The organism is Planococcus chinensis (assembly GCF_020071995.1).
Taxonomy (GTDB): domain Bacteria; phylum Bacillota; class Bacilli; order Bacillales_A; family Planococcaceae; genus Planococcus; species Planococcus chinensis_A.
On the sequence record NZ_JABWTK010000005.1, the window covers coordinates 230,685 to 288,355 of the forward strand.

Genomic DNA, 57,671 nt, shown 5'->3' on the forward strand with positions numbered 1-57,671 from the left:
TGATCCTCCGCCACCGCCGCCGACTCCTGCACCGGAACCAGCCGATCCGCCGCTTGCGCTGGCTGTGGTAGTTGAGCCGGCTGATACGAAAATGGCAGTCATAAATATCGGGTTCATGACAAAGCTGGAATCGTCTGCGGCCGATTCAGCGGAAGTGAAGGCCGCCGCTTTCCGTTCCGCGGTTTTCGGGTCGCTGCCCAGCAGGTAAGCATAGGCACGCTGTTTTTCGTCCGGCTTCAACCGATCCCACTGGTTGGCAGGCAAGTTTTGCATGGCCTCTTTCATTTTGCGCCAGTTGCGGCGGATTTCATGCCCCTCAAATGTAATGGGCGCATAGCTGATGGCAATGCCGAACGCCGCCATCGCAAGCACGATAGCAGCGGCCATCCAAGGGAACAGCTCGTAGATGCCGGTGTAGATGGCAAGGCCGATGAACGCGGCGCTCAGGATGCCGGCCGTCCAGCGTAGCACCGGATGCTTCTCGTGAAAGCCTTTCGCTTTCACTTCCTGGGCAACGCCTTTATTCCATTCCGCAATGGCTTCATTATAGGCTGCATGGTTGTCTTCGTTTTTCGTGAATTGTTCCACTTGGCTGAGCTTGAATTCCCGGCCGTCGCCAATCTGATCGAATAAAAGCTCGATCAGTACAGCTTCATGGTCATGGCCGGTTTTCCGGTGGACCAGCTCGAAATGGTCTTCCGTGAGCTGCCGGATATTGCCTTTACGCATAAGCTCCAGGATTGCTGCCGAAATCGCGTTCGGCGACAGGAATACCGAGTTTGTAAAGGAAAGCAAGGCCGGAATGCTCATCGATTCTTTCGGTACGAAAAATTCGTATGGGTAATTGCGTATTTGCCGTTTCCGTTTGTATGCGCGGAACCACAAAGCGAGCGTTCCAATCAGCAGCAAGATTCCGCCAATCGCAATGGCTGGAATTCCGACATTGCGTGCGATTTGCTGGTTCTTGGCAAAAGCCGCCGCTTCGTTTTCCAGGTTCTCGCGGTCCTTCGCGATATCGTCCCGGACTGTCCCGGCTAGTGTCTCGGCATCCGGAAACAATTCTGGTTCAAAAATGGCTCGGACGTTGGCATTTTCACCTTCCGGCACGTAGCCCAATTCGAACAGTGCGGTGCCGTCGTCTGCAACGCGTTCTGTGCCGTACGCTTCTTCGTAGCCGAGAGCTTCTGTATTTTCAGCGGGAGCGGGCGGAGTGACGGCAATCGTCAAGTCGCCGTATTCGCTTTCGTTGCTTTCGTCAAAGAATGCCCAATAAAACTGCGCCCCGTCTTCGAACTTCTCCACTGCGTTTGAGATCTCGTAAGTCAGTTCGATCTGGATTGTTTCGCCGTCTTCACCTTCGCGGTGGATCTGGTAAACGCCGTCTTCGATTTCCACTTTCAAGGGCTTGCCGTTTTCGGCAGCTGAGAAATTATCGATCGCCGTTCCTTTTTTCTCGATTAGGCTGCGGGTAATGCCGTTAAAGTCGTCGTCGAATTCGTACGTGAATTGCTCCGTGACATCGGCGGTGCCGTCTGCATTCAATTGCGCATCAATCTGCACTTCTGAAATGTCAAAGTCGATCGCATACACTTGCGCCGGGATCAGTCCCACTAAGATAAACGCCAGTACATATGGAATGATTTTTCGTTTCATGATCCATCACCTCTTGTATAAGCATACGGATGGTGCTTTGAAAAGTTTCACGGAGGGAAGGCTAAGGCTCCTTCTTAGGGATGAATAATGGATTAGGAAAAAGGGATTGAGCAAGCCCGTCTTGAATTTTATTAAGAAGAAAAAGGCTCGAATTTTATAAGGAGGAATTGCCATGCTGTTTATGCTGATAATCAAAGCATCACCCACATCAGAAGCAGGAAAGCTCCCAAGCAATGAGCTGATGGAAGCCATGTCGCGGTATAACAAAGAATTGATGGAGGCGGGGGTTCGGGTGATGGTACAAGGGCTCCATCCCAGTTCGAATGGAATTCGCCTTTCGTATACAAATCCTGGAGAAAAGCCGGTGGTAACCGAAGGGCCGTTTGCAAATCCCAACGAGCTGGTTTCGGGTTTCTTTTTGATTGACGTGGCATCGAAAGAAGAGGCGATTGAATGGGCGATGCGGCTGCCGGATCCAATCGGCAACGGTGAAGGGATGGCCGAATTGCGTCAGGTGTTCGAAGGGCCGGTGGAGAGTTCGGAACCGCAGTTTGATTAAGTTTGTATCAGGTTTTCGCTTGGGAAAGGAGGGGGAATATGCGAGCCATCGTTTGCAACCGGTACGGGCCGCCGGAGGTGTTGAAGCTTCAGCAGCTCGACAAGCCGGTGCCAAAAGCGGGTGAAATTCTGATCAAAGTACACGCATCCACCGTCACGGCGGGGGATTGCGAAATCCGGAGCTTTAAATTCCCGGTGCTGCTGTGGATTCCGCTGCGGCTGTTTTTCGGCTTGCGGAAACCGAGAGTGAACGTACTCGGACAGGAATTTGCCGGGGAAGTTGAAGCTGTAGGAACTGGGCGAACAGCCTTCAAGAAAGGCGACCGTGTCTACGGTGCGACGGGTTTGAAGCTCGGGGCGTATGCCGAGTATTTGTGCCTTTCCGGTAGCTCCGCAATCGCCCGGATACCGGAAGCAATCGGTTTTGAAGAAGCAGCCACGATCCCGACAGGCGGAATGAACGCTTTGTTTTTTCTCCGGAAAGCGAAAATCCAGGCGGGCCAAAAAGTACTGGTCATCGGAGCCGGCGGCAGCATCGGCACGGTGGCTGTTCAGTTTGCCAAACATGCAGGCGCTGAAGTGACGGCCATCGACAGCAAGGAAAAATTGGATATGCTCTTATCCATTGGTGCAGACCATGTCTTGGATTACCGGCAGGAAGATTTTACGGCAACTGGCGAAAGCTATGACGTGATTTTTGATGTCGCGGGAAAGAGCCCCGTTACCAAAACCGTCAACGCACTGACACCGAAAGGCATTTACCTAATGGGCAATCCGAGCCTTAGCCAAATGTTCCGGAGGCTATGGCCGACGAAAAAAGGCGGCCGGAAAATCATAGCAGGGGCAGCTAGCTACAACTCCCAAGATTTGCGCGAGCTGAACCAACTGTTGGCAGAAGGCAAGCTCAAGGCGGTTGTTGATCAAGTATTTCCGCTGGAACAGCTGCGCGAAGCACACCGCTATGTAGAGAGTGGGGCGAAGAAAGGCAATGTGGTGATTGCTAATCAATTGGAATTCCGGGAGATGAAGCAATTAACAGGTGGGAGAGAAAAGCATAAATGAAAAAGGTGAACCGCCGTTTCGAAAAGAAAGGGCGGCTCTTTAAATGGATTGTTTTCAGCGTAGTCAAATGAATAAAAATATCCACCTCCCATTAGAAGTTCAATCCAGGATAATCGCTTTTCCTTGTTCCCGCAAAGCCTTTAGGGAAGAAAGCATTTGATTGATTTCTTCATCGGTATGCCGTTGCCAAGCCCCAAGTTCCGCAACGATCATCAGCGGCGACTTCGAACGGTACGAACGGGTCGGGTTGCCGGGAAAGCGTTTGTCGGTCAAGTTCGGGTCGTTCTCGAATTCGCCCAGCGGTTCGACAAGATAGATTCTCTCTTTCGCATCAGTGGCAGCGAGTTCGGCGCCCCATTTGGCCGCTTCTAAGGTGGCGGTGAAATAGATGTAATTGGATTTCTTGTCTTGGTAGTTGGATTGGTTTTGCGCCTCCAACAAATCGCCAATCGCCAACTGGGCTTTCGTTCCGTGGAAGAAAGGGCCGCGGTCTAAGGCTTCTTTGTTCTCATTCATATGGATCTGCCTCCTTTGATGCTTACAGTATAGGGCACGAATTCACTGAAAGGTAGTCTATAAATTGATTTTTAGATGGGGTATAATGGAGATAGGGAGAACGCAGCCCGTTAAACGCAAGGTCCGTTATCAATGATTCTGAAATGAAAGCCATAAAAACTTTTAATGACAAAAGCGCCGAATTCTCTTGAAACAGAGAATTCGGCGCTTTTTTGTTCTGTAAATCAGTGGATGTCCCGCTTCGTAAAGCTGCCGCCTCTGACTTCGGCGACGTCGTACACAGCGATGAACGCGTTCTTGTCGATTTCGTAGATGATTTCTTTCATCTTGCTGTCTTCAAGACGGTTGATGATGCAGGTGATTTCTCTGTATTCGTCGTTCGTGTAGGCACCTTTGACAAGGCTGTACGTAGCATTTCGGCCGAGGCGGTCGTAGATGGTCTGCACGAGCAGCTCCGGCTCTTTCGAAATGATTTTATAGGTTTTGGAGCCGCTGAATCCTTCTTCGACCAAGTGAATCACTTTGGATGCGATGTAATACGCGATGCCGGAAAGGAACGCGCCTTTCAAGCCGAAGACAAATGAAACGACAATAAAGACGAAGACGTTCAAGAACAGAATCATGTCACTCGTTCCGAACGGCAACTTGCGCGACAGCAGCACAGCAAGCATATCGATGCCGTCCAGTGCTCCGCCGTTCCGGAGGGCAAGCCCCATGCCGACCCCGATGATGATCCCGCCGATGACGGTGACGAGTAAGGTATCGCCTTCAACAATGGTTGGGACGTGGTGCATGACAGTCGTTGCATAGGCGAGGGAAGCGATGCCGATGACCGAATAGATGGCAAAGCTTCGTCCGATTTGCTTATAGCCCAAATAGACGAAGGGGATGTTTAAGACGGCGATCAATAAGCCAAGAGGCAATTCAAACAATTGCGAGCCGACGATGCTGAGGCCCGTGATGCCGCCGTCCGATACATTGTTCGGAATCAGCACGGCTTCAAGTCCGTATGCGGTGATGAACGCTCCGATGATAATAGGCAGTGCCTTCAACAGCATTTTGGCACGGCTCTTCTTGCGTTTTGTAATGGTTTGGTTCATATTATTTTCTCCTTCTATGTAGTTTCGGGATGGAACTTTTTTTCACTTAACTATTAAATATACCCTTTTTTTGGCCGTTTTCCTAGCGTTAGCTCGACATGGAACGTCGAATGGATCTGCAGCAAGTTTTCAAGCACAAAAAAAAACCTCCGAAGTTGTCGGAGGTGTTCTAAAAAAACTATTACGGGTTGGTTGACCAAAGGCCAGCTGATTTCAATAGCACGCGCGGATGAAGTTTCAACTGCGCTACCATCATTTCTGCCAAGTCTTCCGGCTGAAGGACATTGTCCGGGTTGCCGTCAGTCAAGTTGCTTTCAATTGCCAAGTCCGTCGCTACGGTGCTCGGAGTTAAGGCAGTGACGCGGATGTTGTGTTTTCTGACTTCCAGCATCAACGATTCTGTCAGCCCCATGACGCCGAATTTCGAAGCGCTATAAGCGCTTGTCACCGGTGCGCCTTTTTGTCCGGCGGTTGATGCAATATTGATGATTTCTCCTGACTGGCGCTCGATCATTTGCGGCAAGACGGCATGCGTTACGTAGTAGACGCCCATCAAGTTTGTATCGATGATGCTTTTGAATTCTTCCGGCGACAGTTCCAGGAACTTGCCGAATTTGCCGATGCCGGCATTGTTGATCAAAATATCGATCGATCCGAGTTCCGCTGTGATGTGCTCAACGGCTGCATTGACCGCTTCCGGGTCTGCAACGTCCGCTACGGCAAATACCGTTTTAACACCGTATTGCTCAAGTTCTGCTACTACCTTTTCCAAGTTGGCTGCCGTGCGTCCGACAAGGCCGACGTTGATGCCTTCTGCTGCGAAAGCAAGTGCGGTTGCCCGGCCGATGCCACGCCCAGCTCCTGTGATTAATGCGTTCTTGCCTGTTGGGTTTTGCATATGTACCGCTCCTCTATCGTTAATCTGTTCCATTCAATAGTGTAGCAAATCGACGCATAAAAACCTTAGTGAAGTGCTCAGGAAAAAGGCACTGCCCGCAAAAGCCGGGTTTCCGGACTTTCGGGGCAGTGCCTTTCGGATGTTCCTGCAGCTTATTGTTTGTCGTTTTTATACTGCATGTAGACGACTTGCGTCGCCAGGAAGTCTTCCATGCCATGCTTGCCGTCCGCTCCGCCAAGGCCTGATTGGCGCATGCCGGCATGATAGCCTTGGATGGCTTCGAAGTTTTCGCGGTTGACGTACGTTTCGCCGAACTTCATTTCATTGACGACGCGCATTGCTTCGTTCAAGTCGTTCGTATAGACAGAAGAAGACAGGCCGTAGACAGTGTCGTTCGCTTTTTCAATCGCTTCATCCAATGTTTTGAATGTCGTAACCGGCAGCACCGGCCCGAAGATTTCATCCCGGATGATGGCAGAATCGTGTTTCACATTTGTCAGAATGGTAGGTTTGTAGAAAAAGCCGCCACCAAAATCCGGACGTTCGCCGCCCGTCGCAACAGTAGCGCCTTCTTTTACCGCTTCCTGCACCATTTCCTCGACGGTCTCCAAACGGTCTTCGCTGATCAGCGGGCCGACTTCCACGTCTTTATCTTTCCGAGGATTGCCGAGTTTTTTCGACTCGAATGCGCGGATCAGTTTTTCCGTCAATGCTTCCGCTACGCTTTCATGGACGTAGACGCGTTCAGCATTCGTGCAGGCCTGTCCGCCGTTTGCAAGTCTTGACTTAGTAATGGCTTCAGCTGCCAGATCCAAATCGGCGTTTTGCGTCACGATGGCCGGCGCCTTGCCGCCCAGTTCCAGATTGACTTTGGTGATGTTCTGCGCCGCCGCTTCCATCACTTTCGTCCCGGCCTGGACGCTGCCGGTCATCGTGATCAGCTGCACTTTTTTGTGGGAGGCGAGGGCGTTGCCGATTTCTGAACCGGTGCCCATCACCACGTTATAGACGCCTGCCGGAATCTCTTCCATCGCATCCACGATTTTGGTGAATTCCATCGTCGTGTTCGGCGTCTGCTGGCTCGGCTTGATGACAATCGTACAGCCTGTCACCAAAGCCGTCGCCACTTTACGCGCCAATATGAAGACCGGGAAGTTCCACGGGATGATGCCGGCTACTACGCCAATCGGCTTTTTATAAATAAGGATATTTTCATTCGGCCGGTCGCTCGGCACGATTTCGCCTTCGATTCTTCTGGCCCATTCGGACATATAATGGAAGTAGTCGATCGCCAGATCCACTTCGCCGCTTGCCAGTTCGTAATCTTTCCCTTGTTCTTCCTGCAATAAGTCGATGAACGTATCGCGCCGTTTTGCAATTTCATCGCCGAGCTTCCGGACGATTTTTCCGCGTTCGATATTCGGCGTCAGTTCCCACGCCTTTTGTGCCTGGTCAGCAGCTTCTACCGCCTTGTCGACGTCTTCTTTTGTTCCTTTCGGAATTCTGGAAATCACTTCTTCGGTTGCCGGGTTGAGGATGTCGATCCATTCCGTTCCTGTGGACTCGATGTACTTGCCGTTCACATACAGTTGGTGGTTTTGCAAAGTATTTCCTCCTAAAATTAGTGTTTCTCTAAGTGTTCCCTTTGCCTCGATTGTTAAACGAAGGACAATAGGACGAACATCTTATACAAAACTGAAAAGAGAGGTATTTATCTTTGATTTTCAGTAACTAATCCAACTCTTCGACTTGCTAATGGCCGTTTATTCAAATTGACAGCGGGTAGATACTTGTATGTGTTTTTATTTAAAAACAACTTTCCAAAAGAGGTGTCCAATGATGAAAAATGATGTAACGATTAAAAATAAACTCGGTCTCGGGACTGCGCCGCTTGGCAATATGTTCAGAGAAGTACCGGAAGACGAAGCGATGGAAACAATCCAATCGGCCTGGAACGAAGGCATCCGGTATTTTGATACGGCGCCGTTTTACGGGGCAGGCCTCGCCGAAATGCGGCTCGGGGAGATTTTATCTTCCTATAAGCGCGACGACTATTTGCTGAGTTCGAAAGTCGGCCGCATCATTCTGGATGAAGAAGAGGAAAAAGAAGGATTGTTTGAATATGGCCGCAAGAACAAAATTCGGACGGATTATACCGAAAGCGGCACGCTTCAATCGATTGAAGACAGCCTGAAGCGCTTGAAAACCGACCGCTTGGATATGGTGTTTGTACATGACCTTTCGCCGGATTTCTTGGGCGATGAATGGATTACGAAATTTGACGAAGCCCGAAAAGGCGCTTTTAACGTGCTGGACCGCCTCCGTGACGAAGGGGTCATTAAAGCATGGGGCCTTGGCGTCAATACAACGACACCGATCGAAGTGGCGCTGGAGCTGGAAGAAGCGCATCCGGATTTGAGTTTGTCTGCTACTCAATACACGCTGCTTCAGCACGAACGGGCGTTGGAGCGCATGATGCCGCTGGCGCAGAAAAATGACGGCGGACTCATCATCGGTGGAGCCTTCAACTCAGGTGCCTTGTTTGCCGGGGACTATTTCGACTACAAGGAAATCACACCGGAGATTAAAGAACGCGTCGCCCGTTTTCACGACGTGGCGAAAAACCACGGCGTGAATTTGAAAGATGCCGCGCTGCAATTTTCGACTGCGCATCCGGCAGTCAAAGCGGTCGTGACCGGATCGACTCGGCCGGACCGCATCAAGGAAGACCTGCAGGCACTGGAAGCGAAAATTCCGGCTGCGTTCTGGGAAGAGCTGGTCGAGAAGGAGCTCGTTTCTGCGAAAGCCGCATTGCCGGGGAGTCGGAAATAATTCAAGAGTATAACAAAAAGGTTCCGGTTTGATGGCCGGAACCTTTTTGCATGATTTCATTTTCACATCTAGGGGATTGAGACCGCTCAGCTTATCGGACCTTTTGTGATGTCTGTCAACGCCGAATTGATCGCAAAGATTTTGGCGTTGACTGTGTTGATGCCAAATCCGCCAAGCCGCTTCGCGTGCATGTCGATGTACGTTTCAGCGTTTTCTTTCGTTTCAAACAGGTAGATGCCGCCGGCTTCACCGGCTTCGGGGTTTTCTGTCCAGATTTTCCATTTGAATCCGGGTTCTTCGGTGATGCTTTTTGCGAGTTCGGCGAATGCTTCCGCCATTTCTTCTCCAAAAGGGCCGTCCATTTGGAAGTCTACTTGCAGCAGGTATGCCATGTTGTTTCCTCCTTATTTTGTAATCGGGGTGAAATAAAACTCCCCGAGAATTTCTTTTTGTTCAAATTGTCCCGATGGCAATTCTTTTGCAATAAAAGCCGGGAGAGCACTTGGGTCAACTTCATACATCACTTCAATTTCTTTGGCGAAAAGCAGCCCTTCTTGTTTCAGCAAAGCGGATAACGCCTTCGGCTGCTTGGCGTGCAGCTTTTCCTCGCCCAGGACTTTCTGCAAGCCGTCGACATACGCGTCGTACGGCCGGCCGCCGACCAGTTTGACGCCTTTGTTGTCTTCGTTGACCAGGATGATCGTCGGAAACCCTCTGGCACCTAAACTTCTTGCCAAGCTGAAGTCTTCCGACAGCAGCTGGTGGCCGGCGGGTTCATGTGCCCGTTGGATGATTGCCTGGCCATCGAGCCCCATGCCATTGACGATTTCGATCAGGACCGCATCTTCTGAGATGTTCCGGTTGAATGCGAACAGGGCTTCTCTCGCACGGCGCAGGTATTCATTCGCTTTGGCGTCTGTAAATTGTTCCTGGATCACTTTAAAGACACGGGACGGGGGATAAGACGACTGGACCGGATTGTCGACCATCAGAGATCCGTCAATCGGCATCCGGGAATGTTCGCCGACTTCGCGCCAGTGCGGTGCCACGTCTGCGGGTTTGTAGATGCCGTTCGCCGGGTCGATCGGGCCGTCATGCCATTTTTCCAGCAAGCCGCCCATCACGGTCTGGAACTTGAAATAGTGGCCGTACTGTTCCGTGAAGCGGCGGAGCACCGGTTCGATGGCCCAGCAATGCGAACAGATCGGGTCTGTCACGTAATAAAGCGTAATTGTCTTTTTCGGCTGGCTGAAATCAATCAGCCCCATTTCCTCTTCGTCAGCGGGACCGCAAACGCCTGTTTCCAGGTCGCATACAAAATTCGGTTTGTTTGTCATGTCGTTTTCCTCTTTTCTGTGGATTTATAAGCTAGCTTGTTTGCTTTACACCCAAATTCTAAGCCATAATGAAAAGCAACAACACCAATAGTTTCCGGGATGTGTCGCTTATCCGACACTCCGGAGATATTGTCGGAAAAGGAGTGGCGAACATGGTGCAAGTGAAAACGGATCCCCGGGTTGTCCGCACCCGGAAGCTGATCATGGATTCGTTCATCAAGCTGTCGGAAAGCAAGGAGTTTCGGGACATCACGGTCAAAGACATCACAACGGAAGCCATGATCAACCGGGCAACGTTCTATTATCATTTTGAAGACATCTACGATTTGCTGGAAAAAGCCTTGTCGGAAGTGCTGCTGATCAATTTGAATTCAGCGGAATACGAACACAAGAAATTGGACGAAGACGTGTTCAACCACTTGTTCAAAGCTGTCACCGATTTTCAGCAGTCGCTGTCTAACCGCTGCCACCGGGGCTACGAAGATACGATTGCCCAAATCATCCGGGACCAGCTCGAAGTGGTTTTCAATAAAATGCTGAAAGCGCAATACGGACCGGAAAAAGAAGAGACGCTCAAAACCACGGCGGTCATGCTGAGCTGGGGGCTTTACGGCGCATCGCTTGAATGGAAGCGGAACGGAACAGTGGCGCCAGAGGAATTCCTCAAAACGGCGACGCCGTTTCTGCTGCACGGCCTTCAATTTGATCTGCAGAAATAGCGTCCCGCAAAAAGCGGCAGAACAGCATTCCGTTGAATAAAGCGCATAAAAGAAGGCACACTCAAGTGAAAATGAGTGTGCCTTTGGTGTTTTTAGTATTTGTAAGACTGGCCGCCGTCAATCGGAATAACAGAAGCGTTGATGAACTTCGCTGCGTCCGATAGCAGGAATGCCACCAGGTTGCCGACTTCTTCCGGCTTGCCGAAGCGCTTCATAGGGTTGACACTGACAAATTCTTTGCCGGCTGCTTCCCAATCGTCGCCTGCCATTTGTTTCAACGAACCTTCAACCATTGGCGTCATGATGGCGCCGGGTGCGATGGCGTTGATGCTGACGCCGAACTGGCCGTATTCGATGCCTGAGTTGCGGGTTAAGCCGACAACGCCGTGTTTGCTTGCTGCGTAGCCGGACTGGTTGCCGACGCCGCGGATGCCGCCGACCGATGCAGTGTTGACGATCGAGCCGTAGCCTTGTTCTTTCATCACTTTCAATACGTGCCGCATGCCGTAGAAGACGCCGTTCAAGTTGACGCTGACCACTTTTTCAAACTCATCCGAAGCATAGTCTTCCGTCAGGTTCTGTTTGCCTTCGATGCCCGCGTTGTTGAAGAAGCCGTCGATCTTGCCAAACTTGTCCATCGTGAATTGAACGTAGTTTTTCACTTCTTCTTCATTGGTTACGTTCGCTTCAACGATTTCCACTTGAGCTTCCGGAGCTGCCGCCAAAATTTCGTTCCGGCTTTCTTCCAGGCCTTTCGTGCTCATGTCGACGAGCACAAGTTTGCCGCCTTGTTTGGCGATGGAAAGGGCAGCGGCGCGTCCGAGTCCGGAGCCGCCTCCTGTGATGACAACCACTTTGTCTGTGTAATTAATCATGCAATATCTCTCCTTTTTTATGGGTATGCTAAACTGGATTTATGTTTCACACTCAGTGTAAGCCTTTGCAGAAAAGGGTTCAATCAGTAAAAAAATCGAAAATGTTGAGTAATTCGACAGTTTGGCGTGAAGTGTCGATTCTGGAGGAAAAAATATATGGCAGATAAGAAAGAAAACCTATCACCGCAGGTGGAACGGACAAAGCATCATTTCAAACAGGCGTTCACCGAACTGATCAATGAAAAAGGATTCAACCATGTATCGGTGACGGATATTGTGCAGCGTGCCCAGTATAACCGGGCGACGTTTTACCTCTACTATTTGGATAAACCGGACATTACAGAAGAATTGAGAAGTGAGATGTTCCGGCAAATCAAACAGACCAGCAAAGACCGCTACATTCCCGGAAAAGAAGTGGCCACCGAGTCCATGAACGAGGATTCGTTCGCGCTGGTGACGTTCATCTATGACAATCGCTCTTTCTTCAATCTTTATTTGAAAGAGGACACCATCCCGGGCTTGTACCAGGATTTGCCTCGCGCGATTTTTGAACTGTTTGATGAGCAGTTCACTTTTACTCCTGTAGGCGACCATGACATCAATTCCCCGGCGTTTAAGCTGTACATGGCCCATGGCACGGCTGGACTCATCTTGGACTGGGCGAAAAACGGCTACCAGAAGTCGCCAAGAGAAGTGTCGAGAGAACTGATCGGGATTTTGCAGGCGATTGCTGTCGGGTTTCGGGTGGAGTAAAGAATTCCTAAAAGAGGAGCTTGTTTATGGAAATCAACTATGTCGAAGAAAGCGACCTGTTACGGTGCACGGATGTGTTTATCGAAGTCTTCAATAGAGAGCCTTGGAACGACGAGTGGGAACCGGAAAAAGCAAAACAGTATCTTCTTGATTTTTACCATACGCCTGGCTTTCTAGGGTTAGTGGCTCAAGAAGGCGAAGAGGTAATCGGTTTTCTTTTCGGCGTCCACCGCGTCTGGTGGAGCGGCGATGAATTCTTTGTCCATGAAATGTGTGTAAATAGCAATTTGCAGAACAAAGGAATCGGCAAGGCCCTGATGGACCGGCTGCTGGAAGAACTGGAGGCGCGTTCAATCACCCATCTTTCGCTGCTCACCGACCGGGGGATACCGGCTGAAGTATTTTACAAGAAAAATGGGTTTACGGAAGTCGAGCGTCTTGTGTTTTTAAGCAGAGGCGTCAATTAAATAGCAAGAAGTTCATGATTCAGAAGAAACCGCACCCGCTATTGTTACATGAGCGGGTGTGGTTTTTGTGTCTTTCAAAGCAGCAGCCTTAAAACCGGCCGCTGCTTTTTCTTGTTTTCAATCGGTAGTAAAATGAATAAGGGTCTTCTGCGAGTGAAATCCTCGTTTTCCTAAACGGCCGTTTTAGATTATAGTAAGAACATCCTTTTAAAAGATAGCACTGCAAATGCAGAACGAGGTGAGCAGTTACGGTTTCTTCGCGTTTTAAATTAAGCACCATTATTATATTTTTTGTCTGTTTGGTTGTGTTAGTGTCTTTGCTGGTGACGAGTCTTCTGGTTTCAAATGCCACAAGCGATAATATAGAGGAACAGTTAGAAGGAAAAGCGGTCAACGTTTCAAGGGTGGTAGCTCATTCGCAAGTAGTCCAAAACGGATTGCAGAATGAAGCAATGGAAGAAAGAATCCAGGAGTATACGCTGAACATCCAGCAAGCTACAGATGTTCTCTTTGTTGTTGTGATGAACATGGAAGGCATACGGAAATCGCATCCGAATTCCGAAAGGATCGGAAATCCTTTTGTCGGCGGCGATGAAAAGCGGGTGCTCCAAGGCGAGGAGTATACCTCTAGATCGGAAGGGACGCTCGGAGAATCCATCCGGTCGTTCACCCCAATTTTTGATGGCCAGCAAAATCAGATTGGTGCGGTAGCGGTAGGAATTTCGCTGGAGGAAGTGGAAGCGTCAATCCAGCAAAATCAATGGCAAATTCTCATCGGTTCAAGTATTGGCCTGCTGTTTGGGACCATTGGGGCTTTCTGGCTGGCACGTTACATCAAGAGGAGTTTGTTCGGGTTAGAACCGTATGCGATTGCCCGCATCCATGAGGAACGGAATCAGATGCTGCATTCTGCCCATGAAGGGATTATCGCCATTGATAAGGATTCCAAAGTCGTACTGGTCAATAAATCAGCCAGGCGAATTTTGCAAAAAGCGGGTCTTTTGGAAAAAGAGCCGACTGGCATGGCTATCAATGAAGTTTTGCCAGGGTTTATGCTGGACCACATATTAGATAAAGGAAAACCGGTTTTGGATGAGGAGCAGAATCTCAATGGAGTTTCCATCATTTCAAACCGCGTGCCGCTCGTTGTGAATGACGAAGTGATCGGAGCAATTGCAACATTCCGGGACAAGACAGAAATGAATCAGCTGGCGGAAGAACTGACCGGTGTAGAGATGTATGCAGAAACTTTGCGGGCACAATCCCATGAGTTTATGAACCAGCTCCACGTGCTGCTTGGCATGATCAAATTGAAGGAATACAATCAGGTCGAAAACTTTATCGCGAAGTTGGCCGATCACCAAGTGCATGAAGTCGGAAGTATTACGCGCCATGTCATGGATCCGGTCTTTGCGGGCTTTATCATCGGGAAAATCAGCTATGCAAGAGAAGCCCACGTCGATTTAGCGGTCAGCTGTGAAACCGAAATCCCACAGCCGGCAGATTCAGCTGTGACACATGAACTGATTACGATTGCCGGAAATATAATTGATAACGCCATTGAAAATGTCATGGGCAAAGCGCAAAAAAACATCCGTGTAACGTTCTCGTATATTGATGAATTGCTGACGATGACGGTAGCAGATATGGGGACCGGCATTCCGGAAGAGATGCAGGAAGCCATTTTTACAAAAGGTGTTTCATCTAAAGAAGGAGAACGCCGGGGATACGGGCTTTACTTGGTGAAAAATAGTGTAGAGAAGTTTGAAGGGTCTATTGAAGTCTTTTCTGAATTAGATAAAGGGACGACGTTTGTAATCATTATTCCTTACGAAGCAGGAGGTGGCAGCGATGATTAAAGTAATGATTGTGGAAGACGATCCGATGGTAGCCCAGTTGAACCGTCAATACGTGGAGCAGGTGAATGGTTTCCACATCAGTGGTATGGCAGCGAGTGCCAATCAAGCGATAGACCTGCTGGCAACTAAAGAAATCGATTTGGTTTTACTCGATATACATATGCCGGGACTGAACGGAATCGATTTTCTAAGATGGATGCGTGGGCAGAAGCAGGAACTCGACGTGATTTTGATAACGGCGGCTTCTGAAATCACACAAATCCAGCGGGCTTTGAGGCTGGGGGCAGTTGATTATTTGATAAAACCGTTTGAATTCAGCCGCTTTCAAGAAGCGTTGACGCAGTATCAAACCAATTATTATAAGCTTCGTGATAAAAAACAGATTACCCAACAGGAACTCGATCATTTGCTTCATAGAAAGAATACGGTTGGAGCGGTGCCGGCAAATTTGCCGGCTTTGCCAAAAGGGCTGACAAAAAACACACTCCATACCATCAATGAAGTGATCCGGTTAAATGAGATGAAGACTTTTTCAACGGACGAACTTGCGAAAGCAGTCAATATCTCCAGGGTGTCCGTGCGGAAATATTTGAAGTTTTTATCTGAAATTGATTATTTAGAAGAAGACTTGATTTACGGAGTTGGCAGACCCATTTATCAATATCGCCTCAATAAGGAAGGCTCACAACAACTTGATTCCTATTTATGAAAAGCAGCCATTGCGGCTGCTTTTTTTAATTACAATAAGTTCAATAGTTTTATAAAGTATAAGCTGTCTGAAAGTTTGGCTAACATAAAGGATAATAACTGAAAGCGCTTACGAAATTGAAAGCGGAAAGAGACATAAGACGGGGTGGTCAAAAGTGGAAAAAACGAACCAACAAGCACCAACAGATGTGCCTGAGAAAAAGAACAGAGGAAGGTTTTCGATTTTTAATATACCGATTCTCTGGTTTGTTATTTTTGCCGCTGTTGCAATTTACGCGATGTATACAGAAAATCTGCCTGCCGGTATGATTGGCGGCTTGTTGATCATGATGGTGCTTGGAGAATTACTTGGCTGGCTCGGCAATCATACGCCGATTGTCCGTACTTTTTTAGGGGGCGGTGCCATCGTTGCAATTTTTGGAGCGGCATATCTGGTTTATAGTGGGCTGATGCCGGAAAGCACGAGCACGCTCATTTCAGAGTTTATGAAAGACAGCGATTTCTTGAATTTCTATATTGCCGCTTTGATTACCGGCAGTATTTTGGGTATGGAGTCGAAAATTTTAGTAAAAGCAGGAGTCCGCTATGCGTTGCCGCTGCTTGCTGCCGTTGCTGGTGCGGTACTCTTGGCAGCTTTGGTGGGAATGATTCTTGGGTTTAGTGTACAGGAAGCTGTGCTTGTCATTGCGATGCCGATTATGGGCGGCGGAATGGGGGCAGGTGCTGTGCCGATGTCCCAAGTCTATTCTGAAATGCTTGGCAATGACCCGGGGTATTACTTGTCGATTCTTGTTCCGGCTTTAGCGCTCGGCAACGTATTTGCAATTATTATTGCCAGTGTTTTAAACATGATTGGCAATAAGTATCCGAATTTGACCGGTAATGGGCAATTGATTAGAAATTTCCATTATGAGAAAAAAGAAACAACCCGGTATGATTTGTCTAAGATGGGAATTGGGGTTCTGGCAGCTGTATCGTTTTATATTTTAGGCAATATTTTAGGTGATTTTATACCATTGCACCCTTATGCCATCATGATTATATTGGTCGCAGTTCTAAAAGTAGCCAATGTAATGCCGGAAATTATCATTGAAGGCGCGAGCCAGTGGTATGAATTCGTAGCGCGAAATTGGACCAATGCGCTCTTGATCGGTATTGGAGTCGCGTATACGGACTTGGAAGCGGTCCTGAATGCGTTAAGTGTCGAATATGTCGTCATTGTTCTGGCAGTCGTAATTGGAGCAGTGATTGGTTCTGGAATCATCGGAAAATTTATGGGCTTTTATCCAATCGAAGCTGCTATCACCGCCGGTCTTTGCATGGCGAATATGGGTGGAACGGGTGATGTAGCCGTTCTGTCTGCTGCAAGAAGAATGGAATTGATGCCTTTTGCGCAAATTTCTTCCCGTCTCGGCGGCGCGTTGATCTTGCTGTTGGCTAGTTTGTTTATTCCGTTTTTCATTTGATAGAAGAAATCCGCTGACAGCATTGCTGGCTATAGAATTTTATAACCGGAGCCACGCCACACCTCAGCAGTCGAGGTGTGGCTTTTTTCGGGTTCAGCACGGAATAAACCTGAATGGAATTTCCAATTTGGGATGTATGGAGTTAGCGGTCAGCTCAAAGGGACTATATATCGTAAAAGTGATATAGATTTATTCGTTCTTGGACTGAAATTAAATTAAAGGAACTCTGTGTATTCAAGACGAAAGTAAAGGTCATACACCTTTTGAATAATTCAAGAAAAATAACCGAAAGGGGGCAGTTGAATTGAAGACGGCTTTCGGAGAGCTCCTAGTAGAAGTGAAGAGTGCGAAGGGAGAAGAGATAGAAGCGGATATACGTTGTATAGAAAAAAAGCCGGATTCGCGCTTCCCAGTAGACGGGCGGCTATTAATTGAAATTACCGTGTCTCCTGAACGAGTAGCCAAACTCACTTTCAGCTGCCGGTTCCATACGGCATTTGAAATTATGGGAAGCGATATCGAGACTGGCGAGCATTTGGAGTTGAAAAGCTGGTACCATGACAAGTTGAAATGGAGCATCGGCACTGTAGACCGGGAATGGCTGGCTGCAGTCCATCAGGTAACTATGGAGAAAATCGATTACCTGGAAGATGGCCTCAGCGCAACTCTCTTAGGTATTCCTGCTAATGAATCTTTCATACTGCCTTTTGCAGTTGCTTGGAAAACCATGAAAGACCCGGAAGCCGAAGATCACTATACGTGGTTTATGGCAAGTCCGGTAGAGATGTATCGGCCGCGTACTGAAACATAAAATGTACGCTGGAGACATTATCCATGATTTGATGGAACTTTTATCCAATTGATTCGTATGAAAGGAAATGGGATAGGAGGTGCGGAATGTGAATATTTTCATCATCTGGTTTTTGGTGATTCTTGGCATAGGTATGCTTAGGTTTTTTTTGAAAAAGCGATTTGCCATTGACCGGGAAGAACAAGCCGGGATACTGGTAAGGCGATTTGAACGCTGGAGCGGGACAGTGATGGTGTCGGTGGTTATCTTGCTGATTCTATTTTCCGAAAAGCCGCCTGAACAATTATTCTCCTGGATTTTTTTCATTTTTCTGGCTGTGAATGCAGGCCAGGTATTCTTGGAATGGAAATATTTGAAGAAGTCGCGAAAATACCAGATGTCGATCGTCTACTTTGCTGTTACGGCCTTGGCTCTGTTTATCTTTATCGCGACCGTCAGTTGGCAGATTGGATAAAAAGTTTTCTTAGAATGAGTATGTCAGGAGGGCGATTATGAACATCGGAATCATCGGGACAGGCAATATTGCATCGTATTTACTGGAACAGATAAACCGCAAGCAACTGGCTAACGGAAGAGTCGCAGCCATTTTTGGGCGCAACCAGGAAGTGGGGCAGCGTCTTAGCGAAGAATTTGAAGCCGATTTTTACACCAATCTGAAAAGCTTTTTAGACTTGCCGCTCGATATTGTGGTGGAAGCAGCGACGGTGGAAGCGGCCGGCATCTATGTGAAAGATGTAGTCGCAAGCAAGAAAGACCTCGTTGTCAGCAGCATTGGGGTCTTTAAAAATACCGCTTTTCTGGAAGAACTGACGGCTTTGGCGGAGTCCAGTGGCACACAAATTTTCTTGCCGTCGGGAGCGATTGGCGGACTGGACGTCTTGCAGTCGGCAAAAGCGGCCGGCGGCTTGGACCGGGTCCAGATCACGACACGGAAGTCTCCTGCATCACTCGGCATCGAAGCGGACGAAGCGCGCGTAATCTTCGACGGTTCGGCGTTTGAAGCTGTCGGGAAATTCCCGAAGAACATTAACGTCGCCCTGGTGCTCGCGATTGCCGGGATCGGCGTCGAGAAAACAAAAGTGCGTATCATCGTCGATCCGGACATCGAACAGAATTCCCACACCATCGAAGCGGAAGGGGAATTTGGCCGGATGCAGCTGCAAGTTGAAAACAATCCGATGCCGAGCAATCCGAAGACGAGCCTGCTCGCTGCCTTGAGCATTCTGAGCGTGCTGCAGAATAAAGACCGGGCGCTTCGGATCGGGAATTGAGTTCTTATTTAAGGGATGGACGATCCACTTTTGGTGAATATGTTAATCTTAATATACTTGGTGAATAGCAGGCCGGCTTTCTTTGGAAAGCCGGCTTTTATGGGCTGAAATTACTTAGTAGGCCGAAGTATATGGGGATCCCTGTATCTTTTGGTATAAAATTTTTTAGCTCTTACGTCCTCTAACATTACTTAAGAACTGAAAATTCTAAATATATTTACTATTATTTCTTTTATTGCTAAGCTATTTTTGGTAAAACTAATCAAACTTATGGGGAGTGGATGTTTTTGAAGAGAAGATGGGCGAGTACGGTAGGAGTTTTGAGTTTATGTACAGCGTTGGCGATGCCGGTTTATGCGGCTGAACCCGCCGCAAAAACGACGGAGCATCACCATGACAACAGCATTTCCGGATTTATCGATTATCAGGAACTGCAAAAAAGCTTGAAGCAAATCGCGGCCTCCAGTAAAGGCGTCGTCCAAGTGGATGTAGCCGGGCAATCCCATGAAGGGCGGGATATTTATACCGCGCGGGTAGGCAATGGAGACAAGGTCCTTCTTGTTCAAAGTGAAATTCACGGGAATGAGAAAACGGGCACTGTAGCGATTCTTAACCTCTTGAAAACCTTATCGAACAACTCAAAACAATCCCAGCAAATCCGGGAAGAAGTGACGATCGTGTTCATGCCGATGATGAATCCGGATGCTTCGGAAGCGGATAAGCGCCGCAATAGCCTGACATGGAGCGAAGTTGTGGAAAGCTATCCACAATTGGCAGGCGCTAAGCCTTCATGGAACTACCTGGACCGCGGCATCAGCCAAAGCTACGATTACGGTGCAAATCCTGGATTTGATGTAAACCGTGACTTCAACCCGGATCTTGACTACGTGCCGGAAGCGCAGGACTTCCCGGGTGCTTCAAATCAGCCGGGCTGGTTCATCACTCCGGAATCGCAAACTTCACGTGATGTCTATAAATCCCTGCAGGCTGAATTTGGCAACGTGGACGTCTTTATCGACTTGCACCACCAGGGCCTTTACTACGTAGACGGCACTGCGGACCCTGTCACGCTTTCCTTGTCGGCTCAATTTGTGCCGGACCCATCTACTCCTGAGGGAGCGAAATACGCAGAGTTTGCGGACGGATACAACTATGATTTCTCGCGCCAATTGAACTTGCTGGCGTATAACGAACTGCAGTCCTTCGGCAACTCAAAGTTCACGAACATTTCGCTTTATTCGCAAGGGCTCGACCTTCCCGGAACAGCGCTTGGCACGTATGCCTTGAATGGCAGCGGAACGGTTCTCTTTGAAGTCCGAGGACAGACGCAAAGTTTGGGACAAAAAGAAAAAGGGCAATTGGTCAAATCAGTTGAACGCGGCCTTTCTGGCATCATCGAAGGCGTAGCTGACGGTTCCGTTGAGCAATTGGATCCGGAAGCTTACGAGGACATTCCGCTTACAGCTTCCCGCCCGGCATTTTAATCCTGAAGCAAATTGAATGCCGAAGATCTGGACGATGAATAGCCTACTAATGAAACACCTGCAATTCCTATGCTGGAATTGCAGGTGTATTTGTTTAGCCTTCCATCTGCAGGTTAATTCAGTTTCGGGAAGGGTATAAGAGTTAAAAAAATCAAACAGGAGGTACTAATGAAAAAGACAATCAGATTTGCGCTGTTTCTGCTGCTTTTACTGATACTCGCAGCTTGCGGAAGACCAAGTGATGAAGGCACGTCAACAACGGATGGAGAAGGAGAAGAAAGCTACACCATCCGCGTGGCTTACTTGGTGCCCGAAGAACATTCCGCCCATGTCCAATCGCTGAAGTTCAAAGAAAAGCTCGAAAAGGAATCGGATGGACGGCTGAAGGTCGAGCTGTATCCGAATGGCCAGCTTTATGGCTCGGACCGTGAAGCAATTGAAGCGGTACAGTTGGGAAATTTGGAAATGACCATTCCTGCAGTAGCGCCGCTCGCTTCATTCAATGAGAAGTTCCTGGTTTTCGATTTGCCGTTTTTATTCAATGATTATGATGCGGCTTACAGCGCGCTCGACGGGGATTTAGGCGAGGAGCTATTGGATAGCTTGGAAGAAAACGATTTAAAAGGGCTGGCATTCGGCGAAAACGGATTCCGCCATGTGTCGAATAACGAAGGGCCGATTGAATCTCCGGAAGACATGGAAGGGATGAAGCTGCGGACATTGGAAAATCCGCTCCATACGGATACGTTCAAGGCGTTTGGCGCAAATGCTTCGCCGTTTGCCTTCGGCGAATTGTATACAGCTTTGCAGCAAGGGACATATGATGCCATGGACTGTCCGATTTCTCTGTACTACACCAATAAATTCTACGAAGTGCAGGATTATCTGACTTTGACCGGCCATGTGTATGCAGCAGCCATTCTCTTGGCGAACAATGATTTTTACAATAGTTTGCCGGAAGATCTCCAGGAACTGGTCATGGAAGCATCTGACGAATTCAAAGATGAACAGCGGAAACTTGCCCAGCAGCAAGATACTGAATTCCTGGATCAATTGAAAGCGGAGGGCATGCAGGTCAATGATTTGACTGCTGAACAGCGCGATGAATTCCGCGAGGCGGCGCAGCCGGTTTACGAGAAATACGAAAACCAGATTGGAAAGGATTTAATCGACCGTGCCTTGGCGGCGAACGAATAAAATCAACTCTTGGGACACAAAAAGGTGATTTAGCAGGAAAACCACACCCGCCGCGGGTGTGGTTTTTTGCTTGGCTTCAAATGGAAACCGCAAAAAGAGCAGACTTTGGACAATGCATCAGAAGTGGGCTATGCTTAGCACAGTTTAGCTCCCCATTTTGGCGGCGGTGGAGCGGAAGGATGGTTCACATGGCATTTCTGGAAAAACTGAACGCATTGAAAGACAAGACGGTTGAAAAAGGCAAAACCCATTGGGAAGAAAATAAAGACGAGTACAAAGAAAAAGCAGCAACCTACAAAGACAAAGCCATGGTATTGAAAGACGATGTCGCGAATAAGATAAAAGAGAAAACACAAAAATAAAAGCTGAGCTTAGCTGAATGCATACAAAACCTTGAATGTCAGGCACTTGGAAAGTGCCCGGACTTTGAGGTTTTTTCTATGTATAGAGCTAATACAAACGTCTTTTTAACTTAATAAACTGCAAGTATAAAAGTTATACAAAGATTATACATAAAATGTTTCATAATTTTTATAGGAGGGAATAAGGGGTAATATTACGATGAGTCTCGTACATTGTTACTTCTTCAGCAGCGCCTTCTAAATGATACATACCTCTAAGGCCAAGGACCGTTCATTCCGTTTTCCATGCGAATTGCCTGATTTCAGAGAATCCGAATCCACACCCGTTGAAAGGGGGAGCTTTCCATGACTGCTCAAATGCAAGTCCAAGACGACTTTGATTACTGCGAAAATGTCATTAGACGCCACTCGAAAAGTTTTTATTACGCTTTTTCCAAACTTCCTGAGGAAAAAGCCCAGGCGGTTTACGCCATTTACGCCTTTTGCCGGACAGCGGACGATAGTGTGGATGAAACATCTGGGAATGCAGCCCAATTGCGTGAGTTGGAACGGTTAAGCTCAGAACTTGACCGTTTTGCCCATGGTGAGTACATTGACCATCCGCTATGGCGGGCGCTGCGTGTCGTGTTTGATACGTATGACATGGACTTGGAACCATTTTATGACCAGATCAAAGGCCAGCGGATGGACCTCTCGTTTACAGCGCCTCAGACATTGGAGGACGTCGAGACCTACAGTTATTACGTAGCAGGTTCGGTCGGCCGGATGCTGCTGCCGATTATCGCTTCACAATCTAAGGTGGACTGCACCGATGCAGCCGTCAATTTGGGCGTTGCGATGCAATTGACAAATATTTTGAGGGACGTTGGGGAGGATTTCCGCGACAAAGGGCGAATCTATCTTCCTGCAGAAGAACTTAAACAGGTGGGCTATCAGAAAGAGCAATTGGCCCATTCGGAAATCAACGATAGCTTTATCCAGGTTTGGGAGCTGATGGCACAGCGGGCCGAAACTTTATACGATGAATTTATTGAATGCATTTCAAATTTTGATCCCGATAGCCAAATCCCGATTGTTGTTTCTGCACAAGTCTATCGTGAGATTTTAACAAGTGTCCGCCAAAACAACTACGATTGTTTTAAAAAGCGGAATTTCGTAACCAAACAGGAAATGATCCGAATTTTGACGGATTCGGTAAAGTGAAAATTATTGGGGGAAGAAGGTCGGCAGAAGTATGGCGAATGTGAAAAAATCCGTAATCGTGATTGGAGGGGGACTTGGCGGCTTATCGGCAGCTATTTCTCTTGCGCAAAACGGATACAGCGTTTCTTTATATGAAAAGAACGACCATATCGGCGGAAAATTGAACCGCCTGGAACAGGACGGTTTCGGCTTTGACCTCGGCCCGTCCATTTTGACGATGCCGCATATTTTCGACAAATTGTTTCGCGGCAGCGGCAAGCGCATGGAGGATTATGTGCCGATCAAACGGCTCAATCGCGAATGGCGTTCGTTCTTTCCGGACGGCACCGTGCTGGATTTGTTCCACGACCTCCGCTTGATGGAGCGTGCGAATCCGTCGCTTAGCCGCAAAGATATGAAAGAGTATTACGCTTTCTTAAAATACGCCAAGAAAATATACGAGACGACGGAAGACAGTTATCTCGGCGAAGGTTTTGATACCGCACAGGAAGCTGTCGCACAGAACGGCATCATTGCCACTTTGACCGGGTTTGATTTGACTTCTACGGTTTATGAGGCTGTGTCCAAACGGATCTCGAACCCGCATCTGCGCGATATGCTTTCTTATTTCGTCAAATACGTCGGTTCGTCTCCTTACCAGGCGCCGGCTGTTCTCAATATGATGATCTACATGCAGCACGCACAGGGCTGTTGGTACGTGCCGGGTGGCATGCACAAATTGGGCGAAGGCCTGACGCGTTTGGCTAAAGAAGAAGGCGTCCGGATCTATACCGGTCAGGCGGTAGTGCGTGCGCATACAGATAACAAGCGGCAGATCACGGCGATTGAACTCGAAGACGGTTCGATCAAAAAGGCGGATTATTACGTTTCCAATATGGAAGTGATTCCGTTCTATAAAAAAATGGTCGATGCCAAACCGAAGTATGTGCAGAATCTGGAGAAGAAATTCGAACCGGCAAGCTCCGGCCTGGTGCTGCATCTTGGCGTAAACAAAACCTATCCGTTCTTGAACCACCACAACTTCTTCTTCCCGGAAAACCTGGAGGAACAAATGGAAAAAGTGTTCGTGAAGCATGAGCTGCCGGACGATCCGACCATTTATCTCGTCAATACGAATAAAACCGATCCGACCCAGGCGCCGCCGGGGCATGAAAACTTGAAAATCCTGCCGCATATTCCGTATATCCAGGACAATCCGTTTACCCCGGACGATTACTTGAAGTTTGAAGCACGCGTCTATGAAAAGCTGGAACGCATGGGCTTGCACGGATTGCGGGACCATATCGTGACGCGCGACGTCTGGACGCCGCATGATATTGAACGGACGTACGGATCTGACCGCGGTGCGATTTACGGCACCGTGTCCGATAAAAAAGGCAACGGCGGATTCAAGAACAAGAAAGAAAGCGAACTGTACGACAATCTGTATTTTGTCGGCGGCACCGTGAACCCGGGCGGCGGCATGCCGATGGTGACGCTCAGCGGCCAGCAAGTGAGCCAAAAGATTGTGAAGCGCGATTCACTGGTGAAGCGGTAACAGCAAGACGCAATGGCCACGGCAATTATCCAGCTTATAAGGATGGGGAGAGTGTTTGTCATGACATCACCTGCTCGGGAGGACATGCTGAAACGCTTGGAATTTTTCATCGGCCATTGGAACATGGAAGTGATTCATCCGCATCTTGAGCCAAATCCGATTTCTGGCCATACCAGCTTTGATTGGCTGAACGAGAAGTATGTTATCCAGCGCACGCATATCGACAAAGCGGAGTTTCCGGACAATACAATTGTGTACGACTGCAATCCGGATAATGGGCAGTATTTGCTGCATTATTTTGATACGCGCGGCGTGACGCGCTTGTACCAAATGGGCTTGGAGAACCGGCTATGGAGATTGTGGCGGGATGAAGCCGATTTTTCGCCATTTGACTTTTTTCAGCGTTTTACTGGAAATGTAGATGAAACGGGAAACATCATTGATAGCAAATGGGAACAATCAGAGGACGGCGTAGACTGGAAACACGACTTTCAAATCGTCTATCGAAGAGCATAAAAAAAGCGCACTCTGTTTAAAAGAGTGCGCTTTTTTTATGCTTATTTTTCGCTTTTCACCAGAGGGCAAGCCGGATCGCTCGTCCATTCGTTCATCGAGCCGTCGTAGACGGCGACGTTGTGCTGTCCGAGTTTATTCAAAATCAATGCATTCCACGTAGCGGCGATGCCGCCTCCGCAATAAGTGATGACTTTCTTATTGGGATCGAGTGCGCCGGTTTCTTCAAATAATGCGCGCAGCTGCTCGTCGTTATGCAGCGCTTTCGACTCTTCATCGGCATGCAGCCCGAAAAAAATATTCTGGCTGTTCGGAATATGGCCGCTATGGAATTCTTCCGGCGCTAAGCTGTTGATGAGAATGGTTTGTTCATCATCGATCGCTTTTTGGACATCTTCTTTCGATGCCAGCATATCCGTATGGCGCTTTCCTGTGTAATTGGCGTGCGGATAAGCGGCTTCTTCCGTCGACAATTCCCGGCCTTCCGCCTGCCATTTCTGCAAGCCGCCTTCGAGAATGGCAACTTGTTCGAACCCTTCATAGCGCATTTGCCAGGCAAGGCGCGATGCCCAGTAGGAAGCGGCAATCGATTCACCGACAAGCGCATTTTGGTCGTAAATTACCGTGTATGTATCGTCGCCGATTCCAAGCGCCGTCAGTTTTGAAACAAACTCTTTGCGGGATGGCACCATAAAAGGCAGGTCGGAGTCTGCGTCTGATAACTCTCCCACCAGGTCGGCGTAGACCGCTCTAGGGATATGCCCTTCTTCATATGACGTCCGGCCCGACTCGATATTGGGCGGTCCGCCGCCTTCCGGAAATTTCATGAAAACGGTTGCATCAACAACGCGCAATTTTGGGTCATTCAGCCGTTCAGCGAGCCACTCAGTTGTTACGATTAATGGAATGTCGTTCATTTGAATTCCTCCTAAGCCTCATTTCCTTTAACTTTACCCGTTCAGGAAGAAGAGCGTCAAAGTTTATGCACTAAATCCACCACAAATCATAACGAATCGGCTATGCATAAATATCAGTAAAAATAAATGAATCAATTTTCGTTATTTTACCGCTACTCCCTTAGGAAACCGGGATGCTGCTATGTGATAAAAGCCACTAGATTATTTTGAATTTTGCTGTAATATGTATTAAAACTGTATAGAGTAGGGGTTATGGAGAATGAAGAACAGACAAGATGAGATTGAAACACCATTTCTATTGGCCATTGTTCCTTTGATCATCATGATTGCGGTTATGGCTATCACGGTCATTGTATTTGAAGGCAGCCCGCATGTGTCGTTGGCAGTAGGAAGTGTAGTCGCGGCATTTATTGCCTGGCGCCTCGGATACAAATGGCAGGACATCGAAGAAGGGGCTTATAAAGGCATCCGCCTGGCGCTTCCGGCCGTCTTGATCATCATTGTCGTAGGAATGATTATTGCTTCCTGGATCGGTGGAGGCATCATTGCGACAATGATCTACTACGGTCTGCAAATCATTACCCCTTCGTTGTTCCTGGTGACGATCTGCATCATTTGCGGCATTGTGTCGCTTGCCATCGGTAGCTCCTGGTCGACGATGGGGACAATCGGAGTTGCAGGCATGGGAATCGGCATGAGTATGGGCATCCCGGCTGCGATGGTGGCAGGTGCTGTCATTTCCGGTGCGTATTTCGGCGACAAGATGTCGCCGCTGTCGGACACCACGAATATGGCGGCCGGCATTACCGGAACCAATTTGTTCGATCATATTAAGCATATGACCTACACGACTGTTCCAGGATTGATTCTGGCACTGATCGTCTATTTTATCCTTGGCCGCCAGTTCGGCGGAGGGGAAATCGATCAGGCGAACATCCAAAGCATTCTGGCATCGCTCAACAGCAGCTTTGTCATTTCACCGTGGCTCTTGCTTGTGCCGCTGGCGATTGTCGTCATGGTCATGATGAAAGTGCCGGCGCTTCCGGCATTGATTGTGGGCGTCTTTCTTGGGTTTATGTGCCAGATTTTGGTGCAAGGCGGAAACATCGGCGATGCGGTCAACACGCTTCACGATGGATTTGCCATTACTTCCGGCAATGCGATGGTCGATGACCTGTTCAACCGTGGTGGCATCGAGTCGATGATGTTCACGGTTTCCTTGACCATTTTTGCGATGGTCTTCGGCGGGATTCTGGAACATACCGGCATGCTGAAAGCCATTGTGACGCAAATCCTGAAAGTGGCGAAATCGGCAGGCAGTTTGATTGCCGCGACGATTCTGTCGGCGTTCTTTACAAATGCGACAGCTTCGGAACAATACATATCGATTCTGTTGCCGGGCCGGATGTATGCCAAAGCGTATCAAGACAAAGGGCTGCACTCGAAAAACTTGTCGCGTGCGCTGGAAGACGGCGGTACAGTGACGTCGCCGTTTGTTCCGTGGAATACATGCGGCGTCTTTATCCTCGCGACACTTGCGGTTCATCCGTTTGCGTACGCGCCTTATGCGGTATTGAATTACGCGGTGCCGATCATCGGCATCATCATGGCGCTTATCGGATTTAAAGTACAATTATTAACAGAAGACGAAATGAACGAGCTGAAAATCAAGCAAGAGCGGGTTGACCGTGAAAACCAATTGACCGAAGGCGTGTAAAGAAGAATAATTGTAAAACAGCCTCTTCGGCAATTGCCGAAGAGGCTGTTTTTGTTCAGAGAGATAGCTGCGTCCTGCGTACAAATCCTTTATCGGTGTTTTTGGGAGTTTCTATCGAAGTTTTTTAAGTTTTAATCGGTGTTTCTTTGATTTCTATCGCTGTTTTTGAAGTTCTTATCGGCGTTTTTAAACTTTCTATCGAGGTTCGCCTCAATCAGCGATTTTTTAACAGGACAAGTGCCTTGCATTGGCAAAAGTTTTTAAGCAAACCAAGGTTTAAGGAGCAGAACAATGGCTACTAGCTATATTGAAAAAAGAAAGCAGCTCCATCCGGCTTGGGGGATGGAGCTGCTTTGTTTATACAAGCTGATAATACAAGCCGAATTTCGTGTCATACCATAGCAATTTGCCATGCTTGCGTTTCGGGATGCGGGTTTGAAGCGCCCATTCCGGGAATTGCTTGATCAGCTGGATCTGGTCGCCTGTGGCAAAAGCGAGAAACGAGATGTAATGGTCTTTGGTCATGGGATGGTCGCTTGTGATGAACCATTCTTGATCGCTTTCAGTAAGGGAAAGCTTTTCTTCGGCTGTCGCTTTTTTTGCCTCCAAGCGTTCCAGCTTTCTTCCGCAGCATGAAAGGGAGACATCCCCAGTGGCAAGGGCAATATTGTGGCACGCTGGGCAAACAAAATAATTCGATTTTTTCATATTTCCTCCTACAAAATCATTCAGCGGCAATTCGCCGCCTAAAATATTTTCGATGTTAACGCCGAATACGGCAGACAAACTTGGCAATAGCGCAATATCGGGGCAGCCATGGCCGCGTTCCCATTTTGAAATCGTCCGGTCTGAAAGGTTCAGCTGATCGGCCAATTGCTTTTGCGTAAGGCCTTTTTCCTTCCGCAGCCGATAAATTAATTCTCCAACTTTACGAGTATCCATTCTTTTCTCCTCCTGCATATATCCATCATAGGGAATCGAACGAGCCTCCGCAACAAACGCTCCGTGGAGTCCAAGAAGCTCGTTGTTTTCTGTATCTAAATTGACGTTGTTGAGAAAAAGTTAAAATGTGAACACAGAAAGAGTTGGGAATGCCATCTTTACAAACGAGCGGAAACGGCGGATTCTCCGTTACAGCCGAACGCGTTCCGCGGGCTCGCGCCGAACTAACTCGGAACTTTCGTTCCGAGTGGATTTCGGCACTTCGCTATCCCGCTGGAGTCGCCGGCTTCCACTTCGAATCCTAAACGTGAAGCTATCCAAAGGTGTCGCTTTTCTTTTTTGACTAGATAGTTGGTTCGATCGACCCATCGTTCACTTTCTAATCAAAGAGAGACGCCTCAACCGGTCCCGTTGAATTAATACATGTGTATTTATTTCATTTAAACTTTGTCTACAGTCTGCCGCATCTCTAAAGATACGGCTTTTAATGCTAAACTCATCCGGAAGTTTTATGCCTTCGGCAAAACAAGTTTCCGGTATAGATAGACAGTGAAGAAATAGTAGCCGCCGTAAATAGCTAGAAAAATCAGCAAGGATACCCACAGACGGTAATACGGGTCATTCATGACAAATGTGAAAATTCTCATGCCGACTAGTACGTGCAGCAGACCTAAAACAGCCGGGAACAAAAAGACGATCAAGATTTCTTTGGATAAAGAAGCGGACAATCGCTCTTGGCACACACCGAGTTTCCGGAGGCTGTCGTAGCGCCGGATATCGTTGCCTGCACCGGACAGGATTTTGAACATCAGAATGCTCGCAAGCATCGTGAGAAAGGCAAGTCCTAAGAAAAAGCCCATAAAGAAAGTGCCGCTGGCAAAAGCGTATTGACGTTTAAACTGGGCATACTTGCTGGGCAGTTCATCGACCGCCGGGTCAAAGCCGACCGGCAATTGTTCAAATGCAGAAAGCTGCAGGCGGTCGAGCTCTTGCCATTCTGGGACGTAATTTTGGAATTTATCGGTCCGGGCAAGGACGATGGAGATTTCTTCGCCGCCTGTTTTTTCAAAGGTTTCAAGCGGGACGATTCTCGCCGTCCGGGTAGTGGCGAAAGCGGGATTGATTGTTTCAAGCGCGGTCATCCATTCATCTGGGAGAATCGAGTAGCCGGCCTCATCGATTTCCAGCTTTTCAGGAAGCGGAGTCGGACGCTTTTGTTGATAGTCGATCCAGTCCACAATGAGCGGTGGGGCTGCAAGAAGCTCTTCTTCCGCATAATAGATGAATTGGTCGTTCATTTTGAAATGGTAGCTGAGCTCTTCGGCCAAAGGAAGGCTTTTCAAAATCTCTTCTTCGGCAGTGCCGGGATTATAAAGTGTGGCATCGTACAAACGCTCTTCATCGATGAATGTGACGGCATTGTTTTTGAATGCAAAGCCGCCGGCAATGGCGCCGGCTGACAAAGCGATTAGCATGGCAATTGTCGCAAGCACCCATTTTAGGTCATTGAGCCGGAAACTGAGCTGGGACAAGGTAAAGGCATTGATGCCTTTTAAATTAGCCCGGTTTCTGCTTTTCCATTTGCGGATGATGACAGGCAAAAGCGAGCAGAACAGCAGGTAGGTGCCAAGCGTCGTCATGACAGGTGCTGCGAACAGCCCCACAAACCGCAGGATTTCCATAAAGAAGAGTGACGCATAGCCGATGGAAAGAAAGGCGAAGCCCAGAAGGATGGGCAGCCAAGCCGCCTTCTTTGGCTTTTCAGGAATAAAATCATTTTGCACAGCTGCCTGCAGCAAGTTGATAATGGAAGCTTTCGCCAGCTTGGCACTGTTAATAGCAGAAGCGACAAGAGACGCAAGCAGGAAATATGCAACGGTCCAGAAAACAGCCGACAAGTAGACGGCTTTGAATTCGGTGAATTCGACGTTTAATTGATTCATCAAAAGCACTGAAACCATCCGGGAAAAGGCAATGCCGAGAACGAAGCCGGCTGCCAGCGCAAAAGCCGTAAGGGTCAAGGTTTCAATCAGAAAGACACGCTTCAGCTGATGCTTTTTAGCGCCAATCAGCTCATACAGGCCGAATTCCTTTTTCCGGAGCGACAGCAGGAATGAGTTGGTGTAAAACAAATAGAAGAAGGTAATGATGGACAACAAAGCTGCGCCAACTGCGAATACCAATTGAATATGGTTGATGACGGAGTTCTGGGTGATGAATTCCTTGTTCAAGGCCATCGTCAAAAACATGTAAAACACGGCAACGGAAATAATCATTCCCGTAAACAAAATCAAATAATCCCGGCGGTTGCGCTGCAAGCCGTTCAGTGCCAATTTCCAGATCATCTGCGGCCACCTGCCACAAGCTCACGGTCCATGCCGCCAAGCACTTCCAGGATGTCCCGGTAGAATTGTTCGCGTGTGCCGGTGGAATGGAGCTCCTGTGCGATGGCCCCGTCTTTGATGAACAACAGGCGGCTGCAGTGGCTTGCGCTGAGCGGATCATGGGTCACCATCAAAATGGAGGCGTTCTGGTCACGGTTCAACTCGGTTAACGTATTCAATAATGCCGCAGCGTTTTTCGAATCCAGGGCACCGGTCGGTTCGTCGGCAAGAAGGAGAGCCGGATTGTGGACAAGCGCACGGGCAATAGCGGTCCGCTGTTTCTGGCCGCCTGACAGCTCCGCAGGGTATTTCTCCAATATGTCATGGATGCCAAGCAGCCCCGCCACTTGCCGGACGGTTGCCTGGATTTTCGATACAGCTATGTGCTGGAGCGAAAGCGGCAGCGCAATGTTTTCAAAGGTGTTCATCGTTTCCAATAAATTAAAATCCTGATAAATGAAGCCGAGCTGCCGGGAACGGAAATCAGACAACCCGTTTTCATCCATCGCAGACAGCGAGACGCCGTTAATGGTGATGTCGCCTTCAGTTGCCGGATCGAGTGTCGCAATCATGTTCAAAAGCGTAGTTTTGCCGGAACCGGATGGCCCCATGATGCCGATGAATTCACCTTCTTTCATGGAAAAAGACAGATTGCGGATAGCGGTGTACGTGCTGGCCCCTTTTTTGCCGTAAGTTTTCGTAACATTGGCTGCGCTTAAGATCGTGTTCATGTTTATTCCTCCAGTCAGTGGGATGGCTTTAAGCATAAAGGGAAAACATGAAGAATTAGTGAGGGGAAATATGAAGGATTTCTTAAGAAAAATGTGGAATTTACGCATTTCCAACAGGCTTTTTCCATTTGTTCAAAGTTCTAAAAGCCACTTGCCCAAAATAGATGATATGATGTTTAAATGACAAAAGATCAGGCAGAAATACTCGATGCGAGATTTCTATAGTTTTACAGAACAGGTGAGATGAAATGGTATTAGCAAAAGCAGATACATACAGAACTTCCCTAAGAATGACAAAGACTGCAACGGAAAAGATGAGAGGGTTCGGCATCAGCGAACGCTCGGTTTTCCAGGCAGACGGCGCATTTAACGTCTTTATCGAGAGGTATCCCTCTAATCCGGATGCCTCTCTTTCGGTTGCGCTGATTTTCGGGAAAGCGGAGAACAGCCGATTGACGGAGAAAGAGCTTGATGGGCTCGTCGTCTTCCACTGCGTCGTGGCGAACCATCAGATGCTCGTGACGAATGTGACGCTCCGAAAAGCATACGGTGCGCTCGGGACGAACTGGCAGCGCGAAGAGTCGATCCGTTTTGACAACTCCCGTGATCCGGCTCCGGTAGCGCTCCTCAATTTGATCAACCGCATGACGCCGGCGAAGGAAAAATCCGAATACGTGAAAAAGCGGATTTCGAGCTGGGAAGGCTATTTGAAAATCCAGGAGCGCGGCATGGACATTCCCGATATCAAAACGGGCTATTCGAAACTGGCGTTCAGCCACGATTTCAGCCGCATCACCTTGACCGGCTGCCAAATGAAAGACGCGGAGTGGAAAGGGCTGAAGAATTTAAGTGTGCGTTTGGCCGGCATCGACGGCGACGTTGGAACGGTTCTTAAGGCATCAAACCGGATCGTCGAAATCGAACTTCAAAACTATGTCGTCAAACAGCTGCGCGACAAAGAACATTCACTGCCGAAAAAAGAAGTCGTCTTCAGCAATTTCGCAGCGCTCAGCCAAATTAGACGGCTGCGCCAAGGTTTTACGAATCTGGAAAAAGGCCATGCGGTGAACCCGAACCTCGACCGGCTGCTGTTTGAAGAAAAACCGCCGGTGAAGCCGGTCAACCCGATTGGAAAGCTGCCGTTCCACAACCGGCTGAATGAGTTCCAGCAGCGGGCAGTCACCGGTGCGGTTGCAGCGGAAGATTTGTACGTCATCCAAGGGCCTCCCGGAACCGGAAAGACGACCGTCATTGCGGAGATCTGCCTGCAGAATGCCAGAAAAGGATTGAAGACGCTCGTTGCCTCGCAATCAAACTTGGCAGTGGATAATGCGCTCGGTCGCTTGTTGGCGAATAAAGACATCCGCATCCTGCGCGTCGGCCGGACCGAAAGCATCGAAGAAGAAGGCAAAAAGTTTATCGAAGAAAACGTCGGCCAGTATTGGAAAGACAATACCTTAAAAGAAATCACTGCCCAGTACGAAATGCGCAAAAACCGCGAGCCGGAACTGGAACGGGAACTCACAGCTACTGAACAGGCTTACGAAGGCTTGCAGCCGGTTTTTGAAAGCCTGGCGCAAGCGGTGGAAACGAAAAAAGCCGCGCAAGGCAAACACCGCGTACTTGAAAAGCTGTTGGCTGAAGAACAGGACAAACTGGCGGCGTTTGAGCTCGCGAAGCAAAAAGCCGTGCAGGAGCAGCTGGAAACCGAACAAAAACTGCAGAAGCTAGAAGAATCCATCCTCAGCCATCAAGCTTTGGTGGAAAGCAAGAACCTGCAGTGGTTCCAAGAGGAGCAAAAGCGGATTTCACACGGGATCGAGCAGCTCCAACATGCCTTGCTATTGCGAAAACTCGAAGAAGAATTGGCTGTTAAAAAGCGGGACATCGCCGCTATTTTAGACAAGCGCGAGCAAGTGACCACAGTGATCGATGAGAAGAAGGCCTTGGTGGTAAATACGGAACGTGTGAAAAAAGTGGACGGCTTGATGCAGGTGATGGCCGAGCAAAAGATCGAAGAAACGCCGGCCATCACATTTGGCATCAATAAACTCGAAGTGATCCGTGAAAAAATCAACGAATTTGAAAAGCTGCGCGTCTACAACGAGCAGTTTGCGGCAGCCATTTCTTATGTAGAGCCTTTGCTGACAAGTGCCCATGTGCAGGTGGCTGAACTGAAAGAACAAGCTTTGGCGAGACCCGAATCGTTTACGTCTAGCGACATGGATTTCTTTTTGGAGCGCTTGAGAACCGTGCTGAAAAGTACGCGGCGGGATGAGCCGGGCGTATTGGAAAAAGCGCTCACCGGTTTGTACAAACGGCAAAACAGTTTATGGAGAAGAGGCGCGAAGTTGAAGTCGGCGGAAGCGTATATCGAAGACTCGAAGCGGGCGTTCCAAGGCGTGAAAAAAGCGGTGTGCGACGAGCTTGTTAAACAACAGGCGCATTATTTGGAGCTCGACCGGAAATGGCAGGCGGACCTGGAACGGAAGCAGCAAGAGCTTGAAGCGCTGGAACAGCAATGTGAAGAAATCGCCATTGCTATCGACATTCCTTCCGATATTGAAGGGGCTATCCGTGAACGAAAAGCTGAACAGGCCGCTCTCCGAGAAGACCGAGCAGCTTATGAACAGGCAGAGAAACAGATCGCCCAACTTGAAACAGAACGTGCAGCGGGAACGACTGTTTTGGAAAAACAAAAAGCCAGAACGGCAGAAATCCAGTCGGAAATGGAAACGGTACAAGAAAGTCTCTTGGTGAAAGAACAAGAACGGGCTGCCTTGCTGGAAATTCTCACAACTCATCCCGAAAAAGAATACGAAGAAACGGCGAAAAAGATCGCGAGCCTGTCATTTGATCTGGAATCGCTCAAGCAGGAAAAGAAAAACCTTCCTTTGATGCAGACAATCCAGAAGAAATGGCTCGATTTATTGAAAGACGCAAACGATCACGACTTGGACGAAATCCGCAAATTGTATATCAAGCACGCCAACGTGATCGGGACGACGTGTGTCGCTTCGGCGCGCAAAGATTTCATCGACAACTATCCCGAGTTTGACGTCGTCATCATCGACGAAGTGTCGAAAGCGACGCCGCCGGAGCTGCTGCTACCGATGCTAAAAGGCAAGAAAATCATCCTTGTCGGCGACCATCACCAATTGCCGCCACTGCTCGGAAACGACACGCTAGAAGAAACGCTTGAGGAAATGATCAAGGAAAACAGCGGCTTTGAAGAAAAGCGGGAACTTGAGAAACTGTTGGAAGAGTCCTTGTTTGAGCGCCTGTATAAAAACCTGCCGGAAGCAAACAAGACGATGCTTGCTATCCAGTACCGGATGCATGCGGACATTATGGAAACGATCACGCCGTTCTACAAAGGCGAGAACAAGCAATTGCAATGCGGGCTCCTCGATTCTGACCGGGAACGCGATCATTTACTGGAATCGAACACCGTGAAACGCAGCAACCACTTGATGTGGCTCGATGTGCCGAACGAACCGGCGTATTTTGAAGAACGCATGAGCGGCGGGAAAAGTTTGTATAATCCAGCCGAACTGCGTGAAATCAGCGCGCTGCTGGTGGAAATGAACAATGCTGTGGCAGAAGCGAAAGCAGCCGGGCGTATTGCCGCAGATGAACTGAAAAGCGTCGGCGTCATTTCGTTCTACGGCGAGCAGGTCAAACGCCTGCAGCGCATGATCGACCAGGAACTGCGCTTGCCGCATTTGACGATCCGGACGGGAACCGTCGACCGCTTCCAGGGAAGCGAAATGGAAGTCATCCTGCTCAGTATGGTGCGCAACAACGGGAACAGCCACGGCGACATCGGCTTTGCAAAAGACTACCGCCGCCTGAACGTAGCATTGTCGCGCGCCAAGCAATTGCTGGTGCTGGTCGGCAGTTCGTCTATGTTTACGCAGCGTGCGAAAAAGAACGAAACGAAACAAATGTACCGGCATGTACTCGAAACCGTAAAACGGAAAAACGGCTTGAAGCTGGTGCAGGGAAGCAGGGGTTGAACGTATGGAAAAACTGAAAAGTGAATTGCGGTCGAGCCTGCTTGCTGCCTCTGATGTGTCGATCACCGACGAACGGGTTTGGAAACTGCCGGTTGTGCTGTACGATGTGAGTTTTGACCGCGTAAAGCGTTTAAAAATGGATATCTTGATGAAGATGCTGCTGTTTGCGTTTCAGGAATCGGAGATCCGCCGAGCCGCAACGCTCGCGGATATGCTCATGGTAGAGGAGCTGTTTGTCCGTGACTTGATGGAGAAGATGCAGCGGGCGGGGTTGATTGAACTCCAAAAAAGCGGTTATGGGCTGACAGCGAAAGGCTTTGATTACCTGGAAAAAGGCATTTTCGATGAAGAGATGGAAGGCGAAGCGACCGTGATTTCCTTCAGCGCTGTGCACGATGAATATTTGCTTCCGTCGGACCACATGCATCCGGAAGCGGAAGAAAGAATGCCGCGTTACCGCTACGACGGAGTACGGGGCACCCTGAAAAAAGACCGCATGCAAAAGCTGTTGGCGAAGGAAATGGTATATCCGGCAGAAGACAATTTCCAGATCATCGCCACGGACATCACTGCCTGCATCGAGCAGAAGACGGTGTTCGTTCCGTGCCTGGAATTCCAGTTGTACGACCAGAAGCAGGACATTTTTTATGCCCGCGTCTGGAATACGTTCAAAGGCAGCTGGGACGAAACGCTTGCCAAGCAAATCGAAGAACGCGAAGTCGTGAAGTGGCGCAAAGCGATGGAAGAACGGGAAGCGGCATTCAATTAAGCTGCCACTTCAAAACAAAGTACATGGTTTTATAAGAAAGGGGACATAGAATGAACCCATATTGTAAAGGCATCATTCAGCAAATGGATCTGGCGGTTGAATCTGTCGTTCAATTGATGAATACCTTAAGTGAGGAAGATTTGCTGGTCAAACCGAATGCGGAGAAATGGTCGATTGGAGAATTGTTGGCGCGTATGTCCGTTATAGGCAAGGCTGATTTCCTGATCGGTTTGGGAGCGTCAGAGGAAGAATTGGACCAGTATTACGAGGAAGCAGCGCCACAAATGAATTTGGAGTCCATTGGTTCTACTTTGACTGAAAACTACGCTTTTCTAAAAAAAGCATAGCGGAAATGGAAGAAAAAGATTTGCTTCAAGTCACCACTTCCTTTTTTGGTGCTACCCATTCCAGATACGAGTGGCTTCTGGATACGCAGGCACATTTTTTCCATCATCGCGGCCAGCTGCACGCCATTCTGGTCCATGTGCTCAAGCGGGAACCAAACGTTCAGTTATTCGAATGAGGCCATGGGTTTATAGAGTCGAAAAGAGCTTCCAGGGAGATGTACATCCTCCTGGAAGCTCTTTTTTTTAGACTCTCAATGAACCACGAAATCCTCTGGCCGCATAATAGGAATCTGCGCCGTTGTGGTACAGGAAGACTTGCCCGTAGCGGGAGTCGCAGAACAAGGCCCCACCGCGGTCGCGTATTTCAGGAGGTGTCTGAACCCAGCTTGATGTTTTCAGATCGAAGTCACCGAGTTTCTGGAAGTTCCGGTATTGTTCTTCTGTCAGCAACTCAATGCCCATGTCCGCTGCCATGCCGACTGCGCTGTTTTCAGGTTTGTTTTTCTTTCGGGATTCGAGCGCTTCCGGGTCAAAGCAAACGCTTCTCCGTCCGGTCGGGCTTTCTTTGGAACAATCATAGAACACATATTCATCGTTCGTTTCGTCATACTCGACGACATCCGGCTCGCCGCCTGTCCGTTCCATTTCATGGAGCGACCACAGTTTGTCCGGAGTTGCCTCCAGTTTCTTCTGGATTTTAGGCCAGTCCAAAAATTCGTGGCGGTCGATGTGTTTTTCGAAACGTTCTTTCAGGGTATTGAGCAATTCTTCGCGCTGTTCCGATGCCAGGGTTTTATTCGTACGATCGGTCTTTGTCACTCTAATTCCTCCTCCTTCTTCTTCATGCTTTTAGTATATAAGAAAAGCCGCTTGCTTTGGCTGGAAATCCGGAAATTCATCTGTTAAGCAACCACTTTTATATAGAAGAAACTGAAATTTCCCCCTTTCTACTGTAAAAAGGATTGTCTGCCTCCGCTGCAGAATACTATAGGCAATCAGCAAATGAAATATCGCGGATGAAGGTGTGGATTCTAGGTGCCGTATAAAACTGTTCAAACGAAGAAAGGGGAAATACGATGAAGATTTTAATTCTCGGAGGCACCCGGTTTTTAGGGCGTTTCTTGGCTGAAACGGCTCTTCAGAGAGGGCATGAAGTTACCTTGTTCAACCGGGGAAAGTCAGATCCGGAACTGTTCCCGGAAGCAGAGAAATTGATCGGAGACCGGGACGGCCAATTAGAGGCGCTAAAAGGGCGGACGTGGGACGCGGTAATTGATACAAGCGGTTATTTGCCATGGCAGGTCAAAGATTCGGCGGAATTGCTTCGTGATGCAGCGGACCATTATACCTTCATCTCCAGCGCTTCTGTCTATGCCGAACTCGAAGAACCTGGAATTGATGAAAACCACGCCGTCGGGAAGCTGGAACCGGAAAAAGTGGAAGAACTGAAGGGGATGGACGCGGCACAAGCGATTGGCGCCCATTACGGAGAGCTGAAGGTGTTATGCGAACAGGAGGCGGAGCTTGCGTTTCAGGGTCGAAGTCTGATTGTCCGTCCAGGGCTTATTGTCGGTCCCTACGATTTCACGGACCGCTTTAATTATTGGGTTAACCGCATGAAAAAAGGCGGGGAAGTGCTCGCGCCTGGGCGAAGAGACAAGGAAGTGCAGTTTATTGATGTCCGCGATTTGGCGAAGTGGATTGTGAAACTGGTGGAAGAGCAAAAAACCGGAACGTTTAACGCGACAGGGCCGAAAGAGAAGCTGACGATGGAACAGTTTTTGGAAGGCTGCAAGTCGGCGGCCGGAAGCGATGCCGAGCTGGTCTGGGTGGATGAACACTTTTTGTTGGGGCACGGCGTAGCGGGCTGGTCGGATATGCCGCTGTGGATTCCGGATGAGGAAAACATGGCGGGGTTTCTCGCAGTCGACATCCGGAAAGCGCTGCAGGCGGGACTGGCATTCCGTCCGCTAAGCGAAACGGTCCGTGACACACTTGCCTGGGAAGCGACGCGCACCGTTGCGGAACGGAAAGCAGGGCTCGATCCGGAAAAAGAAAAAGCGGTGCTGGAAGATTGGAAAGAGCGGGCGCTTTAAACTGCCTTGAATGATGCTCAAACAAAGCGGACACTCCGAAAAGAATTTCTATGGGATGTTTTTCCTGTGGAAGCTTTTTTCGTTTATATGAATAAATTAAGAAAACTGGAAACTATTTAGGCGGCTTGTGCGTCCTATGAAGTTAAGAAAGCTTTTATCACCTATGAAGGATGTCGCGCATTTGTCATGGATAAGAGTTTTAAATGAGAAGAAGCGGGTAAGCCCTTCTACGCATTTTGAAGAAATTAGGGACTTTAAACTATCATTCTTGTAGTTTGTTTAGTAAAATAGAATTTGTCATTCTTTGTAAGAATCTCTCACTTGAGGTATCTGGCTTCAAGTTTTTTTAATGCCCTGTCCGAAAGATTCCTGTGAAGACCAATAATGAGAAGGTGTATTATGGAAAATATGAAATTAACCAATAAAAAAATAACTAACAAGTTTGTGCCTCTTTTTCTGCTGGCAGTAGTCATGATGTGGATGAAGACCTACTTGACCCAAAAAACTCAATTTAAACTGGATGTCGACGGCGTATTGCAGGAATTCCTGCTGTTCATCAACCCGCTCGGGTCCGCGCTGCTATTATTAAGCTTGTCGCTGCTCTTTAAAGGGAAACGGAAATACATATCGCTTCTATTCATTTACATTGTCATGTCCATATTCTTATATGCGAATGCGGTGTATTACCGATTCTTTAGCGATTTCCTGACCTTGCCGACTTTGTTCCAAACGCAGAACTTTGGCGATTTGGGCGGCAGCATCGTTACCCTAATCCAGCCAACAGACCTTTTGTTCTTTGTGGATGTGGCGCTGCTGATTTATCTTGTCTTTTCAAAGCGTGTTCCAAAAGAAACGAAAAACTTCAAAACGAAAGCCGTCATTCCAGCCATTACAATGGCATTGGCAATCTCGTTCTTGAATTTAGGCTTAGCGGAAAGCGACCGTCCGGAATTATTGACGCGCGGTTTTGACCGCAACTACATCGTAAAATATTTGGGAATGTACAATTATGCCCTTTATGACACGGTGGAAACATTGAAATCTTCTTCCCAGCGCGTACTCGCTGATAGCGATGACGGCACAGAAGTGGTCAACTACACGAAATCCAATTATGCGAGCCCGAACGAAGCGTATTTCGGTGCAGCTGAAGGGATGAACGTCGTTTACTTGCATCTGGAATCGTTCCAGACCTTCCTGATGGATTATGAATTGAATGGGGAAGAAGTGACGCCGTTCTTGAACTCATTGATCGGCGAAGAAAACACGATGTATTTCGATAACTTCTTCCACCAAACAGCACAAGGCAAGACTTCGGATGCTGAGTTCATGCTTGAAAACTCGTTGTTCGGTCTGCCGAAAGGTTCAGCGTTTATCACGAAAGGCCAGAACACTTACCAGGCAGCGCCTGCTTTGTTGAAAGACAAAGGCTATACGTCGGCTGTCTTCCACGGCAATAACGGCACGTTCTGGAACCGTTCTGAAATCTACAAATCATTCGGCTATGACCATTTCTTTGATATCGAGTCGTATACGAATTTGACCGACCAAGACATGGCTGAGTACGGCGTGATGGATAAGCCGTTCTTCGAACAGTCGGCGCCTCTTTTAGAGTCATTGCCGGAACCGTTCTATTCGAAATTTATCACAGTCGCCCACCATTTCCCTTATAAAATCGATCCTGCATTGACAACGATCGAAAAAGCGGCAACGGGGGATACGAGTGTTGATAACTACTTCCAGACGGCTCGCTACGCAGACGAAGCGATCGAGCAGTTCTTCACACAGCTGGAAGAATCCGGTTTAGCGGACAACACGATGGTTGTCATGTACGGCGACCATTACGGAATTTCCGACAACCACAATGCGGCCATGAGCCAATTGCTTGGAAAAGAAATCACACCGGTTGAAAACACCAAGCTGCAGCGGGTTCCGTTGTTCATCCATGTACCAGGTATGGAAGGCGGCATCAACCATACGTACGGCGGCCAAATTGACCTTCTGCCAACGGTGATGCACCTGCTTGGCATTAGTACACAAAACAATGTCCAGTTCGGTACGGACCTATTGTCATCCGAACACGAAGAACTGGTAACATTCCGCAATGGCGACTTTGCGAGTCCGGAAATTTACTCAGTCGGTGAACAGTTCTACAACCCGGAAACGGGCTTGCCGATTGAAGATGAAAAACAACTGGAAATTGCAGAGAACCTGCAGGAACACGGCACGTATGAATTGCAGTTGTCCGACCGCGTGGTCAACGGCGACTTGTTGAGATTCTACACGCCGCCTGGCTTCGAACCAATCGATCCAGCGGACTACAACTACCAGGTAGACCCGCCGGTTGTTGAAGGCGAATAAACGAAATAGAGGTGTCCCGAAAACCGGATTTGACGGTTTGCTGGGACACCTCTTTTTTGATGTAGAGAAAGGAAACTGGACTTTTTCAAGTGCAGCTTCCTCAGGCTGTTGAGAAACAAGTGAAGCCTTTATTCATTTCACTCCAAGTGGACGCTTTCCGCGGGCTCGCGCCGGAAGGCTATCCAGAGGTGCCGTTTTTCCTCTTTGGAATATCTATTTAGGCTACAACCCGATTCACGTTCACAATCGAATCAAAGAGAGACGCAGCCAACCGGTCCGGCCACGGAGACTCCTGTGGGACAGCGAAAGCTGAAGACCCCGCAGACGCAAAGCGGCGAGGAGGCTGAAGCTGAGCCCACGGAAAGCGAAGTGGCCGGTCCGGTTGGTTTTATGCATTTCGATTCATTTCATGTACACTTTGTCTACAGTCTAAGAAGGCTGCACTTTTTCAAATGCAGCCTTTTTTTATCACTTATTTAGTTTGATTACAATTTCGCAATTTCCGGGTCGGCGACTTTTACAAGCTGCTTGCCGAGGTTGCTGCCTTCGAACAAACCGAAGAATGCTTCCGGTGTTTTCTCGAAACCTTCGATGATGGTTTCCTCATATTTCAGTTTGCCTTCTTGCAGCCATTTGGCAAGATCCACAGCACCGGTTTTAAAGTCGTGCGCGTAATCACCAAGAGTGAAGCCTTTCATCATCGAGCTGGTTGTGATGAATTTCCACTGGATGCGCGGGCCGATGTCTTCGCCCGGTGTGTTGTAAGAAGAGATGGTGCCGCACAACACGACGCGTGCTTTGTTGTTGAGTTCCCAAATGACGGCATCAGAGACCGGTCCTCCGACATTGTCGAAGTAAACGTCTACGCCGTCCGGCAAAGCTTTCTGCAAGTCTTCTTTGAAGCTGTCTTTTTTATAGTTGACGGCTGCATCGAAGCCAAGTTCGTTGATCAAGTACTCCACTTTCTCATCAGATCCAGCGATGCCGACTGCCCGTGCACCTTTCAGTTTAGCAATCTGCCCGACAACAGAACCGACTGCTCCAGCTGCGCCAGAAACCACAACAGTTTCACCTTTTTGCGGCTGGCCGATATCCAACAGTCCGAAGTAAGCGGTCAAGCCGGTCAAACCTAGGATACCAAGGCGAGTGGTGATCGGTGCTAAAGATGGATCCACTTTTTGGACCGCGCTGGCTTTTGCGATATTGTACTCAGCCCAAGCAAGTGTGCCAGTCACGATATCACCTTTTTGGAAGCGGTCGGACTTCGAGTCGATGACTTCAGCCAAAATGCCTCCTGTAATGGCTTCGTTCAGTTGATAAGGAGCGATGTACGATTTTACGTCTTTCATGCGGCCGCGCATATATGGGTCAACGGACAGATAAAGTGTTTTTAATAACAGTTCATCGGTTTCAAGGGGAGAGACTTCTTTGTCGACAAATGCAAAATCTTCATTTGTTGGCGTTCCTTCCGGTCGGTTGATTAAATGGATTTCTTTGTACGTGTTTGGTGTCATGAAAAATTCCTCCTTTAATGCTATTCGAAAAAAAGCGTAACATTGTGAGTGGAGCGAATCAAAAGTTTTAGCCTGGCAAGCTGATATTGTTGCAGTTGCCCAATTGGTATGGTATTGGAAGAAATTTCATATAAAAAGCAAAATCCGAACTGCCGTCTGGCGGTTTGGATTTTGCCTTTCATCACTACGTTTTCTAGATTTTATTGTTCCATCAGTTCCGGATAAACGGTTTCTGCAACCAATTGTACGGCTTCGCCAATACGCGGCCCGGGGCGTGAAGTAATGTCTGAATCCACGAAATACACATCGCCGTCTTCAATGGCTTCGACGGTAGACCAGCTTTCACGGGCTTTGATGTCGCCGATGGCATCTTCCACATAAGAAACGGTTGTCAGAATCACTTCCGGGTCGCGTGTGATGACTTCTTCCTCGGAAATGTTCGGCCAGCCTTCCAGATCCTCGAAGACGTTTTCCACTTGAGCGTGGTTCAGGATTTCTTGCTGGAACGTCGATTTTCCGGTTGTGTAAATTTCAGGAGAAGGGCTGATTTCCATATACACGTCTTTTTTCTCTTCCACTGTCGCTAACTTATCCTGCACATCCTGGATCTGGGTTTGAATATCTTTGATTAATTTTTCGCCTTTTTCTTCAGCAGCAAGAACCGAAGCGATTTGTTCGATGTCTCCGTATACTTCATCAAATGAAGTAGCAGACTGGATGACAAACACGGGAATATCGGCATCTTCCAACTGGGCAAGTTCAGGTGCCACTTCGCCCGTAGAATAAGCAAGAACGACATCAGGCTTCATTTCCAAAATGCGTTCGGCATTGAAAGCGACCGAGTCGCTGACGCGTTCGACTTTCTTCGCTTCTTCCGGGTAGTTATCGTATTCGGTTGCGCCGAACAGTTTGTCGCCTTCGCCAAGGGCATAGACGATTTCGGTGTTGCTTGGAATGAGGGAAACGATGGTTTCCGGCGCTTGTTCAAATGTGAGTTCCTGGCCGCGGTCGTCTTTGACTGTATAGGCCTCACTTGCTTTTTCTTCAGCCGGTGCTTTGTCGGCTTCTGTCTTGTCTGCTGTTTCTTGGGATTGGCAGGCGCCAAGCAGGGAAGCGAAAAGAATGGTCAGGAATAAAAGTATGGATTTGGTTTTCACGATGTTGTCTCCTTTTTCTTTGAAGGTTTGGTTGGATAGGATTTGCTGATGAACGGAATTTCCGCTATGCCGTGCTGTTTGTTGACGTATACGGCCATCGCGAACAATAAGTTGGCAAGCAGGCCGCAATAGTCCATCAGATGCTCCGGTACGTCGCGCTCTAAGCTCACCTTGTGCAGGGCGCGCACAGACTTTTTCGCTTCGCTGCGGCATACGTGCAGGACGGTGGCGGCGTGTGTTCCTTGCGGCAGGACGAAATGGCTGATTTCTTCTTTCACTTCAGCGACGTATTTATCGTACATTTCGCTCAAAAACGCTAGGTCTTCTTCCGACACCGCCAGTTTTCCGCGGACGGAACCATTCAAATGGTACGCCATCGGCTGCAGGTATCGCAGGTCCTTATAGACCATGGGTACGTCTTCGGTTAAGGCAATGGCTTCGCCGATCCGGGTCGTCAGTGAATCGGTCCGGATTTCAAAATCCACGGTTGGAGCACTTTCCCGCATGAACGGATAACAGACATAACGGATATCTTTTTTCACAATTTCACCTCCAAGATTTGGGTTGTGTAAATATCAGCAGACGTATCGCTTTCAGCAGAATACAAAAAAGCCACCCTAATGAAAGGGTGGCACAAAGACTATTATCAGACCGCAAAATGCTGCCAATAGAAAAAGTTGCCGTAAATCCCCTTATCTTCCGAAGAGCAAAAATACGTTCAGAAAAAGGTAGGTCTCCTGGCTTGTGCATCATTTTACTCCAAAGGCCTTCCCAATCGACATTCATCGATCAGTGGCATTCCTTGTTTCATACGCACTTACAGTTGCGGAAACAGCTCCGGATTTTCACCGGATTCCCTGTTACGCTGACGAATCAGCACCTTTTCCCTGCATGACTATTTACTTAGCTTTAGTGTAGCATACTGTTTCTTGGAGGGGGATGGGCAATTTGTTTTTCTGACGAGTATTTTACATAGCTTTTTGGAAGAAATCGCCGGCTTTATTTACAGAAATTACAGATTTTAATGCTGCTACGGGTGTGTGACATGAGATAATCAACACATATTTAAAAATTGTACTATCCACCGAAGTACCGAAGGGGGTACACTATTGTATAGAGAAAAAACTGCTTGATTGAACAAACAGGAGGAACACAATGAGGTATTTTACAAAAGAATGGTACGACGAGATGCAGGTGTCAGGTTATCTGGCTTACCATGAATCGTTAGAGGAATGGGAAGAAGAGCTTGTTTCCTATAGAGAAGAAGGCATTGATTACGAAGAAAACTACCGACGAAATTTGGAAGACATGCGAGAGGACTTATTGAAATTCCTGCCGGAGTCTTTCCATCCTTATATATATGACGGCACCATTAGCCATGGCTTTCCGCCGCAGGAGTTGCGTGAAATGGCGAAGCAATGGGAACAGGAGCACGAAGCGCGGCTTGAAACAATCAACGAAGATTACAGCAAGCATTACCAATCGATTAAAGATCAATTGCCGGTAGGCGCCATCCAGTTGATGGAGCAAAGCCTTCACGATGCCACAGTGATTTCGGTTGATAAAGAAGCTGAAGAAACTTTGATCATCAAGCTCGATTGCAGCAAGGGGTTCCATTACTTTACGGACATCCAGTTGACTTTCACCGGCGTCACCAAAGCGGAGATTCCGGAAAACTTTGCCGGCGCGTGGTGGCTGTATAACGAGATTTATTTGAACGAAGACCGTTTTGAACTTCATGTGCTGTTCGACAGTCCCATGGTTGAAGTGGAAATTATCGCACAAGGTGTGAAAATCGAAGTAATCGGATAGTAGTCAGTACGGACTTTTGGAGAAAGAAGATGGGTGCATGAAAGCATTTGTTTTGTATGCGGCGGCTATTTTGGGCGGCTTTCTGCTGTATCGGGTATCCGAACTTTGGTACGGGGCAGAATGGATTTTTGGTTTATTGACAGTCGGCTGGTTCGGCTTGTTTTTGTTTGTTTGGAAGCAGTTGAAGCCGGGCGGTGCAGGAGTAATTTTAGTCACCGCTTTTACATTGATGGACATCAGCTCCATCTTTTTTCTGCAAAATCTGCCAACCGCCATCTGCAATTTGTTGATCGGGTTGTTGCTTGTTCCGTTCTTCCGGCGTTATCCGGATGTGGTGTTAAGCTCAGTGGGCCTGGTGCTGCTTGGCATCCTGATCTGCATTGACACAGGAAGCATCGCTACCATGTGGATGTTGTTCATCGCCGCCGGTGCACTTGCGCTGATCGGCTTCCGCCTGCGTTTTCGTTGGGCGAAGCGCTGTTATACCGTTCTTTTTGCAATCACAGTGCCCGTATTGCTCATAAATTACTCTTTAGAAAATGCGTATTTGGTTGTTGTCATGGTGCTGGCGGGCATCGCTGCAGTTGCTGCAGGTTCTTACAAGTTTTCAAAGCAGCCACTCCTTTAATATAAAATCAAACAAGCCGGACTTTCCTGTGAGGGAAGTTCCGGCTTGTTTTTTACTTGATCAGGAAAAAGCTTTTTTCAGTTCCTGGGCTCCTTCAGCGACGGCAGCCCGCGCTTCCGGAACAAAGCTTGAGAAGTTCGCAAAGCCGTGAATGAGGTCTTCGTAGTTTTTGTAATACACTTCCACGCCGTGGTCTTGCAGCTTTTCGGCATAAGCTGCTCCAATGTCCCGGAGCGGATCGTATTGGGCGGTAAGGATGGTAGCCGGCGGCATGCCTTCCAGCTCATCGGACAAGATCGGCGACAAGTACGGATGGTGCCGGTCGTCCGGGCTACTCAAATAATGCATTTGGAACCAGCCCATCATATCACTCGTCAGCAAATAGCCTTTGCCGTTTTCGTCCATCGACGGAGTGCCGGCTGCCGAACCCGTTGACGGATACAGCAGGAGCTGATGGACCAGACGCGGACCGCTGCGTTCTTTGGCAATCAAACACGTGACAGTTGCCAAATTTCCGCCTGCGCTGTCTCCGCCGACGGCAATCCGATCCGGATCGATTTCAAGTTCAGCTGCATGGGCGACAATCCACTCGAGCGATTCATAGGCATCTTCCACCGCCGCCGGAAATTTATGTTCAGGAGCCAGGCGGTATTCAACGGACACAACGACACACGATGCCAAATTGGCGAGTTCACGGCAAATAGCGTCGTGGCTTTCGATGCTGCCAAGCACCCAGCCGCCTCCGTGATAAAAGACAAGTGCCGGAAAAGGGGCGTTGCCTGTCGGAGTATAAATGCGAATCGGAATATCGCGCCCCGTTAGCGAGATTGTCCGGTCTTCCACTTTTTCGACCGGCTCTTTCTGCATGGCCATTAATGCAGAGTTTTCTGAGCTGCGCATGACCTCCGGGGTAATCTTTTCAAACGATACAGGCATGGTATTCATTTGTTCTAAAAAGAATTTGATTTTCGGATTTATCGGCATGTCTATTCCTCCCGTTTCCTTTGTGGTATAGCCCTAAAAAGATTCGCTGTTTATCCAGAATATTCCTGCATCCGAAATGAAAAAGATTCACATTTTTTCTGTGAGAAAGGGTGTAGTAAAGAGAAAAAGTAATCGGAATATTAACTGCCGAATTGTGAAGATATTAGCAAATGGGATTAGCATCCGCGCCGGCGGGTAAACAATAATTAATTCATTTTAAACAGGAGGCGAATTACATTGGCTAGAAAAGGTACAGCAGGGCGCATGCCCGAAAAACAACTAGGCGCTACCGAATCCGGAATCGATAAAATGGTCAATAAAACAAAACAAGCTTTTGACAAAGACAATGACGCAACTGACTACGAAGAAGTCAAAGGCGAAGACGAAATGGAAGCTGCTAAAGAGTATTCAAAGAAAGCTGCTGATAATCCACCTGAAAGAGAAACGGATGGAAACGTTTAATATGGGTTGATGCGAAAGAGTCCGGTGAACGCACCGGGCTTTTTCTTTTTTTGCTTCTATATTCACTTAAGACCAGATTACATGAATGATTCTTTATCGCTGTTTCAACGGCTTTCTATCAGAGTTTTTTCTTCCCTTATCGACGTTTCAGCGATTCCTATCGATGTTTTGAACGTTTCTATCGATGTTATCATGCTTTCTATCGAAGTTTCGCAATTCCCACCTCAACTGAGTTTCTTCTATATAAAACACTAACCACACCCTTGTCCAACCACCTGCGACAAAGTTAACTTTCCTTCTCATTGAATGCGCTTCCATTTGTCCTCTATGATAAGAATAAGAAGAAAACAGAAACTGCGCTTAGCAGAAAGGATGGAAAACATGAATCAATCAGCAATGAAAGTTTCCGTACAGAAATTTGGCAACTTCTTAAGTTCGATGGTGCTGCCGAACATCGGCGCGTTTATCGCTTGGGGATTAATTACGGCATTGTTCATCCCAACCGGCTTTTTCCCGAACGAAGAACTCGGCAAAATGGTCGGGCCGATGGTTACATACATGCTGCCGCTCTTGATCGGATATACAGGAGGCCGGCTGATTTATGATCAGCGGGGCGGCGTCGTCGGGACGATCGCCACGATGGGGGTCATTATCGGAGCACCGGATACACCAATGTTCTTAGGGGCCATGATCATGGGGCCGCTCGGAGCGTTCGTCATCAAGAAATTTGATGGATTGATCGAAGGCAAAATCCGCACCGGTTTTGAAATGCTGGTCAATAACTTCTCTGCTGGAATCATCGGCGGCGTCTTGGCCATCCTGGCATTCCTGGGAGTCGGGCCGGCTGTAAAAGCGTTCACGGAAGTCTTAGTATCAGGTGTTGACTGGCTACTGGAAGCAGGCTTATTGCCGCTGACGAGTATTTTAATTGAACCGGCGAAAATCCTGTTCTTGAATAATGCCATCAACCACGGCGTGCTATCGCCGATTGGCTTGGAACAAGTCCAGCAAGCCGGAAAATCCATTCTGTTCTTACTTGAAGCAAACCCTGGGCCGGGTCTTGGTGTTCTGCTTGCGTTCATGCTGTTCGGCAAAGGCATGGCAAAACAATCCGCACCGGGTGCGGCTATCATCCATTTCTTCGGCGGGATCCACGAAATTTATTTCCCGTATGTTTTAATGAAGCCGATGTTGCTGCTGTCTGTTATTGCGGGCGGTATGAGTGGTGTATTCACCCTTGTTTTGATGGGCGGGGGCTTGGTTGCTCCGGCATCACCGGGAAGCATCCTGGCAATTGCGGCAGTTACGCCGCCTGAAGGCATGGCGTATGTAGCCAACTTTGCAGCGGTGCTTGTAGCGACAACGGTGTCCTTCCTAATTTCTGCTGTGATTTTGAAATCCAGCAAGCAGACAGATGAAGACATCAACGAAGCGACAAAGAAAATGGAACAAATGAAAGGCAAGAAAAGTTCTGTTGCCGGAAACTTAACGGGTACGACTGCAACTACGGCAGGCGTATTGCCAAGCAATGTCGATAAAATTGTCTTTGCCTGCGACGCCGGAATGGGCTCTAGCGCCATGGGTGCATCGCTTCTGCGCAAGAAAGTGAAAGAAGCAGGGCTTGATATCAAAGTAACGAACACGGCCATCAGCACGATTCCTGCCGATTCCGAAATCGTCATTACGCAAGAAGAATTAACGCCGCGTGCACAAAGCAAAGTGCCGAATGCTTACCATATTTCAGTGGATAATTTCTTATCCAGTCCGGAATACGACCGCTTGATCGACAGCCTGAAAAACGGCGAGACCGGCGAACAAGCGGAACTGGTGGAAGAAAGTGAAGCGCCGGTAGCCGATCAAACCGAGCCGGCTGCAAACGACCAGCTTCTACTCGAAGAGAATATTTTCATCGGGCAGGATTTCCGCAGCAAAGAAGAAGCGATCCGCTTTGCCGGAGAAGCGCTTGTCAATGCCGGCTACGTGGAAGAATCCTATGTCGATGAAATGATGAAGCGCGAAGAAATCACGACGACCTACATGGGCAACAACGTGGCCATTCCGCACGGCACCGAAGAAGCGAAAAAATCGGTCATCAAATCAGGCTTTACTGTTGTTCAAGTTCCAAATGGAGTAGACTTTAATGGAGAAAGTGCAAAACTGATTTTCGGCATCGCTGGCAAAGACGGCACACATTTGGACATCCTGTCCGGCATCGCAGTAATCTGCGCGGAGCAGGACAATGTGGACCAGCTGGCAGAAGCGAAATCCGCTAAAGAAATACTCGAAATCATCAACAGCAACTAAACAATCGGAACTTAAAGGTAGGGGAATTCCTGCCTTTTTGTTCTATTTTGCATTTCTCGCTCTTGAAAAAGGAAAACTTACAAGTGAAATGAGTGAGTGGGATGTTTATCACGTTTAGGGAAAAATCCATCATCGAATTGATTGTCCGAACTTCCGGAAAGCATACCGTGCATTCCTTATCGACCTATTTGAATGTCAGTGCCCGAACGATCCAGCGGGATTTGAAGTCTGTTGAAAAGCTGCTGCAGCAATTCGACTTGGCCGTAAAGCGCACGGCGAGCGAAGGCTTGTTTATTGACGGCAATAACGAACAGATTTACCGGCTCGTGCAAAGCTTGATCAGCGTCAACCCGACCGATGAAACACCGGAAGAGCGCAAACTGAGTCTGCTGATTACGCTGCTGCACGAAGGCCCTTCTTTTAAAATGCAGGTGCTCGCAGGTCAACTGGGCATCAGCACCGCAACTTTGACGTCCTATTTGGATGACTTGACCGACTGGCTGCATAAATTCTCGGTTCGGCTGACCCGAAGAAAAGGCGTCGGCGTGGAAATAGAAGGCGAAGAAGGCCATAAACGGCATGCGCTGGCCAGCTACTTCCTTGTGTACTTTTACGAGGAACTGATTGAAAGTTTGTATTTCCTCCAACAAGGGAAAAACCTGGAAGAGAAAATACTCGGTTATTTTTCACCGCAGTACTTGGCGCTTGTGGATCAATTGGTGAACCATAAGATCAACAAAGAGCAAACCCGATTGGCAGACAGTGATTATATCGGGCTCGTTGTCCACATCTGTTTGACGCTTCAGCGGACCCACCAGCATTATTTATTGGGGCATGCTGCAGCGAGCGAATTCGGCACGGAGCAGCAAGTGATCGCAGCGGTTGGCGCTGAATTGAACGACAAACTGGGCATCGGGTTGACTGCGGAGGACATTCAGTTTCTCGCGGTGATTTTAAAAGGCTCCAAAGTACAGGCGGCGGACATGGTGTATTACGACAGCGTGCTGCTCGGCAAGCTGATCCAAAACCTGATCGGCGATGTATCGGCTCAGCTCCATGTTGACCTGACCGACGACTTTTCGCTTTACCAGGGCTTGCTCGCGCATATGGGACCGTCCATTTTCCGTCTGAAGCAAAACCTGGAATCGTTCAATCCGTTGACGGAAGAAATCAAGCGCAAATACCCGGTGTTGTTCATGGCCGTCAAACAAGGACTGGAAAATGAATTCAAGGATCTTGCATTTCCGGCAAATGAAATCGCCTATATCGTGCTGCATTTCGGTTCGGCATTATTAATGAATGAAGAAAAAGTACAGATTGATGCGGTAGTCGTTTGCCCGACCGGCATCGGCACATCGAAAATGCTTGCGAGCCGCATCCAGAAAGAATTGGCTGAAATCAATTCGGTGGAGATCCTGTCCATCAATGATTTCCAATCAGCCCATTTCCAGGACTACGATTTGGTGATTTCCACGATTCGCTTGCCGGTCACCGACGTCGATTACATCATGGTGAGCCCGCTGCTCAGCGACAAGGACATCGCTTCCATCGAAAGCTATCTGCAGCAAAACATCGAGAAAATCACCCGCAAAAAACAATATTTAGGTGAGGCCAATCCCGAAGAACCGTTGCTTAAGAAAAACCGGCCAAACGTCCAAAATCTCCTGCGGGAAATAAAAGATGTCCAGACAAGCATGGAAGCCATACTGGCGAACTTTAAAGTGTTCCGTGAACAAGGAGCGGCCGGGCATAATCAGGTGTTGATGGATGTGCTCATGCAAGCTAAAAAGGACGGGCTGATAGGGGATGCTGAAGCGGCGATGCGTGAACTCACAGCCCGTGAAGCAAAAGGCGGGCTTGGCATTCCCGACACCACGATGGCCCTGTTCCATTGCCGCGATGAAACGGTGAAAGAGCTGTTGTTCCAAGTGGTGCATCTAGATACGCCGTGTACCGTGAAGGGGATGGACGGCGAACCGGTAGCGATGCGCAATCTGTTGCTTATGCTTGCTCCGCTGGATATGGCCGCCAGGGAACAGGAAATCCTTAGCCTCATCAGTTCGACGCTGATCGAAAGCGATGCCGCGATGATGATTTTTTCTTCCTCGAACGAGAATATGATCCGCAACAAACTGGAAGATGTGTTTTTTGAGTACCTACAAAATAACTTGATAAAGGAATGATGACGTTGAAACAAGCCGTTCATTTTGGAGCAGGAAATATTGGCAGAGGATTTATCGGGGCATTGTTTTCCAAATCCGATTACCGCGTGATATTTGTGGATGTGGCTGACCAGATCATCGATAAATTAAACGAAGAGAAAACCTACCAAGTCAACTTGGCACAAGCCGAGCCGGAAAGCATCACGATTGAACATGTATCAGGCGTCAACAATATGAAAAACGAAGCAGGGGTTATCGAGGCGATTGGGCAAGCGACGTATTTGACGACCGCGATCGGCCCGAACATCTTGCCGCGGATTGCGCCGTTAATTGCAAAAGCCATTACGGAACGCCTGCAGACGACCGACGAAAAGCTGTATGTCATCGCCTGTGAAAACCAGATTGGTGCAACGGATATTTTGAAGAAACATATCTTCGACAACCTGGAGGAAGAAACGAAAAACAAGCTGGACGGCAAAGTCTTTTTCTTCAACTCGGTAGTCGACCGGATTGTGCCAATCCAGGACAGCAGTTCCCTTGATGTGCTGGTCGAGCCATACTACGAATGGGTCGTGGAGACGAGTGAAACGATTCCGCCGGTTGAAGGCATGACGATTGTCGAAGACCTTGCTCCGTTTATCGAGCGCAAGCTTTTCACCGTGAATACAGGGCACGCCGTGATTGCCTACCTTGGCTATTTGGCCGGCAAACAGACGATTGACCAGACCTTGGCCGATAGCAAGATCGAAGACCAAGTGCGGGAAACCTTGAAGGAAACCGGCGCTTACCTGGTAAAAGAATACGGCCTCGATGAAGACGAGCATTTGGCGTATATCAATAAAAACATCGAGCGCTTCAAGAACTCTTATTTGAACGACGGCGTCACACGGGTAGGGCGGGCACCAATCCGCAAGCTCGGCCCGGATGACCGCTTAGTGCGCCCAGCAACACAAGCACAAAAAGCCGGCTTGCCATACACCTATCTCGCTAAAGCAATTGCCGCGGCACTGGCGTTCGACAACCCGGAAGACGAAGATGCAGTGAAAATCCAAGCGATGATCCAGGAGAACGGACCGGCGTCTGTGCTTAACGAAATCAGCGGCTTGGACGCGGACAGCGACATTACTCAAGAAGTGGTTCGGCAGTATGAAGCGTTGAAAGCTTAAATGAATTGGAAAACCTCTCAAGATGATTCTTGAGAGGTTTTTTCAGCTTATATGTTCAATGACTTTAAGATGGTTTTTTTATTTTATGTAATGCAAGCTTGTATATTAATTGAGATTTTATTTCTGCGGTGATGCAGGTTTTCTTCTTTTCAACGATTTATACCAAGGCTCACCGATGAAGAATAATGGAAACAGCAGAAGCCCCCAAAGCGCATTCTCTTTCAATTGTCCAAATGCCGCTATGAGAAAAACTGCAAGAATTCCTAGAAAAAATAAAATAAGATTCTTGTTCATTGCGTTCACTCCTTTCATTTATCTTAACAATAACTGGTAAACACGGCATCCTCTTTCGGCGTTTTTTTCCTTCCCCCTTCATTTGAAAGCCTGAAATTTGAGTTCCATGAATAACTCCCTGTTTTCACTTCCTTCCCGCATCCGAGCTCCCTGTATTCGCCTCTTATCAGCGCTTATCCAATTTCATACCTTTGTTATTTTGTTCCTTATCGGTGTTTTTTCCATTTCTATCGATGTTTCAGCAATTTCTATCGATGTTTCTACGTTTCCTATCTGTGTTTTCTAATCTGCCGCATGCCCCGTACTACCCGGAGTTTCCCCATGATTACGCCATGCCAATTAAGGGTAATCTCTTCCTTAAGAGGAACTGCAAAGCAGTCCGACAAAACCACACCAAAAGGAGAATGATGATGGAAATTTTAAAACGGTTTAGAGACATTATGGCGAGCAATATGAACGCGTTATTGGATCAGGCAGAGGATCCGGAGAAGATGATCGACCAGTATTTGAGAGACCTCAACAGCGACCTTGGAAAAGTGAAGTCGGAAACGGCAGCGATCATGGCGGCCGAAAAGCGGGAACGCCGCGAATTGGCAGAGCTGCAAAAGGAAATTGAAGACATGCAGCGCTATGCAGTGAAGGCGCTTGAAGCACAAAATGAAGACGATGCGCGGAAATTCCTTCAGCGCAAAGCGGAACTGACGGAACGGGAAAAAACGATGCAGACAGCTGTCGAAATGGCAGCGACAAATACGGCACAAATGCGCCAGATGCATGACAAATTGCAGTCGGATATTTCGGAACTGGAATCGCGCCGCACAGAACTCAAAGGGAAAGCATCTATGGCAAAAGCGCAGAACCGCATGAACGAGATGACGTCTTCGATGAACAGCACGGGCGAACGGATTTCTGCGTTCGATAAAATGGAGCAGCGGATCAACCAGGAACTGGACCAGGCCATGTCGATGCAGGAACTTAATAAAGGGTCAGGCACGGACATCAAAGATTTGGCGGCAAAATACGAAACGGATAAGAAAGTGGACGACGAACTGGAATCATTGAAAGCTGGAATCAATGTGGATGATGAGCTGGAAGCGTTGAAATCCCAGATGAACAAAGGCGAATAATGGCTGCCGTGAGAAACGATGTTTCCCGCAGAAAGAGGGGAGGAAGCCGGATTGGTTGTTCAATATAAATGTCCGAACTGCGGATCTGACATGGCGTTCGATGCAGAATCAGGAACGCTTTCCTGCCCGAATTGCGGGCGGCAAGACCGCATTGAAACGTTTCCGGAAGAGAACATCGAACAGACAGTTTCACCGGAGGAAGCTGAAGCAAAAGAATATCATTGTGAAAACTGCGGTGCGGTGATTGTGACCGCGGCCGAGACGACAGCGACGCATTGCAGTTTCTGCGATGCACCAGTCGTGCTGTCGGAGCGGCTGACGGGAGAATTTGCCCCGGCAAAAGTCATCCCGTTCAAGATCAGCAAGGAAGAAGCGGTGGCCGCTTTCCGGAAATGGACAAGAAACGGCCGGCTGACGCCGCGTGGCTTTATGAACGGCGACCGCATTAAGAAAATGACGGGCATGTATGTGCCGTTTTGGCTGTATGATATTGACGGCAAGGCTGAAGTGGCAGCCATCGGCACACGCGTGCATCAATACCAGCGGGGCGACACCATTTATACGGAGACGGATTTTTATGACGTCTACCGCGGCATCGACCTCAGTTATTTGAAAGTGCCGGCTGATGCATCGGAAAAAATGGACGATGAGTTGATGGATAAGCTCGAGCCGTACGATTACCAGGAGCTGAAGGATTTCAGGATGCCGTATCTCGCCGGCTACCTGGCAGAAAAATACGATTACGACGACGATGCCCTGTTTTCGCGGGTCGAATCCAAAATTGTTCCGTATATCGATTCCTACATCAGCGGCACCATTTCAGGCTACTCCACTGTCAGCTATACAAACAAGCAGATTCAGGCGAATAAACAAAAGGCTTACTATACGTTATTCCCTGTGTGGATGGTTTATTATGATTTTGAAAACAAGGAACACACCTTTGCGATGAATGGCCAGACCGGGAAAGTGGTCGGCAAACCGCCGATCAGCGGAGGCAAGGTCTTCGCCTGGTTCGCCGGCATTGCCGCCGGCACGTTCGCGGTGTTGAAAGGCATTGCGTATGTGATAGGAGGTGTTCTTTGGTGAGCAGACGAATGAGCAAAGCACTGTCCATGTTTTTCGTGGTGCTTTTTATCTCCCTGTGGAGTGGAGCGGCCGTATTTGCAGAGACCGATCAGCATGTATACGATAATGCCGGATTGCTGAGTGAAGGAGAAATCCAGGAACTCGAAGCCCTTGCGGCGGAACACAGCCAAAAACACGACGCAGACTTTTTGTTCTTAACAACACCCACAACGGATGGACAGCCTATTACTACATATATGGGCGATTTTTTTGATACATGGAAAGTGGAAAATAACCAGGAAAATGCGGTGCTGCTGACGATTGACATCGGCAGCCGGGAAGTATATCTTGCCGGTTTCGGCACTGCCGAAACTTCGCTCGACAACCAGCGGGTCAATATGGTGCTCGACCGGATCATGCCGTATATGAGCGCCGGGGAATACGGCGGGGCGTTCCATGAAACAGTCACCACATCGAGCCGGTACATGGAATACCGGCCAGGCGTCAATCCGGAAAACATTTTTCTGCAGACCTGGTTCCAGGCAGCGGTTGCTTTGCTTCTTGGCGGTGTAGTGGTCGGTTCGATGATTTTCAATGCAGGCGGCCGGGTGACAACAACATCCCGAACCTATGTGGACAGCCAAAACACCCAGGTCAGGAGCCGGCGCGACCAATTTCGCAACAAAACCGTGTCAAGGCGCAGAGTGCCTAAAAGCAATGGCGGAGGCGGAGGCGGATTTGGCGGCGGTGGCATGACCGGCGGCGGAAGTTCGTACAGCGGAGGCGGACGCAACTTCTAAAAGCGAATCGAATAAAGGAAGGAATGAACAATATGGGGCTTTTCGGCAATCAATTCTCAGACGTAGTGGAATGGGATGAATTCAGGGAAGACATGATCTTCTGGAAATGGCACAACGATGAAATCAAAAAAGGCAGCCGGCTGATTATCCGGCCCGGACAAGACGCCATTTTCATCAATAACGGCAAAATCGAAGGGATTTTTGAAGACGACGGCGATTACGATATCGAATCGGAAATCGTGCCGTTCCTGTCGACCTTAAAAGGATTCCGTTTTGGCTTTAACAGCGGCATGCGCGTTGAAGTGCTGTTCGTTAACACAAAAGAATTCACGGTCCGGTGGGGGACGCAAAACCCTATCAATATTCCTGCGCCTCAATTGCCGGGCGGCATGCCGATCCGCGCAAACGGCACTTTCCAGTTTAAAGTAAATGATTTTACGGCATTGATTGATAAAATTGCGGGGATCCGCGACAGCTATCTCGTCGACGACGTGAAAATCCGGATTACGGCGATACTCGATCAGCTGCTCATGAAGTGGATTACCAAAGAAGGCAAAGACATGTTCAATCTGCAGGCAAATGCCCACGAAATCGGCAAGGGCATCTCGGATGATCTCAATATGGAACTGATGGATGATGGCATGAAAATCACCGGTTTCCAGGTCATGAGCTTCAACTATCCGAAAGAAATCCAGGACATGATCAACAAAAACGCATCCCATGGCATGGTGGGCA

At 48.4% G+C, this 57,671-nt stretch carries 52 protein-coding genes, 1 pseudogene and 1 riboswitch (2 of these 54 cut by a window edge); of the genes and pseudogenes, 35 read left to right on the plus strand and 18 right to left on the minus strand.

Annotated features, from left to right (window positions below):
* Positions 1 to 1,653 carry the 5' portion of a DUF2207 domain-containing protein gene (locus HU147_RS10335; RefSeq protein WP_224076150.1) on the minus strand. It extends 12 nt beyond the left edge of the window, so only the first 1,653 of its 1,665 coding nucleotides appear in the window; its start codon is at positions 1,651 to 1,653; its stop codon lies beyond the left edge, outside the window.
* A gap of 172 nt (positions 1,654 to 1,825) precedes the next feature.
* Here HU147_RS10335 and HU147_RS10340 point away from each other — a divergent pair, with 172 nt between their 5' ends.
* Positions 1,826 to 2,212, plus strand: coding sequence for a YciI family protein (locus HU147_RS10340; RefSeq protein ID WP_224076151.1), 387 nt, complete (start codon positions 1,826 to 1,828; stop codon positions 2,210 to 2,212).
* A 38-nt stretch (positions 2,213 to 2,250) separates the two neighbouring features.
* Positions 2,251 to 3,273: an NAD(P)-dependent alcohol dehydrogenase gene (locus tag HU147_RS10345; protein ID WP_224076152.1), complete on the plus strand. Its 1,023-nt coding sequence runs from the start codon at positions 2,251 to 2,253 to the stop codon at positions 3,271 to 3,273.
* Between the two features lie 99 nt (positions 3,274 to 3,372).
* Here HU147_RS10345 and arr read toward each other — a convergent pair whose 3' ends face one another.
* From arr to aldA, 4 genes are all read right to left on the minus strand, one after another.
* Positions 3,373 to 3,789: an NAD(+)--rifampin ADP-ribosyltransferase gene (arr, locus tag HU147_RS10350; protein WP_224076153.1), complete on the minus strand. Its 417-nt coding sequence runs from the start codon at positions 3,787 to 3,789 to the stop codon at positions 3,373 to 3,375.
* 224 nt (positions 3,790 to 4,013) lie between these two features.
* Positions 4,014 to 4,889 carry a YitT family protein gene (locus HU147_RS10355; RefSeq protein ID WP_036802509.1) on the minus strand — a complete coding sequence of 292 codons (876 nt, stop codon included), beginning with the start codon at positions 4,887 to 4,889 and terminating at the stop codon, positions 4,014 to 4,016.
* Between the two features lie 181 nt (positions 4,890 to 5,070).
* Positions 5,071 to 5,787: a 3-ketoacyl-ACP reductase gene (locus tag HU147_RS10360; protein ID WP_224076154.1), complete on the minus strand. Its 717-nt coding sequence runs from the start codon at positions 5,785 to 5,787 to the stop codon at positions 5,071 to 5,073.
* A gap of 152 nt (positions 5,788 to 5,939) precedes the next feature.
* Positions 5,940 to 7,391 (minus strand): aldehyde dehydrogenase, encoded by a 1,452-nt coding sequence (gene aldA / locus HU147_RS10365; protein ID WP_224076155.1) that lies wholly within the window; start codon positions 7,389 to 7,391, stop codon positions 5,940 to 5,942.
* Positions 7,392 to 7,623: 232 nt separating this feature from the next.
* Between aldA and HU147_RS10370 the strand changes: the two genes are divergently transcribed.
* Entirely contained in the window at positions 7,624 to 8,619 is a 996-nt protein-coding gene (locus HU147_RS10370) for an aldo/keto reductase (RefSeq protein ID WP_224076156.1), read from the plus strand.
* Between the two features lie 86 nt (positions 8,620 to 8,705).
* On the opposite strand, the gene HU147_RS10375 is transcribed toward HU147_RS10370, so the two are convergent.
* Positions 8,706 to 9,011 carry a monooxygenase gene (locus HU147_RS10375; protein WP_053167443.1) on the minus strand — a complete coding sequence of 102 codons (306 nt, stop codon included), beginning with the start codon at positions 9,009 to 9,011 and terminating at the stop codon, positions 8,706 to 8,708.
* 12 nt (positions 9,012 to 9,023) lie between these two features.
* Entirely contained in the window at positions 9,024 to 9,956 is a 933-nt protein-coding gene (locus tag HU147_RS10380; protein ID WP_224076157.1) for a DsbA family protein, read from the minus strand.
* A 152-nt stretch (positions 9,957 to 10,108) separates the two neighbouring features.
* On the opposite strand from HU147_RS10380, the gene HU147_RS10385 reads away from it, so the two are divergent.
* Positions 10,109 to 10,675, plus strand: coding sequence for a TetR/AcrR family transcriptional regulator (locus HU147_RS10385; protein ID WP_220629127.1), 567 nt, complete (start codon positions 10,109 to 10,111; stop codon positions 10,673 to 10,675).
* Positions 10,676 to 10,767: 92 nt separating this feature from the next.
* Here the strand turns inward: HU147_RS10385 and HU147_RS10390 are convergent, their stop codons facing one another.
* On the minus strand, positions 10,768 to 11,550 hold the full coding sequence (locus HU147_RS10390) for an SDR family oxidoreductase (protein ID WP_053167449.1): 783 nt from the start codon (positions 11,548 to 11,550) through the stop codon (positions 10,768 to 10,770).
* Positions 11,551 to 11,706: 156 nt separating this feature from the next.
* On the opposite strand from HU147_RS10390, the gene HU147_RS10395 reads away from it, so the two are divergent.
* The 14 genes and pseudogenes from HU147_RS10395 (at position 11,707) to HU147_RS10460 (ending at position 25,184) form a co-directional block, all read left to right on the plus strand.
* Entirely contained in the window at positions 11,707 to 12,303 is a 597-nt protein-coding gene (locus HU147_RS10395) for a TetR/AcrR family transcriptional regulator (protein WP_036802532.1), read from the plus strand.
* 26 nt (positions 12,304 to 12,329) lie between these two features.
* Entirely contained in the window at positions 12,330 to 12,770 is a 441-nt protein-coding gene (locus tag HU147_RS10400) for a GNAT family N-acetyltransferase (protein WP_036802534.1), read from the plus strand.
* Positions 12,771 to 13,042: 272 nt separating this feature from the next.
* Positions 13,043 to 14,629: pseudogene (dcuS, locus tag HU147_RS10405) on the plus strand (DcuS/MalK family sensor histidine kinase); the annotation flags it as partial.
* Positions 14,622 to 15,338, plus strand: a complete 717-nt coding sequence (locus HU147_RS10410; protein WP_224076158.1) for a response regulator — start codon at positions 14,622 to 14,624, stop codon at positions 15,336 to 15,338. The pseudogene dcuS and the gene HU147_RS10410, both read left to right, overlap by 8 nt.
* A gap of 154 nt (positions 15,339 to 15,492) precedes the next feature.
* Complete coding sequence (locus HU147_RS10415) at positions 15,493 to 16,803, plus strand: 2-hydroxycarboxylate transporter family protein (protein ID WP_224076159.1); 1,311 nt, start codon at positions 15,493 to 15,495, stop codon at positions 16,801 to 16,803.
* 304 nt (positions 16,804 to 17,107) lie between these two features.
* Positions 17,108 to 17,614: a hypothetical protein gene (locus HU147_RS10420; protein WP_224076160.1), complete on the plus strand. Its 507-nt coding sequence runs from the start codon at positions 17,108 to 17,110 to the stop codon at positions 17,612 to 17,614.
* Positions 17,615 to 17,702: 88 nt separating this feature from the next.
* Positions 17,703 to 18,068 (plus strand): DUF4181 domain-containing protein, encoded by a 366-nt coding sequence (locus HU147_RS10425; RefSeq protein WP_224076161.1) that lies wholly within the window; start codon positions 17,703 to 17,705, stop codon positions 18,066 to 18,068.
* Positions 18,069 to 18,105: 37 nt separating this feature from the next.
* Positions 18,106 to 18,885: an aspartate dehydrogenase gene (gene nadX, locus HU147_RS10430; RefSeq protein ID WP_224076162.1), complete on the plus strand. Its 780-nt coding sequence runs from the start codon at positions 18,106 to 18,108 to the stop codon at positions 18,883 to 18,885.
* A gap of 281 nt (positions 18,886 to 19,166) precedes the next feature.
* A complete protein-coding gene (locus HU147_RS10435) occupies positions 19,167 to 20,369 on the plus strand; it encodes a M14 family zinc carboxypeptidase (RefSeq protein ID WP_440137296.1) in 1,203 nt (400 codons plus the stop codon).
* 168 nt (positions 20,370 to 20,537) lie between these two features.
* Positions 20,538 to 21,566: a TRAP transporter substrate-binding protein gene (locus tag HU147_RS10440; protein WP_224076164.1), complete on the plus strand. Its 1,029-nt coding sequence runs from the start codon at positions 20,538 to 20,540 to the stop codon at positions 21,564 to 21,566.
* 188 nt (positions 21,567 to 21,754) lie between these two features.
* Complete coding sequence (locus tag HU147_RS10445) at positions 21,755 to 21,928, plus strand: hypothetical protein (protein WP_224076165.1); 174 nt, start codon at positions 21,755 to 21,757, stop codon at positions 21,926 to 21,928.
* 345 nt (positions 21,929 to 22,273) lie between these two features.
* Positions 22,274 to 23,131 (plus strand): phytoene/squalene synthase family protein, encoded by an 858-nt coding sequence (locus HU147_RS10450; protein WP_224076166.1) that lies wholly within the window; start codon positions 22,274 to 22,276, stop codon positions 23,129 to 23,131.
* Positions 23,132 to 23,162: 31 nt separating this feature from the next.
* Positions 23,163 to 24,668, plus strand: a complete 1,506-nt coding sequence (locus HU147_RS10455) for a phytoene desaturase family protein (RefSeq protein ID WP_224076167.1) — start codon at positions 23,163 to 23,165, stop codon at positions 24,666 to 24,668.
* 60 nt (positions 24,669 to 24,728) lie between these two features.
* The gene (locus HU147_RS10460; protein ID WP_224076168.1) at positions 24,729 to 25,184 is read left to right on the plus strand and encodes a hypothetical protein; all 456 of its coding nucleotides are present in this window, start codon (positions 24,729 to 24,731) and stop codon (positions 25,182 to 25,184) included.
* Positions 25,185 to 25,225: 41 nt separating this feature from the next.
* Here the strand turns inward: HU147_RS10460 and HU147_RS10465 are convergent, their stop codons facing one another.
* Entirely contained in the window at positions 25,226 to 26,098 is an 873-nt protein-coding gene (locus HU147_RS10465; protein WP_224076169.1) for a sulfurtransferase, read from the minus strand.
* Positions 26,099 to 26,357: 259 nt separating this feature from the next.
* Here HU147_RS10465 and nhaC point away from each other — a divergent pair, with 259 nt between their 5' ends.
* Entirely contained in the window at positions 26,358 to 27,815 is a 1,458-nt protein-coding gene (gene nhaC, locus HU147_RS10470; protein WP_224076170.1) for a Na+/H+ antiporter NhaC, read from the plus strand.
* A 357-nt stretch (positions 27,816 to 28,172) separates the two neighbouring features.
* Here the strand turns inward: nhaC and HU147_RS10475 are convergent, their stop codons facing one another.
* The 3 genes from HU147_RS10475 to HU147_RS10485 form a co-directional block, all read right to left on the minus strand.
* Positions 28,173 to 28,757, minus strand: coding sequence for a helix-turn-helix domain-containing protein (locus HU147_RS10475; protein ID WP_224076171.1), 585 nt, complete (start codon positions 28,755 to 28,757; stop codon positions 28,173 to 28,175).
* Between the two features lie 509 nt (positions 28,758 to 29,266).
* Positions 29,267 to 31,102 (minus strand): FtsX-like permease family protein, encoded by a 1,836-nt coding sequence (locus tag HU147_RS10480; RefSeq protein ID WP_224076172.1) that lies wholly within the window; start codon positions 31,100 to 31,102, stop codon positions 29,267 to 29,269.
* Positions 31,099 to 31,872, minus strand: a complete 774-nt coding sequence (locus HU147_RS10485; RefSeq protein ID WP_224076173.1) for an ABC transporter ATP-binding protein — start codon at positions 31,870 to 31,872, stop codon at positions 31,099 to 31,101. The genes HU147_RS10480 and HU147_RS10485 overlap by 4 nt, the downstream gene beginning before the upstream one ends.
* Positions 31,873 to 32,162: 290 nt before the next feature.
* Between HU147_RS10485 and HU147_RS10490 the strand changes: the two genes are divergently transcribed.
* The 4 genes from HU147_RS10490 to HU147_RS10505 are packed head-to-tail and all read left to right on the plus strand — an operon-like array spanning position 32,163 to position 37,183.
* Positions 32,163 to 35,891, plus strand: a complete 3,729-nt coding sequence (locus HU147_RS10490; protein WP_224076174.1) for a DEAD/DEAH box helicase — start codon at positions 32,163 to 32,165, stop codon at positions 35,889 to 35,891.
* Positions 35,892 to 35,895: 4 nt separating this feature from the next.
* Entirely contained in the window at positions 35,896 to 36,660 is a 765-nt protein-coding gene (locus HU147_RS10495; RefSeq protein ID WP_224076175.1) for a hypothetical protein, read from the plus strand.
* A 50-nt stretch (positions 36,661 to 36,710) separates the two neighbouring features.
* Complete coding sequence (locus HU147_RS10500) at positions 36,711 to 37,007, plus strand: DinB family protein (protein WP_224076176.1); 297 nt, start codon at positions 36,711 to 36,713, stop codon at positions 37,005 to 37,007.
* A 5-nt stretch (positions 37,008 to 37,012) separates the two neighbouring features.
* Positions 37,013 to 37,183 carry a hypothetical protein gene (locus HU147_RS10505; RefSeq protein ID WP_224076177.1) on the plus strand — a complete coding sequence of 57 codons (171 nt, stop codon included), beginning with the start codon at positions 37,013 to 37,015 and terminating at the stop codon, positions 37,181 to 37,183.
* Between the two features lie 67 nt (positions 37,184 to 37,250).
* Here the strand turns inward: HU147_RS10505 and HU147_RS10510 are convergent, their stop codons facing one another.
* The gene (locus HU147_RS10510; protein WP_224076178.1) at positions 37,251 to 37,826 is read right to left on the minus strand and encodes a DUF4256 domain-containing protein; all 576 of its coding nucleotides are present in this window, start codon (positions 37,824 to 37,826) and stop codon (positions 37,251 to 37,253) included.
* A gap of 257 nt (positions 37,827 to 38,083) precedes the next feature.
* Between HU147_RS10510 and HU147_RS10515 the strand changes: the two genes are divergently transcribed.
* Both HU147_RS10515 and HU147_RS10520 read left to right on the plus strand, forming a co-directional pair.
* Positions 38,084 to 39,103 (plus strand): SDR family oxidoreductase, encoded by a 1,020-nt coding sequence (locus HU147_RS10515; RefSeq protein ID WP_224076179.1) that lies wholly within the window; start codon positions 38,084 to 38,086, stop codon positions 39,101 to 39,103.
* 399 nt (positions 39,104 to 39,502) lie between these two features.
* On the plus strand, positions 39,503 to 41,461 hold the full coding sequence (locus HU147_RS10520; protein ID WP_224076180.1) for an LTA synthase family protein: 1,959 nt from the start codon (positions 39,503 to 39,505) through the stop codon (positions 41,459 to 41,461).
* Between the two features lie 485 nt (positions 41,462 to 41,946).
* Here HU147_RS10520 and HU147_RS10525 read toward each other — a convergent pair whose 3' ends face one another.
* The 3 genes from HU147_RS10525 to HU147_RS10535 form a co-directional block, all read right to left on the minus strand.
* Positions 41,947 to 42,975: an NADP-dependent oxidoreductase gene (locus tag HU147_RS10525; RefSeq protein WP_224076181.1), complete on the minus strand. Its 1,029-nt coding sequence runs from the start codon at positions 42,973 to 42,975 to the stop codon at positions 41,947 to 41,949.
* 200 nt (positions 42,976 to 43,175) lie between these two features.
* Complete coding sequence (locus tag HU147_RS10530; RefSeq protein WP_440137298.1) at positions 43,176 to 44,135, minus strand: ABC transporter substrate-binding protein; 960 nt, start codon at positions 44,133 to 44,135, stop codon at positions 43,176 to 43,178.
* Positions 44,129 to 44,674, minus strand: a complete 546-nt coding sequence (locus tag HU147_RS10535) for a hypothetical protein (RefSeq protein ID WP_224076183.1) — start codon at positions 44,672 to 44,674, stop codon at positions 44,129 to 44,131. Before HU147_RS10535 ends, HU147_RS10530 begins: the two co-directional genes overlap by 7 nt.
* Before the next feature lie 168 nt (positions 44,675 to 44,842).
* Positions 44,843 to 45,031, minus strand: a riboswitch (cobalamin riboswitch).
* A 256-nt stretch (positions 45,032 to 45,287) separates the two neighbouring features.
* Between HU147_RS10535 and HU147_RS10540 the strand changes: the two genes are divergently transcribed.
* Both HU147_RS10540 and HU147_RS10545 read left to right on the plus strand, forming a co-directional pair.
* On the plus strand, positions 45,288 to 45,944 hold the full coding sequence (locus tag HU147_RS10540) for a DUF4085 family protein (RefSeq protein WP_224076184.1): 657 nt from the start codon (positions 45,288 to 45,290) through the stop codon (positions 45,942 to 45,944).
* Positions 45,945 to 45,981: 37 nt separating this feature from the next.
* Positions 45,982 to 46,572 carry a hypothetical protein gene (locus HU147_RS10545; RefSeq protein WP_224076185.1) on the plus strand — a complete coding sequence of 197 codons (591 nt, stop codon included), beginning with the start codon at positions 45,982 to 45,984 and terminating at the stop codon, positions 46,570 to 46,572.
* A gap of 60 nt (positions 46,573 to 46,632) precedes the next feature.
* Here the strand turns inward: HU147_RS10545 and HU147_RS10550 are convergent, their stop codons facing one another.
* Positions 46,633 to 47,556, minus strand: coding sequence for an alpha/beta hydrolase (locus HU147_RS10550; RefSeq protein ID WP_224076186.1), 924 nt, complete (start codon positions 47,554 to 47,556; stop codon positions 46,633 to 46,635).
* Between the two features lie 237 nt (positions 47,557 to 47,793).
* On the opposite strand from HU147_RS10550, the gene HU147_RS10555 reads away from it, so the two are divergent.
* The 4 genes from HU147_RS10555 to HU147_RS10570 all read left to right on the plus strand — a co-directional run bounded on the left by HU147_RS10555 (position 47,794) and on the right by HU147_RS10570 (position 53,650).
* The gene (locus HU147_RS10555) at positions 47,794 to 48,018 is read left to right on the plus strand and encodes a hypothetical protein (protein WP_224076187.1); all 225 of its coding nucleotides are present in this window, start codon (positions 47,794 to 47,796) and stop codon (positions 48,016 to 48,018) included.
* Between the two features lie 381 nt (positions 48,019 to 48,399).
* Positions 48,400 to 50,322, plus strand: a complete 1,923-nt coding sequence (locus HU147_RS10560) for a PTS mannitol transporter subunit IICBA (RefSeq protein ID WP_224076188.1) — start codon at positions 48,400 to 48,402, stop codon at positions 50,320 to 50,322.
* A gap of 101 nt (positions 50,323 to 50,423) precedes the next feature.
* Positions 50,424 to 52,505 (plus strand): BglG family transcription antiterminator, encoded by a 2,082-nt coding sequence (locus tag HU147_RS10565; protein WP_224076247.1) that lies wholly within the window; start codon positions 50,424 to 50,426, stop codon positions 52,503 to 52,505.
* Positions 52,502 to 53,650, plus strand: a complete 1,149-nt coding sequence (locus tag HU147_RS10570) for a mannitol-1-phosphate 5-dehydrogenase (protein WP_224076189.1) — start codon at positions 52,502 to 52,504, stop codon at positions 53,648 to 53,650. Before HU147_RS10565 ends, HU147_RS10570 begins: the two co-directional genes overlap by 4 nt.
* Positions 53,651 to 53,767: 117 nt before the next feature.
* Here HU147_RS10570 and HU147_RS10575 read toward each other — a convergent pair whose 3' ends face one another.
* Positions 53,768 to 53,944, minus strand: coding sequence for a hypothetical protein (locus tag HU147_RS10575; RefSeq protein WP_224076190.1), 177 nt, complete (start codon positions 53,942 to 53,944; stop codon positions 53,768 to 53,770).
* A gap of 410 nt (positions 53,945 to 54,354) precedes the next feature.
* On the opposite strand from HU147_RS10575, the gene HU147_RS10580 reads away from it, so the two are divergent.
* The 4 genes in view from HU147_RS10580 to HU147_RS10595 are tightly spaced (at most 51 nt apart) and all read left to right on the plus strand, a layout consistent with a single transcriptional unit that may run on beyond the window.
* On the plus strand, positions 54,355 to 55,071 hold the full coding sequence (locus HU147_RS10580) for a PspA/IM30 family protein (RefSeq protein WP_224076191.1): 717 nt from the start codon (positions 54,355 to 54,357) through the stop codon (positions 55,069 to 55,071).
* A gap of 51 nt (positions 55,072 to 55,122) precedes the next feature.
* Complete coding sequence (locus HU147_RS10585) at positions 55,123 to 56,157, plus strand: TFIIB-type zinc ribbon-containing protein (RefSeq protein ID WP_224076192.1); 1,035 nt, start codon at positions 55,123 to 55,125, stop codon at positions 56,155 to 56,157.
* A complete protein-coding gene (locus HU147_RS10590) occupies positions 56,154 to 56,936 on the plus strand; it encodes a TPM domain-containing protein (RefSeq protein WP_224076193.1) in 783 nt (260 codons plus the stop codon). Before HU147_RS10585 ends, HU147_RS10590 begins: the two co-directional genes overlap by 4 nt.
* A gap of 32 nt (positions 56,937 to 56,968) precedes the next feature.
* Positions 56,969 to 57,671: the 5' portion of an SPFH domain-containing protein gene (locus HU147_RS10595; RefSeq protein WP_224076248.1), read on the plus strand. 266 nt of this gene lie beyond the right edge of the window; the window shows 703 of its 969 coding nt (coding positions 1-703); it begins with the start codon at positions 56,969 to 56,971; its stop codon lies beyond the right edge, outside the window.

Bases quoted from the DNA above. Each gene is read 5' to 3' on its own strand.
- HU147_RS10340 (WP_224076151.1), top strand. From the start codon at position 1,826: ATGCTGTTTATGCTGATAATCAAAGCATCACCCACATCAGAAGCAGGA.
- HU147_RS10345 (WP_224076152.1), top strand. From the start codon at position 2,251: ATGCGAGCCATCGTTTGCAACCGGTACGGGCCGCCGGAGGTGTTGAAG.
- arr (WP_224076153.1), bottom strand. From the start codon at position 3,789: ATGAATGAGAACAAAGAAGCCTTAGACCGCGGCCCTTTCTTCCACGGA.
- HU147_RS10355 (WP_036802509.1), bottom strand. From the start codon at position 4,889: ATGAACCAAACCATTACAAAACGCAAGAAGAGCCGTGCCAAAATGCTG.
- HU147_RS10360 (WP_224076154.1), bottom strand. From the start codon at position 5,787: ATGCAAAACCCAACAGGCAAGAACGCATTAATCACAGGAGCTGGGCGT.
- HU147_RS10370 (WP_224076156.1), top strand. From the start codon at position 7,624: ATGATGAAAAATGATGTAACGATTAAAAATAAACTCGGTCTCGGGACT.
- HU147_RS10375 (WP_053167443.1), bottom strand. From the start codon at position 9,011: ATGGCATACCTGCTGCAAGTAGACTTCCAAATGGACGGCCCTTTTGGA.
- HU147_RS10380 (WP_224076157.1), bottom strand. From the start codon at position 9,956: ATGACAAACAAACCGAATTTTGTATGCGACCTGGAAACAGGCGTTTGC.
- HU147_RS10385 (WP_220629127.1), top strand. From the start codon at position 10,109: ATGGTGCAAGTGAAAACGGATCCCCGGGTTGTCCGCACCCGGAAGCTG.
- HU147_RS10390 (WP_053167449.1), bottom strand. From the start codon at position 11,550: ATGATTAATTACACAGACAAAGTGGTTGTCATCACAGGAGGCGGCTCC.
- HU147_RS10395 (WP_036802532.1), top strand. From the start codon at position 11,707: ATGGCAGATAAGAAAGAAAACCTATCACCGCAGGTGGAACGGACAAAG.
- HU147_RS10400 (WP_036802534.1), top strand. From the start codon at position 12,330: ATGGAAATCAACTATGTCGAAGAAAGCGACCTGTTACGGTGCACGGAT.
- HU147_RS10410 (WP_224076158.1), top strand. From the start codon at position 14,622: ATGATTAAAGTAATGATTGTGGAAGACGATCCGATGGTAGCCCAGTTG.
- nadX (WP_224076162.1), top strand. From the start codon at position 18,106: ATGAACATCGGAATCATCGGGACAGGCAATATTGCATCGTATTTACTG.
- HU147_RS10435 (WP_440137296.1), top strand. From the start codon at position 19,167: ATGTTTTTGAAGAGAAGATGGGCGAGTACGGTAGGAGTTTTGAGTTTA.
- HU147_RS10440 (WP_224076164.1), top strand. From the start codon at position 20,538: ATGAAAAAGACAATCAGATTTGCGCTGTTTCTGCTGCTTTTACTGATA.
- HU147_RS10445 (WP_224076165.1), top strand. From the start codon at position 21,755: ATGGCATTTCTGGAAAAACTGAACGCATTGAAAGACAAGACGGTTGAA.
- HU147_RS10450 (WP_224076166.1), top strand. From the start codon at position 22,274: ATGACTGCTCAAATGCAAGTCCAAGACGACTTTGATTACTGCGAAAAT.
- HU147_RS10455 (WP_224076167.1), top strand. From the start codon at position 23,163: ATGGCGAATGTGAAAAAATCCGTAATCGTGATTGGAGGGGGACTTGGC.
- HU147_RS10460 (WP_224076168.1), top strand. From the start codon at position 24,729: ATGACATCACCTGCTCGGGAGGACATGCTGAAACGCTTGGAATTTTTC.
- HU147_RS10465 (WP_224076169.1), bottom strand. From the start codon at position 26,098: ATGAACGACATTCCATTAATCGTAACAACTGAGTGGCTCGCTGAACGG.
- nhaC (WP_224076170.1), top strand. From the start codon at position 26,358: ATGAAGAACAGACAAGATGAGATTGAAACACCATTTCTATTGGCCATT.
- HU147_RS10475 (WP_224076171.1), bottom strand. From the start codon at position 28,757: ATGGATACTCGTAAAGTTGGAGAATTAATTTATCGGCTGCGGAAGGAA.
- HU147_RS10480 (WP_224076172.1), bottom strand. From the start codon at position 31,102: ATGATCTGGAAATTGGCACTGAACGGCTTGCAGCGCAACCGCCGGGAT.
- HU147_RS10485 (WP_224076173.1), bottom strand. From the start codon at position 31,872: ATGAACACGATCTTAAGCGCAGCCAATGTTACGAAAACTTACGGCAAA.
- HU147_RS10490 (WP_224076174.1), top strand. From the start codon at position 32,163: ATGACAAAGACTGCAACGGAAAAGATGAGAGGGTTCGGCATCAGCGAA.
- HU147_RS10495 (WP_224076175.1), top strand. From the start codon at position 35,896: ATGGAAAAACTGAAAAGTGAATTGCGGTCGAGCCTGCTTGCTGCCTCT.
- HU147_RS10500 (WP_224076176.1), top strand. From the start codon at position 36,711: ATGAACCCATATTGTAAAGGCATCATTCAGCAAATGGATCTGGCGGTT.
- HU147_RS10505 (WP_224076177.1), top strand. From the start codon at position 37,013: ATGGAAGAAAAAGATTTGCTTCAAGTCACCACTTCCTTTTTTGGTGCT.
- HU147_RS10515 (WP_224076179.1), top strand. From the start codon at position 38,084: ATGAAGATTTTAATTCTCGGAGGCACCCGGTTTTTAGGGCGTTTCTTG.
- HU147_RS10520 (WP_224076180.1), top strand. From the start codon at position 39,503: ATGGAAAATATGAAATTAACCAATAAAAAAATAACTAACAAGTTTGTG.
- HU147_RS10525 (WP_224076181.1), bottom strand. From the start codon at position 42,975: ATGACACCAAACACGTACAAAGAAATCCATTTAATCAACCGACCGGAA.
- HU147_RS10540 (WP_224076184.1), top strand. From the start codon at position 45,288: ATGAGGTATTTTACAAAAGAATGGTACGACGAGATGCAGGTGTCAGGT.
- HU147_RS10545 (WP_224076185.1), top strand. From the start codon at position 45,982: ATGAAAGCATTTGTTTTGTATGCGGCGGCTATTTTGGGCGGCTTTCTG.
- HU147_RS10550 (WP_224076186.1), bottom strand. From the start codon at position 47,556: ATGCCGATAAATCCGAAAATCAAATTCTTTTTAGAACAAATGAATACC.
- HU147_RS10560 (WP_224076188.1), top strand. From the start codon at position 48,400: ATGAATCAATCAGCAATGAAAGTTTCCGTACAGAAATTTGGCAACTTC.
- HU147_RS10565 (WP_224076247.1), top strand. From the start codon at position 50,424: ATGTTTATCACGTTTAGGGAAAAATCCATCATCGAATTGATTGTCCGA.
- HU147_RS10570 (WP_224076189.1), top strand. From the start codon at position 52,502: ATGATGACGTTGAAACAAGCCGTTCATTTTGGAGCAGGAAATATTGGC.
- HU147_RS10575 (WP_224076190.1), bottom strand. From the start codon at position 53,944: ATGAACAAGAATCTTATTTTATTTTTTCTAGGAATTCTTGCAGTTTTT.
- HU147_RS10580 (WP_224076191.1), top strand. From the start codon at position 54,355: ATGGAAATTTTAAAACGGTTTAGAGACATTATGGCGAGCAATATGAAC.